This window comes from Mycobacterium sp. E3251, assembly GCF_001666835.1.
Lineage (GTDB): Bacteria > Actinomycetota > Actinomycetes > Mycobacteriales > Mycobacteriaceae > Mycobacterium.
Genome location: NZ_LZJF01000193.1, coordinates 1 through 41,438, shown reverse-complemented (window position 1 = coordinate 41,438; position 41,438 = coordinate 1). Strand labels below are relative to the sequence as shown.

Below are 41,438 nucleotides of genomic sequence, written 5' to 3'. Positions count from 1 at the left end.
CCTGCTCCACGAGATCGGCATCACGGTCAACCGCAACGCGGTCCCCAACGACCCGCGGCCGCCGATGGTGACGTCGGGCCTTCGGGTGGGCACGCCGGCGTTGGCGACCCGCGGCTTCGGGGATGCGGAGTTCACCGAGGTTGCCGACGTCACCATCGGCGGCCGCGGGTCGTTGGGGACCGCGTTGCGGTTGACCGTGATGCCGATCTCGTGGAGCAGGTCCTCGGCGCCCTGGCCGTCCAGCGGTGAGTTGCGCAGGTCCACCAGCACCAGGTGGACGTCGGTGCCACCGCTCACCACCGACACGCCGGCTTTGGCGACGTCGGGAGCCGTCAGCCGGTCGGCGAGGATGCGGGCGCCGGACAGGGTGCGCTGCTGCCGGTCGGCGAACTCGGGGGTGCCGGCGATCTTGAGGGCGACGGCCTTGCCCGCGATGACGTGCATCAGCGGCCCGCCCTGCTGGCCGGGGAACACCGCGGAGTTGACGGACTTGGCGTACTCCTGCTTGCCCAGAATCAGGCCGGAACGCGGGCCGCCGAGCGTCTTGTGCACGGTGGTGGACACCACGTCCGCGTGCGGCACCGGCGACGGGTGCAGTCCCACGGCGACCAGGCCCGCGAAGTGCGCCATGTCCACCCACAGCTTGGCGTCGACCTCGTCGGCGATCGAGCGGAACGCCGCGAAGTCCAGAATCCGCGGGTAGGCCGACCAGCCGGCGATGATGACCTTGGGACGGAACTCGAGGGCCTTGGCCCGCACCGCGTCCATGTCCACCAGGTGCGTCGTGGGATCCACGCCGTAGAAGCCGGTTTCGTAGAGCCTGCCGGAGAAGTTGAGCTTCATCCCGTGCGTCAGGTGCCCGCCGTTGGCGAGGTCGAGGCCAAGCAGCCGCTCGCCCGGCGTCATGAGCGCCTGCAGCACGGCGGCGTTGGCCTGCGCACCCGAATGCGGCTGCACATTGGCGAAATCGGCGCCGAAGAGCGCCTTCGCCCGGTCGCGGGCGATGTTCTCCACGACGTCGACGTACTCGCAGCCGCCGTAGTAGCGCCGGCCGGGCAAACCCTCGGCGTACTTGTTCGTCAGCACGCTGCCCTGGGCCTGCAGCACCGAGCGCGGCACGAAGTTCTCCGAGGCGATCATCTCCAGGGTGTCGCGCTGCCGGCCCAGCTCCTTGCCGAGCAGCTCGGCGATGTCGGGGTCGACCTCGGCGAGCCCAGCGGACATGACAGACGTGGAGGGGCGGGCGTCAGGTGCAGCAGTCACGGGGCCAGTCTATCCAGCGAGGGTTTAGCCAGCCCAGCCGTCGGGGGCGCGTCCGCCCCTGCAACACTTGCACTATGCCGCGGCTTAGCGAGCCGAGCCCCTATGTGGAGTTCGACCGAAAGCAATGGCGCGCGCTTCGCATGTCGACGCCGCTGGCCCTCACCGAAGAGGAATTGGTCGGCCTGCGCGGTATGGGTGAGCAGCTGGACCTGCTCGAAGTGGAAGAGGTCTACCTGCCGCTGGCCCGGCTGATCCACCTTCAGGTCGCCGCGCGCCAGCGGTTGTTTGCCGCCACGGCCGAGTTCCTCGGCGAGCCGCAACAGAACCCGGACCGGCCGGTGCCGTTCGTGATCGGCGTGGCCGGCAGCGTCGCGGTCGGCAAATCGACCACCGCGCGCGTGCTGCAGGCCCTGCTGGCCCGCTGGGATCACCACCCGAGGGTGGACCTGGTGACCACCGACGGCTTCTTGTACCCGAACGCCGAACTCGATCGGCGAAACCTGATGCACCGCAAGGGTTTCCCAGAAAGCTACAACCGCCGGGCGCTGATGCGGTTCGTGACGTCGGTCAAATCCGGCAGCGACTACGCGTGCGCGCCGGTTTACTCGCACCTGAAGTACGACATCATCCCCGGCGCCAAGCACGTCGTGCGCCATCCCGACATCTTGATCCTGGAGGGCCTCAACGTCCTGCAGACCGGTCCGACCCTGATGGTGTCGGACCTGTTCGACTTCTCGCTGTATGTGGACGCCCGCATCGAAGACATCGAGCAGTGGTACGTGTCGCGGTTCCTGTCGCTGCGCGGCACGGCATTCGCCGACCCGGAGTCACACTTCCACCACTACTCGGCCCTGGGCGACACCAAGGCCGTCGCCGCGGCGCGCGAGATCTGGCGGTCCATCAACCGGCCCAACCTGGTCGAGAACATCCTGCCGACCCGGCCCCGGGCCACCCTGGTGCTGCGCAAGGACGCCGACCACTCGATCAACCGGCTCCGGTTGCGCAAGCTCTAAGCGACTACGCCGTCGCGAGACGACGCACGCCCCAGTACTGCAGTCCGGCGAACGCCGCCGTGTACACGCCACCGGCCAGCGTTGCGGCAATGCCCGTCGCGGGCAACGGCAGCGCTTCGGCGGCCACGATCGCGCCCAGAGTGAACACGACGTTGGCCGCGACGACGCCGATTCCGACGCGGCGCAGGTTCGGGGCCGCCGCGAGGAGGAACACCGCCAGGCCGCCGAGCACGAAGAAGGCGCCGAGGCTGTACTCCTGCAGCGAGGTCAGGCCGGTCAGCGACGAAAGCGGGTCGGCCAGAAAAGCGATCACCAAACCGCACAGGCCCGTCAGTGTGGCGTCGGCGCGCATGGCGAAACGCAAGAGCGAGTCGGTCGAGTCGTAGAGGGGGCGGGTTGCCAGACCGGGCGCGCCAGATGCATACATCATGTGATTACTCCTCGCGATGGCGGATTGGGTCGAACTTCAGCGTGCCGCCGGCGCACTGCCATATCGACTCGTGGCACTGCCAACTACTGCCACGGAAACAAAGACCAGCGGGTTCGCCGGGCTATTCCCATTTGCGGGCAAGAATCAGAATTGTTATTCGACAACCGCCAGTCTGGCATTCAACAGCCCCAGCAGTCACAACGGGAACCGTCCCGGATTACTCGCTGGCCACCGACACCCGCCCGCGCAGGTCGGCGGCGATCAGCCGGGCGGCGGCGTTCTGCCAGTTGTGCAGCGAGCGCTGCGGGACCTCGGTGACCAACCAATGCCAGGCCTGGCGAGCGGTGGGATCGAGTCCCGCGGCGGTGGCGTTCTGCGCGTACGCGCGCACGCCGACGACGTAGGGGAAATACAGCGAGTTGTAGTGGCGCCATTGCTCGGTGGTCCCGAAATCGCCGGCGTCGCGCGGCTTGAGCCGCCCGATCGCGTCCGCGAGAACCGCCTTGAGTTCGTTGGCCCGCTCCAGCGGATGGTCGGGCGCCCCCCTGGCGGCGAGTCGCTCGTCGATGACGGGCAGCGCGGTCAGCGGGCTGGCGACCAGCTTGCTCAGGTCGCCGTAATGGCCCAGGGCACGGCGGGTGAGCCTGGCGAACGTGATGTCGTCGACGTGGTCGAGCGGATCCACCGACCGCAACGGCAGCGCCGCGCCGGTGTTCCGCAGCGCCGCCCGATCTTCCCGCAGCGCGGGGGATTTCGAGAATGCCAGGCGATCGAGAACCCCGGCCAGCGGATCCGCCAGCACCTGCACGGCGACCGCGACCGCCAGGCTGGTGAACAGCAGCACGGTGAGCGCGGTCTGCGCGGCGCGGTCGTCGCGAGTCAGCGCCAGGCCGATCAGCGCCTGGCCGCCGAACAACACCGCCACCGCCACCGAGCCGGCAAACGAGCGGAGCATGTCGGCGCGCAACGCCTGACCCTCGTCGAACGCGTCCCAGAGCGCCACGGCGAACCCGAGCGAGAGGACGTCCAAACTCGTCGACGCCAGCGCAACCCAGCTGGGCACCAGGCCCAGCGGAATGATCAGGATGGCATTGCCCAGCGCGAAGAACAGCGTCGCGACGACGGCGAGCCCGATCGCCGACCGCGGCCGACGCGGCTGCCGCAACGCGACGGCCATCGCCGCGAAGGTGGATACCGAGATCACCGCGAACATCACCCAGTGCCCCGTCCGGAGTGGCCCCTCGACGCTGCCGGCGAGCATCGCCCCGAACAGGGTCAGCGCGGCGACGCCGGCAACCAGCAACAACTCGCGCGTGCGCGGCCTCGAGCCGTCGCTGGGCCGGGACAGCTCTACGAGCACCGCGAACCAGGCCACGCCAGGGATGGTCACCAGGTAGATCTCAACGCGGCTGAGCACGTGCGCGTACGCGGGGCTGGCGGTCCGCACCGCGTCGAGCGCGACCACCAGCGCGAAACCGCACAGGCCGATCGCCGCCAACACGAGCACCGGTTTCCGCGGATCGCGAGCGAGCAGGTACAGCCCGAGCCACCCGCTCAGCGTGAAAACCACCGCCGACAGCGCAGCCATGCAACCCAGTTTGGCACGGTCTGATGCGTGCCGACCCGCTGCGCCCGGCTCGCGCCGCGCTTGCGATCGGCACGGCCTGATGCGTGCCGACCCGCTGCGCCCGGCTCGCGCCGCGCTTGCGATCGGCACGGCCTGATGCGTGCCGACCCGCTACTTGCCGTACCTGCGGTGCCGCTGACTGTAGTCACGCAGCGCGCGCAGAAAATCCACCCGGCGGAACGCGGGCCAGTGCGCCTCCGTGAACCACATCTCCGAATACGCGCTCTGCCACAGCAGGAACCCGGACAGGCGTTGCTCCCCCGACGTGCGGATCACCAGGTCGGGATCGGGTTGCCCAGAGGTGTAAAGGTTTTCGGAGATGCCGTCGACGGTGACAGCATCGATGAGCTCCTCGGCGGAGGCACCGTTGGCGAGTTCCTTGCTCAGCAATGCCCGCACCGCGTCGACGATCTCGCGGCGGCCACCGTAACCGACCGCGACATTGACGTGGAACGTCGCCACGACGGGTGTGGATTCCACCGCGTCGCGCAGCCGCCGGGCCGGTTCCTCGCCGAGCAACTCCAGATCGCCGACGGTGCGCACGCTCCAGCGGTTGGCGGGTGCGCAGATCTCCTCGACGACGTCGGTGATGATTTCGATGAGCCCCGCCAGCTCGTCGGGGTCGCGTTGAAGGTTTTCCGTGGACAGCAGGTAGACCGTCGTCATCTCGATGCCGGCTTCCTGGCACCAGCGCAGCATCTCGGCGATCTTCGCCGCGCCCATGCGGTAGCCGTAGCTGACGTCGGCATAGCCCGCGTCGCGGGCCCATCGCCGGTTGCCGTCGCACAGGACCGCGATGTGACGCGGCAGGTGTGATTTGGAGGAGGCCAGACCCTGCCGCAGCCGCAACTCATAGACGCGATACAGCGGCTCTTTGAGACGCGGCGGGATAATTTCCACGGAGATTCAGCCTACTGTGAGCTGCGCCAAATTCCCCCCTGCTATTCCGGCGATGTCACCCGCGCGCGGAGACCATGCCGTGACCGATGCCGACTACTGTTGATGGAGAGCAGCCACTGGCAATCCCCGACCTTTAAGACGAGGGCACAGGAGACATGAGCAGCCAGACGAGCACGTCTGCCAATCCGGAGCGTTCGGATCGCGAATCCGAGGCCGTCGCCCCCGGCAACACCGTCGAACAGCTTGTCGAAGGTGCGGCCCAGGCGCTGAGCAAGCCCCGCATGCGCGGCTGGATCCACTTCTTCTCCGCGTGGCTGGCGATCATTACCGGCGCCACGCTGGTGTCGGTGTCGTGGGCCGCCTCGTCGCCGCGCGCCGGTCATTCGACGCTGATTTACGCGGCGGCCACGGTGGCGATGTTCGCCGTCAGCGCCACCTATCACCGGGTGCAGTGGACGTCCGATGCCGCCCGGAACCTGATGAAGCGGCTGGACCATTCGATGATCTTCGTGTTCATCGCCGGCAGCTACACGCCCTTCGCGCGCCTGGCCATGCCGCAACAGACCGGCGTGGAGGTGCTGTGGATCGTGTGGGGCGGCGCGGCGGCGGGCATCCTGCTGAAGGTGTTTTGGCCGACGGCACCGCGGTGGCTGGGTGTGCCGCTGTACCTACTGCTGGGCTGGGTTGCCGTGTGGTACTGCCCGACGATTCTGCATAAGGCCGGCGTGGCGGCGATGGTGCTGTTGGCCGTCGGCGGGGTGTTCTACAGCGTCGGCGGCATCTTCTACGGGCTACGGTGGCCCGACCCGTGGCCCAGAACATTCGGGTATCACGAGTTCTTCCACGCCTTCACCGCGATCGCGGCCATCCTGCACTACATCGCCATGTGGTTCGCGGTGTTCTATGTCGGCGACCACGCGTGGCTGATGCACTGAGCGACTACAGCTGCGTGACGTCGGCGGGCGACCAGTACGCCTTCATGTGAGCGACCTTGCCGTCCTCGCCGAACGCCATCACGTCGATCGGCTCGATGACCATCCGGTGCTCCCCGGCGGTGATCGTGAGCCGGAAATGGAAGGCGGCCTCGTTGCCCGCGACCCGCAGCGTCACCAGCTCACATTCGCGCTGCACATCGTTGACCGCCGAATAGAAGCCGTGGATCGCCTGGCGGCCGATGTGCACCTCGCCGCCGACGGGATCCTCGACGGTGGCGTCATCGGCGTAGAGCTCGACCAGCTCGTCGGCGCTGCCCTTGGCGACCAGCTCGATGTAGCGGTTGACCGTGTCGGTGATGTGTTGGGCGCTCGGCATGAAACGTCACGCTACCGTGGCGCGCCGAGCGCCCGCGCGAGGTCTTCGGCGGTGGTCACCGGCAAGTCGCACACCCGGCCGCGGCACACGTACGCGGCGTCGGCACCGGCCACCCGGTCGCGGCCGGCCAGCAGCGCCGACGAGTCCTTTTCGCCGCCCACGACGATGGCCCCGCCCGGTGCCAGCCGGCGCGCATCGGCCAGTAGCGCCGACCGCGAAGGTTCGCAGGCGACCGCGATCTGCAGCGGTCCGCGCACCGCGGCTTCCGCCACGGCCAGCCAGTGGCCCGCCGAGCGTGGCGCGCGCTCCAGCAGCACCGACTGGGTGTTGAGCGAGTCGGCCGCCGCCCGCAGGTACCGCTCCGCGCGGTCGCCGTCGACCAGGTGCGCGGCGGTGAGCAGCGCCTCGGTGATCGACGACGCGCCCGACGGAGTCGCCCCGTCGAGCGGATCGGCGGGCCGAAGCATCAACCGCTCGGCGTCGTCGGCGGTGTCGAACCAACGGCCGGGCCGCTGCGGGTCGGCGAAGTGCCGCAGCGCGGTGTCGAGCAGATCCGTTGCCGCCGTCAGCCAGTCGGCGTCGGCGTCCAGCTGGTAAAGAGTGAGCAGGCCGGTGGCCAGCATCGCGTGGTCCTCGAGGATGGCGGCGCTGCCGCCGACCACCCCGCCCAGGCTGGCGCGCCGCAGCCGCCCGTCGACGAGGTGCGAGTCCAGCAGTGCACGCGCGCAATCGCGTGCGGCGCCGGCCAATTCGGGCGCGTCCAGGGCCACACTGGCCTCGGCCAGCGCGGTGATCGCCAGACCGTTCCAGGACGTGACGACCTTGTCGTCGCGCCCGGGTTGGGCGCGGGTGAGCCGGGCGGCCAGCAGCGCGGCCCGGACCCGTTCGAGCCGTTGCGGGTCGTCGGGATCGGCGGGCAATTGCAGCACCGAGGTCCCGTGTTCGAAGGTGCCGGCCGCGGTGACCGCGAAAACGGTTGCGGCCCAAAGTCCGTCGTCGGGGCCGAGCACCTCGATGAGCTGCCCGGGTGTCCAGACATAGGTCGAGCCCTCCCGGCCGTCGGCGTCGGCGTCCAGCGACGACGTGAACACGACGCCGTCGGCCAGGTCGTCGAGCAGGAAGCGCGCGGTCTGGGCGGTGACCCGGCGCGCCAACGGATCCCCGGTCCGCCTGGCCCAGTGCGCGTAGGCGCGCAGCAGCAACGCGTTGTCGTACAGCATCTTCTCGAAATGCGGTATCACCCACGCATTGTCGACGCTATACCGGGCGAACCCGCCGGCGAGCTGGTCGTAGATGCCGCCGCGGGCCATCGCGTTGCCGGTGTGCGCGACCGCCTCCAGCGCCGCCGCCGAACCGGTGCGCTCGTGGTTGCGCAGTAAGGCCTCGAGGAGTGCCGACGGCGGGAATTTCGGAGCGCCGCCGAAGCCGCCATGCACCGCGTCCCGGTCGCCGAGCACGGCGGCGACCGCGAGGTCACACAGCGCCGGCGCGACGTCCGGTCCCCCGCCCGGCAGCCCGCTCGCCATCGCGCGCAGCTCGCCGGCGATCTGGTCCGACGCCTCCTCGACCTCGCCGCGGCGCTGGTGCCAGGTGGCCGACACCGCCGAAAGCAGTTGCAGGAAGCTATTTTTCGGGTAGTACGTGCCGCAGAAGAAGGGCCGGCCGTCGGGCGTCAGGAAACACGTCATGGGCCAGCCGCCGTGTCCGGTCAGCGCCACGGTGGCGTTCATGTAGACGGCGTCGAGGTCCGGGCGCTCCTCCCGGTCGACCTTGATGCAGACGAATCCGGAGTTCATCGCGGCGGCCACCTCGTCGTCCTCGAACGATTCGTGAGCCATGACGTGACACCAGTGGCACGCGGCATAGCCGATGGAAAGCAGGATGGGCACGTCGCGCTCGGCCGCGGCCGCGAGCGCCTGCGGGGTCCACTGCTGCCAGTGCACTGGGTTGTCGGCGTGCTGCCGCAGATAAGGGCTGGTGGCCAGCCCAAGGGTGTTCGTCACGGCGGCGTCAGCCGGGCTCATCGCCGGGTCCCGGGGCCCGCTCCGATCCGTTCGCCTGGCCCGGGGGACGGTTGTCTGCCTTGTCGACCCCGTCGGTGCCTTCGTCGGCGGCCTGGTCGGGCTCGGGGTCCTTGGGGTCGAACGAGTCGGGCACCTTCTTGAGTTGCTTATTCATCGAGCGCAGCAGGAACAGCGTGGCGATCAGCAGCACCACGACGATCAGCAGCCCGATCGGGCTGGCCTTTCCGAAGTCCGGCCCGGTGTGCTTTGGCGCGCCGTCGGCCAACGCACTCGCCGCCCAATAGAAGTGGTTCACCCGTCACTCTCGATTCCGGCGAACAAATCGTCCTCGGGCAGTCGGACGGGCACCCGCGAACGCGCGAGCTCGAACTCCTCCGTCGGCCAGAGCCGCTGTTGCCATTCGATGGGCGCGGCGAAGAAGTCGTGGTCCGGGTCGATTTGGGTGGTGTGCGCCCGCAGTGCGTCGTCGCGTTGGCTGAAATACGCCGAGCACTCGACGCGCGTCGTGACTCGGGACTCGAACGGGTCGTGCGAGGCGTCCCAGTGCTCGAGCCACTTCGCGAACGGGGGTTCATGCCCGTGTTTGATGGCCTCGTCGTGCAGCAGCTGCATCCGGGCCCGCAAGAATCCGTGGATGTAGTAGAGCTTCGATACGACCCATGGCTCGCCCGCGTCCGGAAACCGCCGGTAGTCTCCGGCCGCCTCGAAGGCGCCGACCGAAACCTGGTGGCAGCGAATGTGATCCGGATGCGGGTAGCCACCGTTCTCGTCGTAGGTGGTGATCACGTGCGGCCGGAACTCGCGGACGACGCGCACCAGCGACTCGACCGACTCGTCCAGCGGCACCAGCGCGAAGCATCCTTCGGGGAGCGGGGGCGGTGGGTCGCCCTTGGGCAAGCCGGAGTCGACGAAGCCCAGCCAGGTGTGTTCGACACCGAGGATCTCGGCGGCCTTCGCCATCTCGTCGCGCCGGATCTCGGCAATGTGGCCGTGCACCTCCGGCAGGTCCATCGCCGGGTTGAGGATGTCGCCGCGCTCGCCGCCTGTCAGCGTCACCACCAGCACCCGGTGGCCCTCGTCGGCGTAACGGGCGAGGGTGGCAGCGCCCTTGCTGGACTCGTCGTCGGGATGGGCGTGCACCGCCATCAACCGCAGTTCGCTCACGTGCCCCCTTGTCGGTCTGCTGGTCGCTGGATGCGAACCTATAATTCCAGTTCTTCAGATCGTTGCATGCTGCAGGCCGCTGTCCGGCAGCCGACCACTCCAGGCATACCCAGGCATGACGGAAACTTCCCCTTCGCTTCCGGAGGCCCGCTATGGGCGCGCCGGGCGCCCGCGCGTACCCCGGCGTTGGGTGGTCATCGCGCTGGGCGCGCTGGTGGTCGCGGCCGGCCTGCTGATCGCCGTCGTCGGCTACCACCGGTTGGGCAGCAGTCCCGTGACGGGCACGCTGGGCAGCTATCGGGTCATCGACGACGAGACGGCATCGGTAACGATCAGCGTGACGCGATCGGATCCGTCGCGGCCGGTGGACTGCATCGTGCGGGTCCGGGCCAAGGACGGCAGCGAGACGGGCAGGCGGGAGGTGCTGGTCCCCCCGTCCGATGCGGCCACGGTGCAACTGACCACCACGGTGAAGTCCAGCAAACCCCCGGTGATGGCCGACATCTACGGCTGCGGCACCGACGTGCCCGCCTATTTGCGGCCCGGCGGGACCCCGTAACAACAGCCGAACTGCGAATTTGGGGTCATCAATTGTTTGCGCGGTGGTAACATGGGTGAATGCACGGTTCCTGATGGGACCGTGTATTGCTGCATTAAGGCCGTGAGCAGAACGGATCGGCAGCACACGGGGAGCAGACCCGGATACTCCCGGCGGCGGGGTTAAACAGGCTTACGCGGGTACGCGGAACGACAACATGAGGAGCACGACGAGATGACCGACACTTCGGTGACCTGGCTGACCCAGGAGTCACATGACCGGCTGAAGGCGGAGCTCGATCAGTTGATCGCCAATCGTCCGGTGATCGCCGCGGAAATCAACGATCGCCGTGAAGAAGGGGATCTGCGCGAGAACGGCGGATACCACGCCGCCCGCGAAGAGCAGGGCCAGCAAGAGGCCCGCATCCGCCAGCTGCAGGACCTGCTCAACAACGCCAAGGTCGGCGAGGCGCCCAAGCAGTCCGGCGTCGCACTGCCTGGTTCGGTGGTGAAGGTCTACTACAACGGCGACAAGTCGGACACCGAGACGTTCCTGATCGCCACCCGCCAGGAGGGCGTCAACGACGGCAAGCTCGAGGTGTATTCGCCCAACTCACCGCTGGGCGGCGCCCTCATCGACGCGAAGGTGGGCGAGACCCGCAGCTACGTGGTGCCCAACGGCAACACCGTAGAGGTCACGCTGGTCAGCGCGGAGCCCTACCACTCCTAGCGACTAGCCCTGTGGTGGCGACCCGCATCGCCCGGCTACGCCGCGCTCGCGATCGCCACTAGCCCAATGGTGGCGACCCGCATCGCCCGGCTACGCCGCGCTCGCGATCGCCACTAGTCCAGCGCCTGGTCGAGGTCGGCCAGCAAGTCGGCGATGTCTTCGATGCCGACCGACAACCGCACCAGGTCGTCGGGCACTTCCAATTGCGAACCGGCCGTCGAGGCGTGCGTCATGGCGCTCGGGTGCTCGATCAATGACTCGACGCCGCCGAGCGACTCGGCCAGGATGAACACTTCGGTGCGGGCGCACAGATCCTGTGCGGCCTGCCGGCCGCCTCGCATGCGGACCGACACCATGCCGCCGAAGCCGTGCATCTGCCGAGCGGCGATCTCATGCCCGGGGTGGCCGGGCAGACCGGGGTAGAACACGGTGCTCACCGCCGGATGGCCGGAGAGGAATTCGGCGACGGCCGAAGCGTTTTCGCTGTGTCGCTGCATCCGCAGCACCAGGGTCTTCAGGCCGCGCATGGCCAGGTAGGCGTCGAACGGGCTGGGCACCGCGCCCGCGCCGTTCTGCAGGAAGGCGAATGCGGCGTCCAGCTCCGCGTCGTTGGTGATCAACGCCCCGCCCACCACGTCGGAGTGCCCACCGATGTACTTCGTGGTCGAATGCAGCACCACGTCGGCGCCCAGCTTCAGCGGCTGCTGCAATGCGGGTGAGGCAAATGTGTTGTCCACCAAGACCTTTAGCGAGGACCGTGCGCCCAGTTCGGCGAGGGCCGCGATGTCGGCGATGGACAGCAGCGGGTTGGTCGGTGTCTCCACCCAGATCAGCCGGGTTTGGGGCGTGACCGCGGCGCGGACGGCGTCCACGTCGGACAGCGCCACCGGCGTGTAGCTGACGTTCCACTGCGTGAACACCTTGTCGATCAGCCGGAAGGTGCCGCCGTAGGCGTCGTTGGGGATGATCACGTGATCGCCGGGCCGCAGCATCGCCCGCAGCGCGCAGTCGGTGGCGGCCATACCCGAGGCGAACGCGCGCCCGTAGCTGCCCTCTTCGACGGCGGCGAGCGAGGCCTCCAGCGCGCTGCGCGTCGGGTTGCCGGTGCGCGCGTATTCGAACCCGCCGCGCAGCACGCCGACTCCGTCTTGGGCGAACGTGCTGCTGGCATAGATCGGGGCGTTGACCGCGCCCGTCGCCGGGTCCGGCCGGTAGCCGGCGTGAATCGCTTTGGTGGCGAGTCCGGTGAAGTGTCCGGTGTGGTCGTCGCTCATCGACGACCAGCCTAGGTGACGACCGAGTCGGCTACCGCGCCCGCACGGCTAGCTCGGCTGTTGCTCGGTCCCGTCGAGCGGCAGACAAACCGTCGTCATGATCTTGTCCGCCAACGTCTGCCGCTTCGAATCCCACAGCGGGAAAAGGAAACCGATGAAGCAGATGATGGCGTCGACGAAGTGCGCGAGGGAACGCACGATGGACATTCCGAAACCGAGGGGCTGGCCGGTGACCTCGCTGACCACCTTGAACTTCATCACCGATTTGCCGACGCTCGACCCGGTGGTGCCCTGGCGGTAGCCGTAGTTCCAAATCAGATAGATCAGTCCGACCAGCGACGCCAACCACTGCGCGGCCAGGCCGATGGTCGAGTTCTGCGTCACGCAGTACTGGTTGACGGCGTACTGCGTGACATCGGTGATGCACGACGTCTGCTGGGTGGCGACCAGGATCCCGGTCCCGATACCGTGCACGACGGCGTACGGGAGGATGTCGATGATGAACGCCACCAGGCGTGTCAGCCACGGCGTGTAGGACTCCGTCGGCAACGTGCGGATCGCCGGTCCAGGAGGCGGTGGCGCGTACCCACCGGCGGACGGCGGGGGCGGCGGGTAGGAGCCGCCGGGCGGCGGCGGCGGATAGGAGCCGCCTGCGGGAGTCGATGGAGGGGGCGGAACAGCCTGCCCACCGGACGACCCGGGCGGCGGCGGAGGTGGTGGATAAGCGTCGCCGGGCGGCGGTTGATCGGTCATGGGCACCCCTTCCACTGCGAACCAGCTGAACCAGGCCGCATTACAGTACCTGAGCGCGCAGCGGCCGGGCGAGACGCGCGTCGCGGCTTGAAGGGGTCGCCGCTAGCGCCGCGCACTTGGTGCGCGGGGGCCGTCCGAGAGGAAACCGAGCAGGTCGTAGCGGGTGATCACCCCGACCGGTTTGCCCTCCTCGACCACCATCAACGCATCCCAGTCGCGCAGCGCCTTGCCGGCCGCGCTGACCAACTCCCCCGCGCCGATCATCGGCAGCGGCGGGCTCATGTGCAGCGAGACGGCGTCGGCCAATTTGGCCCGGCCCTCGAAGACGGCCGAGAGCAGTTCGCGCTCGGAGACGCTGCCGGCCACCTCGCCGGCCATCACCGGCGGCTCCGCGCCTACCACGGGCATCTGGGACACGCCGTACTCGCGCAGGATGCCGATGGCGTCGCGGACGGTTTCGGACGGGTGCGTGTGCACCAGGTCGGGCAACTCGCCGGACTTGCGGCGCAGCACGTCGCCCACCGAGGCCTGCTCGGTCGAGCCGTCGAGACGGCTGCGCAGGAATCCGTACGAAGACATCCAGGCGTCGTTGAAGATCTTCGCCATGTAGCCGCGCCCGCCGTCGGGCAGCAACACCACGACGAGCGCGTCGGGTCCGGCCTCCTCGGCGACCTTCAGCGCGGCCACCACCGCCATCCCGCACGACCCCCCGACGAGCATCGCCTCCTCGCGGGCCAGCCGCCTGGTCATGTTGAACGAGTCGGAGTCGGACACCGCGATGATCTCGTCGGGCACCGTGCGGTCGTATGCGGCCGGCCAGAAGTCCTCACCGACGCCCTCGACCAGGTAGGGCCGGCCGGTCCCGCCGGAGTACACCGAGCCCTCGGGGTCGGCGCCGATGATGCGAACCTTCCCGCCCGACACCTCTTTTAGGTAGCGGCCCGCACCGGTGATCGTGCCGCCGGTGCCGATGCCGGCGACGAAGTGGGTGACTTTGCCGTCGGTGTCGGCCCAGACCTCGGGGCCGGTGGTGGCGTAGTGGCTGGCCGGACCCTCCGGGTTCGCGTACTGGTCAGGCTTCCAGGCGCCCTCGATCTCCCGGGTCAGCCTGTCGGAGACGCTGTAGTAGCTGTCCGGGTGGTCGGGCGGCACGGCCGTCGGGCAGACGACCACCTCTGCGCCGTAGGCGAGCAGCACGTTGCGCTTGTCCTCGCCGACCTTGTCGGGGCAGACGAACACGCACTTGTACCCGCGCTGCTGTGCCACCAGCGCCAGGCCGACGCCGGTGTTGCCCGAGGTGGGTTCGACGATGGTGCCGCCGGGCTTCAGCAGGCCGCTCGCTTCCGCGGCGTCGATCATCCGCACCGCGATCCGGTCCTTCGAGCTACCCCCGGGGTTGAGGTACTCGACCTTGGCCGCCACAGTGCCGGCGCCGTCGGGAACCACGGAATTCAGGCGAACTAGCGGCGTGCCGCCGATGAGCTCACTGATGTGCTGGGCGATCCGCATGCGTTCATCGTCTCAGGCAGGTTCCGGGGGTGCACGACGGCTTCGGAGTTCGCGCCCGACGGGTTGGGCTAGCCGGTGGCCTCACGGATATAGTCGCCGATCTGGCGCAGCGAGCGAACCGCCTCCGGGACCATCGGAGCGGCCAGCTGGAAGTCGTGAATCTGGCCGGGCCACACCCGCACCTCGGCCGGCACACCGACCGCGGCCAGCCGGCTCGCCGCCAGCCGCGCGTCGTGCAGCAACACCTCGGATCCGGACACGTGGATCAGCGTCCGCGGCAGGCCCGGCTTGATGTGCTCGACCGGCTCGTAGATCTCCTCGGGCCGCCCCCCGACTTTGTGCTTTTCGGCCGCGCTGGCAACCAGCGCGGCCAGCGCGTCGAACGCCCGGGCGGAGAACATCGCGTCGGTGTTGATGTTGGGATGGGCCTGCTTGTATTCCTTCGCCAGCTGCAGCAGCGGCGAGATCAATACCAGCGCGGCCGGCTCCTCGCACTCCTCCTGCAGGCGTTGCGCCAGCGCGAGCGCGAGGTAGCCGCCCGCGGAGTCGCCGGCCAGCACGATCTGATCCGGCTCGTATCCGCGCAGCCGCAGCCACTGGTAGCCGTCGTGGCAGTCGTCGAGCGCCATCCCGATCGAATGCTTGGGCAGCAGACGGTAGTTGACCACCAGGATCGGCGCATCAGCAAACTGTGACAGCGCCTCGACCAGCCGACCGTGCGAGTTCGCCCCGCACGTCAGGAACGCGCCGCCGTGAAAGTAGACGACCACCCGCCGGGTGCCGTCCGCGGGCAGCACGCCGGGGGCGCGCACCAGCTGCGCCGACGCGTTGGGCAAGTTCACCGTCTCGCGGACGGTGGCCGTCACCGGGAGCACCACCCGGGCCGCCAGGTCGATGAGGCCCCAGGGCCAGGGGAAGTTGGGGACGTGGCTGCCGACGGACAGAACCGGCCGGACCGTCACCCGCGACGCCAGGTTGGCCACCCGCGCAGCAACGCTGGGCCCGGACTCCAGGACCTCGACCGGGGTGCCATCGCTCATCGCGTATCGGCGCGCCTCGGCGCGACGCGCCTTGAGAACTTGATAAGGACGAAGGGCAGTCCGGGGGGAGCCGGATACCTGACCGGGTGCGCTCATGCTCAACACTTCCTACGTCTTTGTAGTGCGATACAGCATGTGACGAGGCAGCTAAGCGTCTGGTTCAGCGGTTTGCCCAAGGCACTCAGCCGACCCCGCCGACTCAGCTTGACAGGCGCTTCTTAAGAGAACATTTAAAAAGCCTGATTCGTTACCAATTTGATTCTTCCCGTGACCACATTGTTGGTCAGCGGACCCCGCAAACATGCAAGCCCATCTAAAATGGACCGCGTGACCATGCGGGTGCCCCGTCGTTCGGCAATCGCCCTGGCCACCGCAGGCGCCCTCGCCTCGACAGGAACTGCCTATCTGGGCGCGCGCAACCTGCTGGCCGGCCAGGCGACGCACGCGCGCACCGTCATCCCCAAGTCGTGGGACATCCCGCCACGCGCCGACGGCGTGTACACCCGCGGTGGCGGCCCGGTGGAGCGGTGGCACCGCGGCGTCCCGTTCGATCTGAGCCTGATGATCTTCGGCGACTCGACGGCCGCCGGCTACGGGTGCACCAGCGCCGAGGAAGTGCCGGGAGTGCGAATCGCGCGCGGCCTCGCCGAACAGACGGGCAAGCGAATCCGGTTGAGCACCAAGGCAATCGTCGGCGCAACGTCGAAAGGCGTGTGCGGCCAAGTCGATGCGATGTTCGTGGCCGGGAAGCCGCCGGATGCGGCGGTGATCATGGTAGGCGCCAACGACGTGACGGCCCTCAACGGCGTCAGCCAGTCGGCGCAGCGGCTCGGGCTGAGCGTCCGCAAGTTGCGCGCCCGCGGTGCGGTGGTGATCGCCGGCACCTGCCCAGACCTGGGTGTCATCACCGCGATCCCCCAGCCCCTTCGCTCGATCGCACACGAGCGTTGTATGCAACTGGCGCGCGCCCAGGCCGCGTCGGTGCGGGCCGCCGGCGGTATGCCGGTACCGCTCGGGCAGTTGATGACTCCGCAATTCCGGTCGACGCCCCACGTGATGTTCTCCCCCGACGGCTTCCACCCGTCCGCCCCCGCATACGCGATCGCGGCCGACGCGCTGCTGCGTGCGCTGTGCGAAGCGCTGGGCGAGGAGGTCGATCTCCCGCCGCTGGAGTTGGCGGCGTCGACGACCGCGCCGGTGCTCGGTCAGCGCCACACGCGGATCAGCGTGATGTCGCGGCTGTGGCGGCGCCCGGTGCCGGGACCCGCCCCGTCTTCGTGCCCACCGGTCGCCAGCGACTAGATTTGTCCTAGTCCGTCGGCGTCAAGTCAACGGTTTGTGAAGCGAACTCGCCGGAATCCGGAAGGGATTTGAAGGGAACCGTCATGCCTGAAGCCGTAATTGTCTCTGCCGCCCGCTCGCCGATCGGCCGCGCGATGAAGGGGTCGCTGGTCTCCATGCGGCCCGACGACCTGGCCACCCAGATGGTGCGCGCCGCGCTGGACAAGGTGCCCGCGCTCAACCCGCACCAGATCGACGACCTCATCCTGGGCTGCGGCCTGCCCGGCGGTGAGTCCGGCTTCAACATGGCGCGCGTGGTCGCCGTCGAGCTCGGCTTCGACTTCCTGCCCGGCACCACCGTGAACCGGTACTGCTCGTCGTCGCTGCAGACCACCCGGATGGCGTTCCACGCGATCAAGGCCGGCGAGGGCGACGCGTTCATCTCCGCGGGTGTCGAGACCGTGTCCCGGTTCGGCAAGGGCAACTCCGACTCCTGGCCTGACACCAAGAACCCGTTGTTCGACGAGGCCCAGGAGCGCACCGCCGCCGCCGCGGGCGGGGCCGACGAATGGCACGACCCGCGGGCCGACGGCAACGTGCCCGACGTCTACATCGCGATGGGGCAGACCGCCGAGAACGTGGCCATCCTGACCGGCGTCAGCCGCGAGGACCAGGACCGCTGGGGGGTGCGCAGCCAGAACCGCGCCGAGGAGGCGATCAAGAGCGGGTTCTTCGAGCGCGAGATCGTTCCGGTGACCCTCCCGGACGGCACGACCGTCAGTACCGATGACGGCCCCCGTCCCGGCACCACCTACGAGAAGGTCAGCGAGCTCAAGCCGGTGTTCCGGCCCAACGGCACGGTGACCGCGGGCAACGCCTGCCCGCTCAACGACGGCGCGGCCGCGCTGGTGATCACCAGCGACACCAAGGCCAAGGAACTCGGCCTGACGCCGCTGGCGCGCATCGTGTCCACCGGCGTCAGCGGCCTCTCGCCGGAGATCATGGGGCTCGGCCCGATCGAGGCGTCCAAGAAGGCGCTGGCGCGGGCGGGAATGTCGATCAACGACATCGACCTCTACGAGATCAATGAGGCCTTCGCGGTCCAGGTGCTGGGCTCGGCACGCGAGCTGGGCATGGACGAGGACAAGCTGAACGTCTCCGGTGGGGCGATCGCGCTGGGCCACCCCTTCGGAATGACCGGCGCGCGGATCGCGACCACGTTGATCAACAACCTGCAGACGCACGACAAGACGTTCGGGCTGGAGACCATGTGCGTCGGCGGCGGGCAGGGCATGGCGATGATCATCGAACGGCTGAGCTGACCGATCCCCGGAGCTCGCCGTCGAGTGTGCGGCCATGGTCGCGACACGCCGGACAGGCCCGCCCTCAGTGCACACTCGACGCCAACACGAAAAGACCGGCGCGCCAATCGGCGTGCCGGTCTTTTCGTTGAAGAGAACTAGTCGTTCTGCAGATAACTGAGCAGCCGCAGGATCTCGATGTAGAGCCAGACCAGGGTCACGGTCAGGCCGAGGGCGATACCCCAGGCCGCCTTCTCCGGCGCCCCTGCGCGCACCATCTGGTCGGCCGCGTCGAAGTCGATCAGGAAGCTGAACGCCGCGATGCCGATGCAAACCAGCGAGAAGATGATCGCCAGCGGACCACCGCTGCGCAGGCCCAGGCCGGTGCCTCCGCCGACGTGGAACATGGCCAGCACGAAGTTGCCGAGCATCAGGGCCAGCACGCCGAACATCGCGGCGACGAGCATCCGGGTGAACTTGGGGGTGACCCGGATTGCGCCGGTCTTGTAAACCACCAGCATGCCGAAGAAGACACCGAAGGTGCCCATCACGGCCTCCCCGATCAGCACGCCCGCGTTCGCGTGCGAGACCGCGAAGTTGGCGAAGACGAACGAGATAGCGCCCAGGAAGAGCCCCTCGAGGACGGCGTAGCTGAGCACGATGGCCGGGCTGTCCTGCTTGCGGCCGAAGGTCGCGACCAGCACCAACCCCAGGCCGCCGAGCGCGCCGACCAGGGTCAGCGGCATCGCCAGCGCGAGGTTGGACGCGACCAGGAAGTAGGACACCACGGCGGACACCGCCAACACGGCCAGCGTGATGCCGGTCTTGGTGACGACGTCGTCGATGGTCAGCGGACGCGAAGCCCTGGTCTCCTGGTAGGGAGCTTGGTAGGGCGCCGCGTAGGGGTCGGCTCCATAGCCCTGCATCGGGGCCGCGCCCGTGCCGAATTGCGCGTATCCCCCCCGCTGCTTGGGCAACGAACGAAATACCGGGTTGCTTGTCTCCCGCACCGTCGGATCCTCTCTATTGGCTTCGAGCTGTGCGAACACAATCTCAACGATCAGCGTCCCGTCCGAGTTCCCGGCCGACCTGGGCATTTTCCGGTGCCCGCAGCCTTTGCTGTCGTCGCGTTAAAGATAACCCTTACCCGGGGGTATGGCGCCGCTCGTCACGATCTAGATTTTTCGTTCGAGGGTGGACCGGTGATGGGAGGCCAGTGCGTGACCGACGAATCCGATGAGGTTCTAGCCCGCGTCGACGGCAACGTCGGTCTGATCACGCTCAACCGCCCCAAGGCGATCAACTCACTGAATCAGCAGATGGTGGACGCGCTGAGCGCCATACTCACCCGCTGGGCGGACGACGACGCGGTATCCACGGTGGTGCTCGCCGGCGCCGGCGAGCGCGGCTTGTGCGCCGGCGGCGACGTGGTCTCCATCTATCACAGTGCGCGTAAGGATGGGGTGGATGCGCGGCGGTTCTGGCGCGACGAGTACCTGCTCAATGCCCAGATCGCCGATTTCGTCAAGCCATACGTGGCGCTGATGGACGGCATCGTGATGGGCGGCGGCGTCGGCGTCAGCGCGCACGCGAACATCCGAGTGGTGACCGACACCTCCAAGATCGCGATGCCCGAGGTCGGCATCGGCTTCGTTCCCGACGTCGGCGGGATGTTCCTGCTGTCCCGGGCGCCCGGTGGGCTGGGTCTGCACGCCGCCCTGACCGGAGCTCCGTTTTCCGGAGCCGACGCCATCGCCATGGGATTCGCCGACCACTATGTGCCGCACGACGATCTCGAGGCGTTCACCCGGACGATCGTCGCCGATGGCGTTCAGAGCGCGCTTGCCGCGCACGCCGTCGAGCCCCCAGCGAGCGAGCTTGCCGCACAACGGGATTGGATCGACGACTGCTACGCCGGCGACACGGTTGAAGACATCGTTGCCAGTTTGCGCCGGCATGCCGCCGCCCCGGCCCAAGACGCCGCCGACCTGATCGGCACCCGCTCGCCGATCTCGTTGACGGTGACCCTGGAAGCCGTCCGGCGCGCCGCCAAACTCGAGAGTGTGAAAGACGTTCTCATTCAGGATTATCGGGTGTCGTCGGCATCGCTGCGCTCACACGACCTGGTCGAGGGCATCCGAGCACAGCTGATCGACAAAGACAGAAACCCGAAGTGGTCGCCGGCGACGCTGGCCGCGGTGACCGGGGCCGACGTCGAGGCGTATTTCGCCCCGGTCGACGACGACTTGAGTTTCTAGGAAGAGGATTCGCGATGACAGACGCTGCTTACGAAACCATCCTGGTCGAGCGCGACGAGCGCGTCGGCACCATCACCCTGAACCGGCCGAAAGCGCTCAACGCGCTCAACACCCAGGTGATGAACGAAGTGACCAAGGCGGCAACGGAGTTCGACAACGACCCTGGCATCGGGGCGATCATCATCACGGGTTCGGCGAAGGCGTTCGCGGCCGGTGCCGACATCAAGGAGATGGCCGGCCTGACGTACGCCCAGGCATTCGACGCCGACTTCTTCGCCCCCTGGGCCAAACTGGCGGCCGTGCGCACCCCGACCATCGCCGCGGTGGCCGGGCACGCGCTCGGCGGCGGCTGCGAGCTGGCGATGATGTGCGACGTGCTGATTGCCGCCGACACAGCGAAGTTCGGACAGCCGGAGATCAAGCTCGGCGTGCTGCCCGGCATGGGCGGCTCCCAGCGCCTCACCCGTGCCATCGGCAAAGCCAAGGCCATGGACCTCATCCTGACCGGGCGCACCATCGACGCCGCCGAAGCCGAACGCAGCGGCCTGGTTTCGCGCGTGGTGCCCGCCGATGATCTGCTGGCCGAGGCCAAGGCCGTCGCCACCACCATCTCCCAAATGTCACGCTCGGCGGCCCGGATGGCCAAGGAGGCCGTCAACCGCGCGTTCGAATCCACGCTGTCCGAAGGGCTTCTCTACGAACGCCGCCTTTTCCACTCGACTTTCGCGACGGAGGACCAGTCCGAGGGCATGACGGCGTTCATCGAGAAGCGCCCTCCCAACTTCACCCACCGATAGGCATGCGATGAGCGAGCCCGGCACAGCGACGAACACCGAAGCCGGCGGCAACCCCACGGCCGTCACGGAGGAAGCCGCGCGTCCGGATGCCCACCCGCAGACTCGCGAGCCGCAGTCACCCGAAAAGCCTTGGTGGGTGCGGCATTACACCTTCACCGGCACCACGGTTGGCCTCATCTTCATCTGGTTCTCCATGACGCCGTCCCTGCTGCCGCGCGGCGCGTTGTTCCAGGGGCTGGTCAGCGGCATCTCCGGCGCCATCGGATACGGGCTGGGGGTCTTCGCCGTTTGGCTGTACCGGTACCTGTGGGCGAAGCAGTCCAGTCCGCCCGCGCCGCGCTGGGCGTGGAAGGTGCTGATCCCTATCGGTGCGCTCGGCATGGTGTTGATGGCCGTCTGGTTTCACGTGTGGCAGGACAACGTGCGCGACCTCATGGGTGTACGGCACCTGAAGTGGTACGACTACCCGGTGGCCGCGGGCCTGTCGCTGGTGGTGCTGTTCACCCTCGTCGAAATCGGCCAGTTCATCCGGTGGCTGGTCAGGTTCCTGGTCGGCCAGGTCGACCGCATCGCGCCATTTCGGTTGTCGGCGACCATCGTGGTGGCGCTGCTCGTGGTGCTCACCATCACCGTGCTCAACGGTGTCGTGCTCAAGTCCGCCATGCGCACCATGAACAACACGTTCGCCTCGGCGAACAACGAGATGAATCCCGACACCGCGCCACCGAAGACCCCGCTGCGGTCCGGCGGTCCCGATTCACTTGTCTCGTGGGAATCCCTTGGGCACCAAGGCCGGATCTTTGTGGAAGCCGGGCCGAGAGTTGACCAGCTGGCCGCCTTCAATGGCGCTCCGGCGACCGAACCGATACGGGCCTATGCCGGGCTGAACTCCGCCGACGACATCACGGCGACCGCCGAGCTCGCGGCGCGTGAGCTGCAACGCACCGGCGGGCTGCAACGCGCCGTCGTCGCCGTCGCGACCACCACCGGCACCGGCTGGATCAACGAGGCGGAAGCCGACGCGCTCGAGTACATGTACAACGGCAACACCGCGATCGTCAGCATGCAGTACTCGTTCCTACCGAGCTGGCTGTCCTTCCTGGTGGACAAGGAGAACGCCCGCCGCGCCGGCCAGGCGCTGTTCGAGGCCGTCGACCGGCTGATCCGCCAGATGCCCGAAGCGCAACGACCCAAACTCGTTGTGTTCGGCGAGAGTCTGGGATCGTTCGGCGGCGAGGCGCCGTTCATGAGCCTGAACAACGTGCTCGCCCGCACCGACGGCGCCTTGTTCAGTGGACCGACATTTCAAAACACCATCTGGACCGACCTGACCTCGACGCGCGACGCCGGTTCCCCGGAGTGGCTGCCCATTTACAACGACGGCAAGAACGTCCGGTTCGTCGCTCGCCCAACGAATTTGGCGCGGCCGAAATCCGCGTGGGACCACCCCCGTGTGGTCTATCTGCAGCACGCCTCGGATCCGATCGCCTGGTGGTCCCCCGATCTGCTGTTCAGCCAACCGGATTGGCTGCGGGAGCGGCGAGGCTACGACGTGCTGCCCGAGACACGCTGGATTCCGGTGGTGACGTTCCTGCAAGTCACGGCCGACATGGCCGTGGCGGTCGACGTGCCCGAGGGCCACGGCCACCACTACGTCGCCGACGCGGCCGACGGCTGGGCGGCCGTGCTGTCACCGCCGGGGTGGACGCCCGAAAAAACCGACAAGCTACGGCCACTGCTTCATTCGGACGCCACCTCAACCGGGTAGCTAGAGCCAGCGGCGACCGAGGTCGCCGGAGTTGGCGAGCACTCCCGGGGAGGCATCGAGCGAGCCGGTACCGGAAAGTTGTTCCAGCACACCGGCACCCGCGAGCGCGTGATAGCCGCCGATGACGTCGGTGGCGCGGTGCAGGCCGATGTCCAGCAGCGCGGCGGCCGCAAGGCTCGAGGTGTAACCTTCCGAGCACACGATCACCCATTCGACGTCGTCGCCGACGGCCTCGGGCAGCTTGGCCTCGCTGGTCGGATCGCAGCGCCACTCCAACACGTTGCGTTCGATCACCAGCGCGCCCGGGATCTCACCCTCGCGGAAGCGCTGCGCCTGCGGCCGGATGTCGACGAGCACCGCCCCGCGCCGCAGCGCATCGGGCACCTCGACGGCGGGAAGGCGACGGTAGCGGCGCCGGGCGGATCTCAACACAACATCGATGCGGCTCATCACGGTCCCTCCGGTTGGTCGGTCAATTCGGTGCGCTGGCGGCGCAACCGATTTCGGCCGGTGACCTCGTAGTAGGACATCGCGGTCAGCGGCGGCGAGTAGGCGTGCACGCTGAGTGAAGGCGTCACCGGCTCTCGGGCGGCGCCCGACAGCCCCGAGACGGGCACCGTCACGGGCCGCGGCGCCCACACCACGTCATGCACCCAGCCCAACGGAAACCCGGCCTGATCGCCCGCGTCGAGCCGGCGACGCCGCAGGGCCCGGCCGTCCCAGCGGAATTCGTTGAGCGACCCGGACAGGACCGTCAGCGCGCCGAGGGACCCACCGTGGTCGTGCAGTTCGGTGTGGTGACCGGGAACCCAGCTGATCAGCCAGACGTCCAGCTCCTCGTCGCCGTGGATGCGGGTGAACCAGCGGCGCGACTCGGGTATTCCGCCCGGCGGCAGCAGGTGGTCGCAGCGTCCGCTCAGCACGTCATCGGCGGCCTGGTCGGTGGCGTGCAGGAGGTCGGGAACCCGCAGGCGGGTCGGTCCCGACGATGGGGACGAAATGGTGCGCGGGCGCAACGCAGCCGGAGCGGCAAGAGGCAAAGACATGGTTGGAGCTCCACAAAGAAGGATCGGACAGGCGGCGGCGTGTTACGGCCGACAACACTCGCAAAATCCGAAGCGCTCCATCACGGCCGCCAGTGTTGCATAGATTGAGAGGATGCGCTGGTGTGGTCAACGGCCCCGGCTGTGGGGCATGCTCCTGGTGGCGGCGGGCTTCTTGGCGGCCACGGGATGCTCGCCTGACGCCCCCAGTGCTAAGCCCGCGTCCTCATCTCAGCGGCCTGCGGAGCTACCGGTCCGCCCCGGCGCGGCGCCGCCGGGCGCCGTCGGTCTGTCGCCGGCGGGCGTGACGACCAGGGTCGACGTGCCCGCGAATTCGACCGAGGAAGAGTATTACCAGGCCTGTCACGCCGCAAAACTGTGGATGGATGCCCAGCCCAAGACCGGTCAGTCGCTGTTCGAGCCCTATCTGGCGATGATCCAGGCCGCCCCGTCGGGCACCGCGGGCAGCTGGAACGCCCGCTGGGCGGATCTGACACCGGCCCGGCAGGCGGCAGTGATCACCGCCGCGCGCGCCGCCGCCGGCGACGAATGCGGCTAGCCCTTTCGAACTCCTGCGCGATTGAATTCACGGGTACAGAAAGTGCCAACCCGGCCGCTGCAACACCGCTCCGCCGCGCAAAATGAAGAGATGCCGGACGGACCTGGCGGAGTCGGCGCGCGCCGATCGTCACCGACGCGCGTCGCGCTGGCGCTGGGCAGCGGCGGGGCCCGCGGCTACGCCCACATCGGGGTGATCGACGCGCTGCGCGCGCGTGACTACGAGATCGTGGGGATCGCGGGCTCGTCGATGGGCGCGCTGGTCGGCGGTTTGGAGGCGGCCGGGCGCCTCGACGAGTTCGCCGACTGGGCGAAGTCCCTGACGCAGCGCACCATTCTGCGCCTGCTGGACTTCTCGATCAGCGCGGCCGGGGTGATGCGGGCCGAGAAAATCCTGGACGCGGTGCGCGACATCCTCGGCCCCATGGATATCGAGCGGCTGTCCATCCCCTTCACCGCGGTGGCGACCGACCTGTTGACCGGTAAGTCGGTGTGGTTCCAGCGCGGTCCGGTCGACGCGGCGATCCGTGCCTCCATCGCCATACCGGGCGTGATCGCGCCGCACGAAGTCGACGGGCGGCTGCTGGCCGACGGCGGCATCCTGGACCCGCTGCCGATGGCTCCCCTGTCGGCGATCAACGCCGACGTGACCATCGCGGTGAGCCTGTCCGGCAGCGAGGCGATCGCCAACCGGGAGGCCGAGGCCGGCGTGACCGCCGAGTGGCTGAACCGCATGGTGCGCAGCACCTCCGCGCTGCTCGACACCTCCGCGGCGCGGTCGCTGCTCGATCGGCCGACCGCGCGCGCCGTCCTGGGCAGATTCGGCGCGTCCCCCGCGGAAGCGGACGGCTGGTCGGACGGTGCGGACGTCGAGGAGCCCGCCGCCGGGGATGACGCGGCCGGCGAGCTGGCCGACGCCGCGCCCGAGGTTCCGAAGCTGGGCAGCTTCGAGGTGATGAACCGGACGATCGACATCGCCCAGGCCGCGCTGGCGCGCCATACGCTGGCGGTCTACCCGCCCGACCTGTTGATCGAGGTCCCGCGGTCGGTCTGCCGGGGACTGGAGTTCCACCGGGCGGCCGAGGTGATCGCCGTCGGCCGTGCGCTGGCCGACGAGGCCCTGGACGCTTTCGAGAACGAACGAACCGCGCCGCCCGCGACCGAAGCCTGAAACCCGCGCTGCCGCAGCGCGTTACGTCCCGGCTCGATCAGACGCCCAGGAAGCGCGCGACGCCCCGAGCTTCGCGGCGGCCCTGCTCGCGTCCCGCCAATGCCGACACGACGCGACAGGCGGGGTCCAACGGGTTGGGCCCGAAGGCCGCCAGCGAGTCGGCGTCCGCGAACACCGCGTACGTCGTGCCCGCGAAGGCGGAGATCTCCGCGGCCGGCCCGTCGCCGAACGCCGACGGCGTGTCCACGCCCGACGGCACCAGCACCACCGCCGTGTCGCAGTCGCCTGCCGCGCCGAGGTTGACCGAGCTGGCGATCCCGCCGTCCATGTAGCGGCGGCCAGCGATCGCCACGGGCGGCCACGCCCCGGGTACCGCGCAGCTGGCCGCCACCGCATCGACGAGGTCGACGCCGGATTCGCGATCGAAAACCACCAACTCGCCGGTTTCCACGTCGATCGCGGTGATCCGCAGCGCCCGATCGGGCCAGTGGTGCGACGGTAGGCGCTGGGCGATCACCTCGCGGCGCACCGGCGGCGGAACGGTTTTCGTCGCCGAAGCCACAGCCCCGATCCGCTGCATCTGTTGCCGGGTCTTGTTCAACGGATCCACAAAGGGCTCCACCAGGGCCGCCAGGAACATTTCGGTGATCTCCTCGACGTCGACCCCGGAATCGATCTCGGCCGACGATTCGGCGACCTGCCGGTCGAACAGCACGTCGAGCGTGCTGCCGGTGCCGATCTGCGCGGCGACGGCGGAGCCCGCAGACGTCCCCACCAGCACGTCCGAACCCAGCAACAAGTCGGCCACCGTCGGCGACACATCGGCGATTCCGCGCAAAACGCCTGTCTCCCAGGCTATTCCCGCTATTCCCCCACCCGCCAGCACAAGCGCTCGTCTGGTTGTCACGCCCACCCACTCTGCCAGGCCGGCATTGGGCTAGCGCCGGGCGACCGGCAGCGCGTGCTGCGATTCCTGCGCCCGCGCGCTCAGCTCCTCCCGACGCAGCAGGTGCGCGGGCGGGTCGGGCAGTATCAGACTGCGTTCGACTTGCAGCGCGGCGTCGATATGGAGCAGCTCACCCGGCTCGAGCAGCCGCCAGCGGGGGTCGTCGTCCATGCGTTCGGTGGCGAACACGACCGACGGGCGCGTGCACAGATGTTCCGACCGCGCGTGAATTCGCTTGGTGCGCAGATCGAATTTCGGGGCCTCCGTCGGCGCTTCGGCGGACCGATCCATGACGTAAAGCTCATGGGTTTCGGGATACCGCAGCGCCCACATGTCGGTCGCCGTGCTCAGTAGCACGTTGACCGCATAGATCGGCACATTGGAGGCAAGCCATTTCATCGCATCGGTCAGGCCGGCGGTCACGTCACCGTCGAGTGCCCGGATCGAGGCGGTGACCAACGCGAACACCCGCTCGGAATCGGTGTCGCCCAGGACCAGATCGTCGGTGCCGACCTCGCGGAGCCGTTCATCGAGAGCGTCCAGCCCCTCCAGCACGCCGTTGTGCGCAAAGATCCGGCCGTCCTGCAGGAACGGGTGGGTGTTGCGGACGTCGAGCGCACCGGTCGTGGCGTAACGCACGTGCGCGATGAAGGTGGTGCCGGTCAACTCGTGGGCTTCGGTGGCGAAGGCGGCGTCCTCCCAGGCCGCCATGGGTTGCTTGTCCAGCTGCGGCCGCCCGAGGCCGTCGAAGACCCCAAGGCCAGTGCCGTCCGGGTTCCTTCGGCTCTGATCGGCGAGGCTGTCCGGGGCGTCCAACAACCAGAACGTCGCCGTGCAAACGTCGGTCCCGGCATGCAGCCCGAAAAGTCGACACATGGTCTCGACGGTACCCAGCTTCAGCGGGTCAACACCTCGGCGAGGTCGATCAGCACCCGGCGTGCGTAGCGCTTCCACAGCATCCCGAAGAGCGGCAGGCCCGGTGCGGACAGGACGGATTTCGGGTAAATGGCCCAGCGCCAGGTGATCTCGGTGCCGCCAGCGGTCGGGGTAAAAAGCCACTCACCGGTGACCGAGCCGACCAGCAGCGCCATCGGACCGTGGATCTGGGTGAGCCGGTAGCCGAACGATCGCGGCGGGTCGACGCTGGTCAGGTCTTCGCGCGCGCTGCCGCCGCCGGCCAGGATGATGGTGCGGCTCTGACCCGCCGCATCCCAGGCGCCGGTCTGGCTCCGCACCTCCTTGATCGGCGGTATCGGCCCATACCACCGGCCGAAGATCTCGGGCAGCGGGATGGGCAGGGTGCCGTGAAACGCCGCGTCGGGCGCGACGGCCACCACGTGCGATTGTTCGACGACGAGGGGCTGGGGCATGAGGCTCCTTCCTGCCCTGGGTTATTCGCGGAGACTCGCCCTCAGTCCCGGGCCTCGACCACCCAGTAGCCATGCTCGGCGTAGCGCGCGCGGATGGCCTTCTTGTCGTACTTGCCGACGCTGGTGCGCGGAATCTCCTCGACGAATGCCCACCGCTCGGGCAGCCACCAGCGAACCACCTTCTCAGCGAGGAACTTTCGCAGGTCCTCGGCGCTGACGGTGGTGCCCTCCTTGGCCACCACGACGGCCAGCGGCCGCTCCTGCCACCGCTCGTCGGGCACGCCGACCACCGCGGCCTCGACCACATGTGGGTGCCCGATCAAGTTGTTCTCCAGCTCGACCGATGAGATCCACTCGCCACCGGACTTGATGACGTCCTTGGCCCGGTCGGTCAGGGTGACGAAACCCCGTTCGTCGAGCCGTCCGACGTCGCCGGTGCGCAACCAGCCGGAGTCGAACTTTGAGTCGTCGGCCGTCAGGTAGTACGAGCCGGCGATCCACGGGCCGCGGACTTCCACCTCGCCCACGGCCTCACCGTCGTTCGGCAGCACCTGGCCTTCGTCGTCGACGATCCGCATCTCCACGCCGCAAACCGGTTGGCCCTGGGTGGCGCGGAACGCCCAGTGCTGGTCCTCCGGGGTTCCCGGCGGGGGCCAGGCCATGGTGGCCATCGGGGACGTTTCCGTCATGCCCCACAATTGCCGGATCTGAACGCCGTGGTTCTCCTCGAAGGTGCGCATCAGCGACACCGGAACGGCCGAGCCCCCGCAGACCACCAGCCGCAACGACGACATGTCGTGGCCGGGTTCTTCCTCCAGCCGATGCAGGACGTCGTTCCAGATGGTGGGCACCGCGCCCGCCACGGTCGGCCGCTGGTCTTCCACCATGCGAATCAGCGACCGCGCGTCGAGGTGGCGGTCGGGCAAGACGAGGTCGGAGCCGGCCATCAGGGCGGCGTAGGGCAGGCCCCACGCGTTGGCGTGGAACATCGGCACGATCGGCAGCACACTGTCGATGGAACCCACGCCGATGCCATTGGTGGTGCAGGCCGCCATGGTGTGCAGGTAGCTCGAACGGTGGCTATAGACAACACCTTTCGGGTTTCCGGTGGTGCCGCTGGTGTAGCACATCGCGGCTGCGGACTTCTCGTCGATCTGCGGCCAGTCGAACTCGGTGGATTCCCCCGCGAGCACGTCGGCATACCGCAGCACGGTCTTGTCCGACCCCTCGAACGGGGCGATGTCACCCTCCCCCACCGCGATCACGGTGTGCACGGTCTTGAGGTCGCCCAGCACCGGGGCGAGCAGCTTGGCCAGCGACATATCGACCAGCACCACCTGGTCTTCGGCTTCGTTGGCGACGTAGGCGATCTGCTCGGCGAAGAGGCGGATGTTGAGGGTGTGCAACACGGCGCCCATCGACGGCACCGCGAGGTAGGTGGTCAGGTGTTCGGCGTTGTTCCACATGAACGTCGCCACCCGCTGGTCCCCGTCGATGCCGAGGCGGCGCAATCCGTTCGCCAGCCGAGCGGCGTCGTGACCGAGTTCGCGGTAGCTGATCTGCCGATAGCCATCATCGGTGGCGGTGGTGACCGTGCGCTCGCCGTGCAGACCGCAGCCGTGCCGCATGATCGCGGTGATCGTCAACGGAAAGTCCTGCATCGTGCTGTCCATTGAGGTACCGCCTTTGGATCCCGGCGCAGCGTTCGCCTGATATCAACCGTCGAGACGCGGCGTGGCCGCATCCCGGGCCGGAGGCGATGAGCCGCCGCCGGCAGCCTCCACCCTAAGCCCGAGTTCGGCGCCGGCGTCGGCGATCACCCTAGGCGAGTACGGGTTCCCGCTGAGCCAGTGCGGGCAGCCGAGCGGTCGATGCCTCAGCCGGTCCCCCGCCCGCGGCGATCGGCACGACGGTGACCACTCCGGAATGACCGGCGATGTAGAGGTACCTGCCGTCGGAGCTCTCGACCACGCAGGACGGGCCGTTCGCCGCCGCGATGTCGCCGATGACGTCGTGGGTTCGCGTGCAGACCACGGCGACGTGGTCGTCGCTGACCAGGTAGGCGCGGCGGCCGTCGCGGCTGAGCGACAAACGAGTGAGCGGACCGGCGAGCTCGCTGAGCTTGCGGGTCCCGGTGATCTTGCGGGCCCGGGTGTCGATGACGTCGAGCACCGCGCCGACGACGGGGCCACAACTGGCCACATAGGCCGTGGCGCCGTCGTCGCTCAGCGCGACGTCGCGGATCGGCAAACCCAGCTCGTAGGCGCCGACGATGTCGGCCCGCGACCCAGTTTCGATGACGACGAGCTCGCCACCGGACGGCCCGTTGGTGGCCGCGTACAGGTGGCGTCCGTCGGGGCTGAGGCGCACGCAGTCCGCGGTCGTGCCGGGCGTGGCGGCGAGTTCGATCACCTGCAAGTCGTCCGTGGTGGGGTCCACGACCGAAACATCGGCGCCGTGGGCGCCGTTCCGGCTGGCGTAAACGAACCTCCCGTCGGCACTCACGGTCAGATCGCTCACGCTGTCGGCCAGCGGATGGGTCGCGATTCGCGCGTTCGTGGTGAGGTCGACGACGTCGATGGAGTCATAGGAGAAGGACGCGGTGCTGATGTAGGCGCGGGGGGAGGCCCCGCCGCTCATGGCTATCGCGAACGGTTCGTTGACGCCGATGGTCTGCACCACCCGACGCGCGTCGGTGTCGATGATCGATATCGTGTCGCGGCCGTGATTCGCCACCACCAGCCGAGTGCCGTCGGGGCTGACGCCGATGTCGCTGATCGGACCGTTTCGCACCGGGATGTGGACGACCGGGGCGTCGTCGAACCTGAACACCCGCTCGTCTCGATCGTCCTGGAAGGCCTTGCGGTCGTTTACACCGCTCACGCTGCACCGCCTTTGCTATGTTGTCGGCGCGGAGGCGAACTCGCCGGGACTTGCGCGACAATTCGGCCGCCGGATCCAGGAGGATCTCAGCACCGAAAGGCGCTGACGCGACTGGTTTTGCGAGTCTACCGGCCGAAAATCGCGTCAAAACTAATGAAGTCCCCCGACGTTAGCTACGTCACCCCGCGCACTCAGGTTCTGCTCAGGCTTTCAATTACGCTGTATCGCAGTCGCTTACCCGTAGCGAAACTGACGCAAACGCGCTTCCGGCGGATTTCGCGTTCGTCGCTAACGTCCCCGGTCAGCGCGGTGGAGTTGTCCGGATTAAGAAATTCTCAGGGTCCGGGCGCGAAGAGGGAAAGATCACACCGCGTCGGCTAACTGAATTGGGTGCGTGGCCGGGGCAGTGCACCCCCGTCGACGAAGATGTCCAGCTTTTCGTTGTAAAACGCCACCAGACCGGCGATCTGGCCGACCGCGGGCAACGGGTAGTGATACGTCCAGGCCAGGTCCGGATGCAGGGCATCACCCGACCGTACCGACCAGTAACCCGACGTGACGCCCTTGTACGGGCACAGCGTCTGCGTGGAGCTGGGTTCCAGATGCGCGAACGCGATGTCAGTCGGGTCGATGTAATACCTTGTGGGCAAACCAGTTTCGAACAGCAGAACCGGAGACCTGGTGTCGGCCAGCACTATTCCGTCCAGCTCCACCCGAACATGTCGGTGTGAGCGCAGCGCGTCAACCCGCGAATACGGATTGCGCGGGTGGCCGTAGATGGGTTCGTCTTCCTCGAACCACCGCAACGGATTCCATTCGAATCGGACCATTCCGGCCACCGAGCCGCCACCGTCGGTATCGAACACGCGCGCGGCCGACGGATGGGCCTCCCCGGCACCCACTAGGGAGTGTAACCGCGACGGACCGAATTGCACTTTCTGCGAATGGTTTTCGTCGTGCAGGAACTCCGCACGGACATCGGCCAGCGGGATGTAGTACTGCGGGTAGTACGGGACCTCCCACACATACAGGGCCGCCGTGGTGTCGAAGACCAGCGCGTCCCCGAGGTAGCCACGCACCCGGCGCGGCGCGGGCTCGACCCTGCCGCGCTCAGCGGCCATCTGCGGGTAGCCCCGGTCGGCGGTCACGCCTGGTCCTTGGACGCGAGCCCGGCCGGCGCATGGGCGATCGCCTTGCGGATGGCGTCGGCCAGCGCGAGCGCGCTCTCCTCGGTGAGTTCCAGCGCCACCCGCGCCGACGGCCCGAGTTCGGGGTTGATCACGTCGATGTTGACGGTGTGGCCGTAGGGCGCGTGGACGGGGTGATCGACGTAGACCGTCGCGCGGCTGGCGCCGAACCACCCCGTGGCGCCCTTGCCGCTGCCGTCGATTCCGACGTGTTCGGTGAGATAGGTGCACATGGGGGGCGGAACCTAACCTTTCAGCTGGGCGGCGAAGAAGTCGTCGATGCGCCGCCAGCCGTCCACGGCCGCCTCCGGCCGGTAGGCGGGCCGGTCGACGGAGAAGAACGAGTGCCCCGCGCCCTGGTAGGAGTGGAACTCGTGCGGCTTGTTCAGCCTCGTCAGCTCCTCGTCCAGGGCGGCCACCGCGGGCGGCGCCGGGAAGCGGTCGTCGAGCCCGAACAGGCCGAGTAGCGGGCAGCTCAGGTTCGGCGCCAGCTGCAGGATCGGCTTCATGGCCTTGGGCATGCCCTCCGGCGGATCCTCGACGATGAACGCGCCGTAGCAGTCCACCGCGGCGTCGAACGGCAGCGAGCACGCCGCCAGGTAGGCGTGCCGCCCGCCCGAGCAGTGCCCGATGACGCCGAACTTGCCATTGGCCCCCGGCAGGGAACGCAGGTGCTCGACCGCACCCGCGACATCGCCGACCAGCCGCTCGTCGGGCACACCGCCGGCGGCCCGTGCCGCCGCCGCCGCGTCGTCGGGCGACGCACCGGGTGCCTCGCGCGAATAGAGGTTCGGGGCCACGGCGTGGTAACCGCTGACGGCGAGTCGACGGACGAACTCCTTGGTTTCGCGGTCGTAGCCGGGCATGTGATGGATCCACACGACTCCGCCGCGCGACCCCTCGGCGAGCGGCATGGCCCGGTACGCCTCAATCTCGTCGCCGCCGTGGCCGGTGATGGTGATGGTTTCCGCCCGGATGGCGTCTGGGCTGAGCGCGTTCATCGCAACTCCTTTGGGGCTCCGTGGTTGGCCGCAACCAACGTATCGGACACCCTCGCGCGTTCAGCGCCGTTTGTCGCGCACCTTGTAGGTCGAGGGCCACGACTTGCGGGACTCATCCCCGGTCAACGGGGTGCCCATGCCCCCGACCTTGACGTTGTAGGCCTCCTTGCCGGGGCCGACCTCCCGGTTCGCGTGTTCCTGGGCGAGGAAGTACAGCTCGTCGATGGTGGCCTCGTCGTACGCGACGAACGAGGTTTCTCGCGCGACATCGTCGATGCCGGCCAGCATCCGCTCGGGCAGGAACCGCGATGCCAGTGCCGCCAGGGCCAATAGCGTGAACGGGATAAGCCAGTAACACACGTACGACAACGGGGTCTTGGTGTCCAGGGTGGTGGCGTCACCGCGCACGATCGGCGGGATCGCCGACGACACCGTCATGCCCGTCGCCGTTCCCACCCAGATCCAGCTCAGGACGCTGACGACCCTTCCGAATAGCTCGGTCTTGGTGACGTCGGCGGGTTGTTCCGCGGCCACGAACGCGCGCACGAACGGCTTGCCGGTCAGCGTTCCGGCCAGGGTCACCACGAGGAACCCGGCGACGCTGAGCGGCAGCATCCACCGCTGGGCGAACCACTCATCCCGCGCGAAAGTCAGACCGGTGAGCACCACAAATACGGCGGCAGAACCGATTTCGAACGTCCGCTCGGGTTTGCCGGTGAGGCTCCCGACCACCATCGCAATGGCTGCGATCGCCAGCCCCGCCAACGCCGAGGCAGGGAACGGGACGTTACCGACCAGCACCCAGTAAGCGATCCACGGCGCAAGACCAGACAGCATGCCCACGAGTGGCCAGTGTATGAGTGGCGGTTCCACGCGCCGTCAGCGGCAGGCCCAAAATTTGGTCCGCAGAGCCAAGACGTGAATGGTGCGGCCCCTCCCCTCGCTGTGATCGCCGCGCCACCAAGGGTTTCCCGACGCGCCGCCGCGGGCAGGAGAGGGCTTATGACCCTTGGCGTCAGCGCCCATCTGGGTCAAGGTTGAGGCCATGGAACGCGCGGCGACACCGGCCGAAGGCGTGGTGGCGGTCGGCGCATCCGCCGGCGGCATCGAAGCGCTGTGCGAGTTGGCGGCGGGGATGCCGCCGGATTTCCCGTTCGCCGTCATGATCGTCATCCACATGAGCCGGGGCGGGCCTTCCCTGCTGGCCCAGATTCTCGACCGAAGCGGCCCGTTGCCGGCGTTCGCGGCGGTCGACGGCGCTGTCCTGGAGGCCGGGCGGATATACGCCGCCGTACCCGACCACCATCTGCTGGCCCGCGACCACCGGGTGGCGCTGGCGGATGGCCCGTGGGAGAGCGGTCGACGACCGGGGATCGACGCGCTTTTCCGGTCCGTCGCGCTGGACTACGGCCCGCGCGCCATCGGTGTCCTGATGTCGGGACTGCTTGACGACGGCGTCGCCGGGCTGCGCGCGATCAAGGCCAAAGGAGGAATCACCGTGGTTCAGGAACCGACTGACGCTCTGTTTCCCGACCTGCCGAAGAACGCCATGAGGGCCGGCGTGGCGGATCACACCGCGACGGCCAAGGAGATCGGTAGCTTGCTGGCGCAGCTGGCCGATCGCGACGTCGAAGAGCCGGCGGCCGACCCGGACGGTCAACTCGAGCTGGAGAATCAGATCGCGATGGACAGCCAGTTCGCCGCGTCCGTGGGTATCGAGGATCTGGGGCCGCCGACCGGGTACACCTGCCCGAGCTGCAACGGCGCTCTGATCGCCGTTAACGACAACGGATACCGCTGCCAGGTCGGTCACGCGTGGACGGCCCAGTCGCTGCTGGTCGCTTACGGCGACGAGCTTGAGGCGGCGGTTTGGGCGGCGATCCGCAACTTGAAGGACACGGCGCGACTGTCCCGCACCCTGGCCGAAAACGCCGAGAGCGCAGCGGATTTGGAAGGCTACACCGCAACGGCCAACCGGGCCGCACACGCGATTGTTGCGTTGCGTCAGGGTCTTCTGACGGCAAAGGCCGACAACTAACGGGATGGGTTGGTGTTCAACGCCATCGCCAGAAAATCGAGGCGCCACAGCGACTGGAACAGCGTGCGCCCGAATTCCCTTACCAGAAGGGCGTTTTCCGGACCGACGTCGCCGCGCTGTGCCACGGACTCGATGATCTCCCGGATCGCGCGACGGCCGTCGACCAGCTGAACGAACGGCAGCTGAGCCGGGTTGAGCTTCAGCTTCGTGCCGGGCAAATGGATCTCGTCGCCGGACAGCAGGCAGGCCGTCCGCAGTAGCGGAACGTAGTCAAGCGCCCCGTCCGTCGAGAAATCGATTGCGTAATGCTCTTTCGGACGTTCCGGGCGGCAGGCGATGAAGAAGTGGGTGGCATTCGCCGGCTGCAGCCGTTCCATCACGGACCAGAGTTTGATGTCGGGTAGTTGGTTCAGCATCGCCTGGAACTGGCTCGCCGGCGCGACGAAGGCGTGCGGATAGTACGGCGTTTTGTGAAACCAGCCCTGGAATGCCAGTCCAGCGGAGCTGACGAGGTCCAGGCATTCTTCGACGGTGTAAGTGCGCTGGCGACTGTGCAGGAAGGTGTCGACCAGGGCACCGTCGGACAGCAGGTCGCGGGCGCCGTTCAGGTAGGGGCGAACCGGGTGGTCGGCGGGCAGCACCGCGATCGCCTCTTTGACCATTTGGACCGAAGTGTCATCCTGCTTCAGCCCGAGGTCGCGGAACGCCGATTCGAGCATGTCGACCCCGATCCGGCCGTACTTCGCGTAAAGCATGACGCCGAGCGCCCCATCAGTGCGCAGGCAGCCGCCAAGCGCTTTGAGCCCGGCCAGTGGGTCCGCCATGTGGTGCAAGACGCCGGTGGACACGATGAGGTCGAAGTCGCGGGACAGCGTCGACACCTCTTCGATGGGAAGCAAATGCAATTCCAGGTTGTCCAGGCCGTGCTCGTCCTTCAAATACTGCTGGTGCTTCAGCGCTGACCGGCTGACGTCGATCGCGATCACCTTGGCGGCGCGATTCATGAAGGCGAAAACGGCCGCCTGGAAGGTGCCGCAACCCGCGATGAGAATGTCGAGGTCCGGCTTGTACTCCCGGTCAGGCCAAAGGACGCGGTGCGCCCAAAATGGATCGAACCAATCCCAGTGATTCTTGGTCCACGCCGCGAGATCGGCTACCGGGGGCGGATACTCCCACCGATCGTATTGACGGGAGACACCGTCACCCCGCGGATCGTCGGTCACTTCGGCGCGGCTCCTTCGCGGTGGGGTCGCGACCAACTTACTGCGCCTCGCGTCGTTGGGCTTGCCGACGGCATGCCTCCGCGTTCACATCAGCGGCGGACCCGGGATCAGCCAGATCAGCGAACTGTCCATCTGCCCCCGGTACTGCGGGCAGTAGGCGGCCACGGAGAGGCCAACGAAGTAGCCGGATTCCCTCCTCGTGAGATCGGTATCGCGCATCACCTTCAACGCCAGAACGCTCGCATTCGCGTTGTTGTCGAATCCCGTGCACACCCGGTGGGCCATCGCGATCGCGGTGTCGCTGTCACGCACTTCGATCCCGTAGTTCACCAACGACGCGATGAAAGCATCATCGACTGGATCTGCTGATGCTGACGCCGAGGAGAACGGCACGGCGGCCAACAGCGGGACAGCACAGATCGCCAACCACTTCCCGAGACGACCGTCCATACCCTCTGCGGTCTCCTTCTGCGCGTCGGAAACGATCAACTCGGCGTCGACAGAGGCACCTTCGCGGCGCTCACAGCCTGCTCGGTCTGTCCGTTCGTCTCCGGCGCGCTTACCGCTCGCATGTCGAGGGGTTGGGTACGCCATCCGGCGTAACCGAGGGCGGCGCTGATCGCGGTATAGACAACGGCCTCCGTCCACATGAAGCCGACGCCCCATTTCCTTCCGAGGAAGATGGGCTCGTCGATGATGCCGGCGGATGCGGCGATGGCGTAACCCGCGTGCGCATAGGCGATTCCGGCGAACGCTCCGCAGAAGAATTTGCTCACTTCGCGATTCATTTCCTCGTCCTCTCTCGGTTGCCGCAAGTCGTGTGATCTCACTGTGGTCCTGCCCTCGAGCTGGAGGTAGGGGCCAAGGTCCTCCCGCGTCGGACCCTTTGTCGCTTCTCCCACACAGCGCGCCGGCAGGCAGGAGCGGCCGGAGCGGACCTATCCCTGCCCGTTGACGATGCGATCGCGGACGGCGGTGGCGGTCGAGAGATGCCCCTCCGCAGAGTTCATGAACTCACCCGCGTGCCGGGCCTCGTTCGCATCGTTGTCCTCGACCGCGGCGACGCAGAAGTGGGACGCGGCGTCGAAATCATCGAGACTGGCTTGCAGTGCGTCGGTGAGTTCTTTGTCGGGGGAAGGCAGATGGCCCTGGAGGAAACTTGCCGCGTCATGGCCCTCGTGGCAGGCCGCTCCCAGACTGGCGTAGTCCTTATTGCCGATGGCATAGGTGGCCTTGCCCATGGCGATACCCAGGTCTTGCATGTGGTCCTCGGTCAGTTGGACCCATCCGCGCACGACCTGAGCGTGCGGCGTTGTGGTTGTGGTCCCGCTGCCGCTGGTGTGTGTTCGTGGCGAGCAGCCGGCGACGAGAAGCACCACCGCGGCGCCCACGATGGCTTGCTTGATCACCGTTGGCCTCCTAAACCCTGTGAACGGTGATCCTTCGCCCCGACCGCGCCCGGCCGACAGGGCACAAAGGCTCTACGTCCACGAGCAGGATGGCCGCGATTCGATCGTGGGCTCAGCGGCGGGGAAACAGGCCGTGGGTGGCGGCTGGCGATTCTCGCACCGTGTGTTCTGACGTGCGCGCACGCCGGTGCCCCCAGTCGGACTCGAACCGACACTGTGCGGATTTTAAGTCCGCTGCCTCTGCCAATTGGGCTATGGGGGCCCGGCGGCGAATGTAGCGCGCCGACGCCGAATCCGGGACATCGCGTCGGTCTCGAAATAGGCGAAATTCGCAAGATGCGCCGCGAGAGCGCCTCAGCTAGGATCCGCGCCCGCGCCGCTTAACCACGGTTTTCCTTTAGGTAACAGATGACACCGCTATGTCGGCCAACGGGGAAGTGTTAAAACTGCCGACCTCATCGTTAAGAAGCCGTAAACGGCTGTAACCCTGCCCCTTTCGGCCGGGAACGTGGACTTGGGGGTCGTTAGTGTTACGCCAACGCACAGGGGCCGTTACGCGAACACTCAGGGTCGATCCACCGCATGGGGGTCGGCCGTTCCGAACAGTAGGGAGCAATCGATGGCATTTTTGACGACACAGACAGAAGAGATGCTAGCTGCGGAGGCGTTGCTATCGGGCATCAATACAAACCTGGCGGCGCAGAACGCGGGCGCCGCGCCGGCGACGACCGTGCTCGCTCCGGCCGCCGCGGATCCGGTGTCGATCCAGCAGGCGGCGATCTTCTCGACGTACGGCACCCAGTACCAGGCGATCGCAACAGAGGCACAGGCCCTGTTGGAGAATTACGCGCAAACCCTGGGGATCAGCTCCGGCAGCTACGGCGACACCGAGGCCGTCAACGCGAGCCAGGCCGCGCTGTCGAGCGCCGCTTCTCCGCTCGCCGCCGCCGCTACCACGCCGTCGAACACTCCGCTCGACTACCTCGCGTGGCTGCTCGGTAGCACCGGCAACGGCACCAACCCGAACATGTTGGGCGGGATCTTCGGCCTCTCGAGCAATGGCGCCAATATCGGCAACATCGGCTTCGGCAACTGGGCCTCCGCCGGTTCGGACCTGCTGGGTCTGGCCGGTGGCGGACTGCTGGACACGTCCGCGGCCGACGCCGCCGGATCGGCCGCCGACGCGGCGGGGCTCGCCGATGTCACGACGCCCATGGCCGGTGGTGGCATGGCCGGGATGGGCGCCATGCCGGTGGCCTCGGTGGGGTCAGCGACCATGGTCAACAACCTGTCGGTGCCGCCGAGTTGGGCGGGCGCGGCCACTCCGGTGGCTGGCACCAGCGCCGCACCGCTGCAGACGGTGGGCTGGACCGCCGCCGCGCCGCAGGCCGGCACCGGGACCATCATCCCGGGCATGCCGGGCATGGGCGCCGCGGCGCGGAACAGCGCCGGCTTCGGCGCCCCGCGCTACGGCGTCAAGCCGATCGTCATGCCGAAACCGGCGACCGTCTAGTCCTCGTCGCATCCCTCGAAAACCTCATATTTCTAAAGACAAAGGAGCGGGAAACACAAATGGTTCTTGACTTTGCAGCAATTCCACCGGAGGTCACCTCCTCCCTCATGTACGCGGGCGCGGGCGCCGGGCCGCTGATGGCCGCCGCGGCCTCATACGCCAACCTGGCCGCCGAGGTGAGCGCTACCGCAACCCAATGGGAGTCGATCATCTCGTTGCTCACCACCGAAAACTGGACCGGCGGCGGATCGGCGGCGGCAGCGGCCGCGGCCCAGCCGATCATCACCTATCTCACCGAGACGGCGACGACGCTCGAGCAGGCTAGCGCGCAAGCCACAGCTTCGGCGGCTGCTTACGAGGCCGCGTTTGCGGCCACGGTTCCCCCGCCGGTGATCGCGGCCAACCGGACGTTGCTGGCGACACTCGTCGCGACCAACTTCCTCGGGGTCAATTCGGCCGCGATCGCCGCGACCGAAGCGCAGTACGCCGCGATGTGGGCTCAGGATGCCGCCATGATGGCCGCCTACCAGGCCGCGTCAGCTGCGGCGGGGGCACTGACTCCAGTGACGCCGCTGGCGTCGACCACAAACCCCGCGGCCGCCGCGGCGGCGGACAGCACCGCACTTGCCGCTGACTCGACGGGCGGCACGATCCAGGCGCTGGCTCCCGTTTCCAATGCGGCAGCCCTGGCCGCCCCGACCCTGCCCTTCCAGACCACGGGAATCTTGTCCTCAATTGACAACTTCCTGGGCACGCCATCCGTTTTGAATGGCATCAACGGCGCCGTCAACACCGCAGCATGGTGGGTCTGCAACACCATCCCGACGGCGGTCTCCCTGGGGCACACCTTGGGTTCCGTCCCGTCGATCCCGTTCGCCCTCACCGACTCCGTCACGCCGCTCGCCGGTGGAATGGTGCAGGGCACCATGGTGGGCTCGGTGTCGGGTGCGGGAGCGTCGGCCGCGCTGGGCGAGGCCTCCGCGGTCGGCGGGCTGTCGGTGCCGGCCGGCTGGAATGCGGCCGCCCCGGCGTCGTTGGCATCCTCCACCGCTCCCCTCGAGGGCTCGGGGTGGACGGCGGCGGCCGAGGCCGAACCGGTTACGGCAATGCCCGGCATGCCGGGGATGGCCGCGGCCGCCAAGGGCGCCGGCGCCTACGGTTCCGGACCGCGGTACGGCTTCAAGCCGATCGTCATGCCCAAGCAGGTTGTCGTCTGATGCCGGGGATACCGGTACGGGAAATAAGGGGGTCCATGTCACCCGTTTGAGGCGATCAGTTAACCGGCAGGCCGTAATCTATCCATAACGCGGCCACCACCGCATCAATTAGAACTGTTAAGACTTCGACACTGAAGGCTTGAAGGAAAAGGAGAAAGCAACATGGCAACACGTTTCATGACTGACCCGCACGAAATGCGGGCGATGGCGGGCCGCTTCGAGGTGCACGCCCAGACGGTTGAGGACGAGGCTCGCAAGATGTGGGCATCCTCGATGAACATCGCCGGCTCGGGCTGGAGCGGTCAGGCGCAGGCCACCTCGTACGACACCATGGGCCAGGTCAACCAGGCCTTCCGCAACATCGTCAACATGCTCCACGGAGTGCGGGACGGACTGATCCGCGACGCGAACAACTACGAGCAGCAAGAGCAGGCCTCGCAGCAGATCTTGGGCAGCTAACACTCGAAACCCGCTGTCTTCCAACACTTTAAGGAGCCAAGCAAATGACCATTAACTACCAGTTCGGCGATGTCGACGCCCACGGTGCCTTGATCCGCGCCCAGGCCGCGTCTCTGGAGGCTGAGCACCAGGCCATCGTTCGCGATGTGCTTGCGGCGGGTGACTTCTGGGGCGGTGCCGGTTCGGTGGCCTGCCAGGAGTTCATCACCCAGTTGGGTCGCAACTTCCAGGTGATCTACGAGCAGGCCAACGCCCACGGGCAGAAGGTGCAGAGCGCCGGCAGCAACATGGCCAGCACCGACAGCGCCGTTGGGTCCAGCTGGGCCTGACACCGCGTTTCACCCGAAAGGGCCCGCACACCGTGGTGTGCGGGCCCTTATCGTTTCGAATGCCTTGCGGCCCCGGCTTATCCGGCCACCGGCGAACGCGGGATGAGCGAG

At 67.8% G+C, this 41,438-nt stretch carries 43 protein-coding genes, 1 tRNA gene and 1 pseudogene; 16 read left to right on the top strand and 29 right to left on the bottom strand.

Features of this window, described 5'->3' with window-relative positions; genetic code table 11:
* Positions 1 to 93: 93 nt before the first annotated feature.
* Positions 94 to 1,224 (bottom strand): annotated as a pseudogene (glyA, locus tag A5697_RS24270) (serine hydroxymethyltransferase); the annotation flags it as partial.
* A gap of 113 nt (positions 1,225 to 1,337) precedes the next feature.
* Between glyA and coaA the strand changes: the two are divergent.
* Positions 1,338 to 2,276 (top strand): type I pantothenate kinase, encoded by a 939-nt coding sequence (coaA, locus tag A5697_RS24265; RefSeq protein WP_067949977.1) that lies wholly within the window; start codon positions 1,338 to 1,340, stop codon positions 2,274 to 2,276.
* A gap of 4 nt (positions 2,277 to 2,280) precedes the next feature.
* On the opposite strand, the gene A5697_RS24260 is transcribed toward coaA, so the two are convergent.
* The 3 genes from A5697_RS24260 to A5697_RS24250 form a co-directional block, all read right to left on the bottom strand.
* Positions 2,281 to 2,706, bottom strand: coding sequence for a hypothetical protein (locus tag A5697_RS24260; protein WP_067949975.1), 426 nt, complete (start codon positions 2,704 to 2,706; stop codon positions 2,281 to 2,283).
* Between the two features lie 217 nt (positions 2,707 to 2,923).
* Positions 2,924 to 4,294: a hypothetical protein gene (locus A5697_RS24255; protein ID WP_067949972.1), complete on the bottom strand. Its 1,371-nt coding sequence runs from the start codon at positions 4,292 to 4,294 to the stop codon at positions 2,924 to 2,926.
* Between the two features lie 150 nt (positions 4,295 to 4,444).
* Positions 4,445 to 5,233: a (2Z,6E)-farnesyl diphosphate synthase gene (locus tag A5697_RS24250; RefSeq protein WP_067949970.1), complete on the bottom strand. Its 789-nt coding sequence runs from the start codon at positions 5,231 to 5,233 to the stop codon at positions 4,445 to 4,447.
* Between the two features lie 155 nt (positions 5,234 to 5,388).
* On the opposite strand from A5697_RS24250, the gene A5697_RS24245 reads away from it, so the two are divergent.
* Positions 5,389 to 6,168 carry a hemolysin III family protein gene (locus tag A5697_RS24245; RefSeq protein WP_067949968.1) on the top strand — a complete coding sequence of 260 codons (780 nt, stop codon included), beginning with the start codon at positions 5,389 to 5,391 and terminating at the stop codon, positions 6,166 to 6,168.
* A 4-nt stretch (positions 6,169 to 6,172) separates the two neighbouring features.
* On the opposite strand, the gene A5697_RS24240 is transcribed toward A5697_RS24245, so the two are convergent.
* The 4 genes from A5697_RS24240 to mca are packed head-to-tail and all read right to left on the bottom strand — an operon-like array spanning position 6,173 to position 9,732.
* Positions 6,173 to 6,544 carry a nuclear transport factor 2 family protein gene (locus A5697_RS24240; protein ID WP_067949966.1) on the bottom strand — a complete coding sequence of 124 codons (372 nt, stop codon included), beginning with the start codon at positions 6,542 to 6,544 and terminating at the stop codon, positions 6,173 to 6,175.
* A gap of 11 nt (positions 6,545 to 6,555) precedes the next feature.
* Positions 6,556 to 8,568 (bottom strand): thioredoxin domain-containing protein, encoded by a 2,013-nt coding sequence (locus tag A5697_RS24235; RefSeq protein ID WP_068012278.1) that lies wholly within the window; start codon positions 8,566 to 8,568, stop codon positions 6,556 to 6,558.
* The gene (locus A5697_RS24230) at positions 8,555 to 8,863 is read right to left on the bottom strand and encodes a hypothetical protein (RefSeq protein ID WP_067949963.1); all 309 of its coding nucleotides are present in this window, start codon (positions 8,861 to 8,863) and stop codon (positions 8,555 to 8,557) included. Before A5697_RS24230 ends, A5697_RS24235 begins: the two co-directional genes overlap by 14 nt.
* Entirely contained in the window at positions 8,860 to 9,732 is an 873-nt protein-coding gene (gene mca, locus A5697_RS24225; protein ID WP_067949961.1) for a mycothiol conjugate amidase Mca, read from the bottom strand. Before mca ends, A5697_RS24230 begins: the two co-directional genes overlap by 4 nt.
* A gap of 115 nt (positions 9,733 to 9,847) precedes the next feature.
* Between mca and A5697_RS24220 the strand changes: the two genes are divergently transcribed.
* Entirely contained in the window at positions 9,848 to 10,291 is a 444-nt protein-coding gene (locus A5697_RS24220) for a DUF4307 domain-containing protein (RefSeq protein WP_067949958.1), read from the top strand.
* Between the two features lie 213 nt (positions 10,292 to 10,504).
* Positions 10,505 to 10,999 carry a transcription elongation factor GreA gene (greA, locus tag A5697_RS24215; protein WP_007168983.1) on the top strand — a complete coding sequence of 165 codons (495 nt, stop codon included), beginning with the start codon at positions 10,505 to 10,507 and terminating at the stop codon, positions 10,997 to 10,999.
* Between the two features lie 113 nt (positions 11,000 to 11,112).
* Here greA and A5697_RS24210 read toward each other — a convergent pair whose 3' ends face one another.
* From A5697_RS24210 to A5697_RS24195, 4 genes are all read right to left on the bottom strand, one after another.
* Positions 11,113 to 12,273: a cystathionine gamma-synthase gene (locus A5697_RS24210; protein ID WP_068012277.1), complete on the bottom strand. Its 1,161-nt coding sequence runs from the start codon at positions 12,271 to 12,273 to the stop codon at positions 11,113 to 11,115.
* Between the two features lie 48 nt (positions 12,274 to 12,321).
* Complete coding sequence (locus A5697_RS24205) at positions 12,322 to 13,026, bottom strand: RDD family protein (RefSeq protein ID WP_068012276.1); 705 nt, start codon at positions 13,024 to 13,026, stop codon at positions 12,322 to 12,324.
* A gap of 102 nt (positions 13,027 to 13,128) precedes the next feature.
* Positions 13,129 to 14,535, bottom strand: coding sequence for a cystathionine beta-synthase (locus tag A5697_RS24200; protein ID WP_067949952.1), 1,407 nt, complete (start codon positions 14,533 to 14,535; stop codon positions 13,129 to 13,131).
* 68 nt (positions 14,536 to 14,603) lie between these two features.
* Positions 14,604 to 15,671 (bottom strand): alpha/beta hydrolase, encoded by a 1,068-nt coding sequence (locus tag A5697_RS24195; protein WP_067949950.1) that lies wholly within the window; start codon positions 15,669 to 15,671, stop codon positions 14,604 to 14,606.
* A 243-nt stretch (positions 15,672 to 15,914) separates the two neighbouring features.
* Here A5697_RS24195 and A5697_RS24190 point away from each other — a divergent pair, with 243 nt between their 5' ends.
* Positions 15,915 to 16,877 carry an SGNH/GDSL hydrolase family protein gene (locus A5697_RS24190; RefSeq protein ID WP_156673429.1) on the top strand — a complete coding sequence of 321 codons (963 nt, stop codon included), beginning with the start codon at positions 15,915 to 15,917 and terminating at the stop codon, positions 16,875 to 16,877.
* Between the two features lie 83 nt (positions 16,878 to 16,960).
* Entirely contained in the window at positions 16,961 to 18,178 is a 1,218-nt protein-coding gene (locus A5697_RS24185) for an acetyl-CoA C-acetyltransferase (RefSeq protein ID WP_067949948.1), read from the top strand.
* A 137-nt stretch (positions 18,179 to 18,315) separates the two neighbouring features.
* On the opposite strand, the gene A5697_RS24180 is transcribed toward A5697_RS24185, so the two are convergent.
* Positions 18,316 to 19,167 (bottom strand): Bax inhibitor-1/YccA family protein, encoded by an 852-nt coding sequence (locus A5697_RS24180; protein ID WP_067735063.1) that lies wholly within the window; start codon positions 19,165 to 19,167, stop codon positions 18,316 to 18,318.
* A gap of 210 nt (positions 19,168 to 19,377) precedes the next feature.
* Between A5697_RS24180 and A5697_RS24175 the strand changes: the two genes are divergently transcribed.
* Genes A5697_RS24175 through A5697_RS24165 form a run of 3 tightly spaced genes read left to right on the top strand, consistent with a single transcriptional unit; the run spans position 19,378 to position 22,980 of the window.
* Positions 19,378 to 20,415: an enoyl-CoA hydratase/isomerase family protein gene (locus A5697_RS24175; protein WP_067949947.1), complete on the top strand. Its 1,038-nt coding sequence runs from the start codon at positions 19,378 to 19,380 to the stop codon at positions 20,413 to 20,415.
* A 14-nt stretch (positions 20,416 to 20,429) separates the two neighbouring features.
* Positions 20,430 to 21,212, top strand: a complete 783-nt coding sequence (locus A5697_RS24170) for an enoyl-CoA hydratase (RefSeq protein WP_068012275.1) — start codon at positions 20,430 to 20,432, stop codon at positions 21,210 to 21,212.
* A gap of 7 nt (positions 21,213 to 21,219) precedes the next feature.
* Positions 21,220 to 22,980 carry an alpha/beta-hydrolase family protein gene (locus A5697_RS24165; protein WP_068012274.1) on the top strand — a complete coding sequence of 587 codons (1,761 nt, stop codon included), beginning with the start codon at positions 21,220 to 21,222 and terminating at the stop codon, positions 22,978 to 22,980.
* On the opposite strand, the gene A5697_RS24160 is transcribed toward A5697_RS24165, so the two are convergent.
* Both A5697_RS24160 and A5697_RS24155 read right to left on the bottom strand, forming a co-directional pair.
* Positions 22,981 to 23,430 (bottom strand): rhodanese-like domain-containing protein, encoded by a 450-nt coding sequence (locus A5697_RS24160; protein ID WP_067949940.1) that lies wholly within the window; start codon positions 23,428 to 23,430, stop codon positions 22,981 to 22,983.
* The gene (locus tag A5697_RS24155; protein ID WP_067949938.1) at positions 23,430 to 24,026 is read right to left on the bottom strand and encodes a cysteine dioxygenase; all 597 of its coding nucleotides are present in this window, start codon (positions 24,024 to 24,026) and stop codon (positions 23,430 to 23,432) included. Before A5697_RS24155 ends, A5697_RS24160 begins: the two co-directional genes overlap by 1 nt.
* Before the next feature lie 112 nt (positions 24,027 to 24,138).
* Here A5697_RS24155 and A5697_RS24150 point away from each other — a divergent pair, with 112 nt between their 5' ends.
* Both A5697_RS24150 and A5697_RS24145 read left to right on the top strand, forming a co-directional pair.
* The gene (locus A5697_RS24150) at positions 24,139 to 24,582 is read left to right on the top strand and encodes a lipoprotein LpqV (RefSeq protein ID WP_231972167.1); all 444 of its coding nucleotides are present in this window, start codon (positions 24,139 to 24,141) and stop codon (positions 24,580 to 24,582) included.
* A 90-nt stretch (positions 24,583 to 24,672) separates the two neighbouring features.
* Positions 24,673 to 25,752 carry a patatin-like phospholipase family protein gene (locus A5697_RS24145; protein WP_068012280.1) on the top strand — a complete coding sequence of 360 codons (1,080 nt, stop codon included), beginning with the start codon at positions 24,673 to 24,675 and terminating at the stop codon, positions 25,750 to 25,752.
* A gap of 37 nt (positions 25,753 to 25,789) precedes the next feature.
* Here the strand turns inward: A5697_RS24145 and A5697_RS24140 are convergent, their stop codons facing one another.
* The 9 genes from A5697_RS24140 to A5697_RS24100 all read right to left on the bottom strand — a co-directional run bounded on the left by A5697_RS24140 (position 25,790) and on the right by A5697_RS24100 (position 33,982).
* Positions 25,790 to 26,659 (bottom strand): patatin-like phospholipase family protein, encoded by an 870-nt coding sequence (locus tag A5697_RS24140; protein WP_068012279.1) that lies wholly within the window; start codon positions 26,657 to 26,659, stop codon positions 25,790 to 25,792.
* 30 nt (positions 26,660 to 26,689) lie between these two features.
* Positions 26,690 to 27,574, bottom strand: coding sequence for a class II glutamine amidotransferase (locus A5697_RS24135; RefSeq protein WP_068012273.1), 885 nt, complete (start codon positions 27,572 to 27,574; stop codon positions 26,690 to 26,692).
* A gap of 20 nt (positions 27,575 to 27,594) precedes the next feature.
* Entirely contained in the window at positions 27,595 to 28,068 is a 474-nt protein-coding gene (locus A5697_RS24130; RefSeq protein ID WP_068012272.1) for an SRPBCC family protein, read from the bottom strand.
* A 41-nt stretch (positions 28,069 to 28,109) separates the two neighbouring features.
* On the bottom strand, positions 28,110 to 29,741 hold the full coding sequence (locus tag A5697_RS24125) for a long-chain fatty acid--CoA ligase (protein ID WP_068012271.1): 1,632 nt from the start codon (positions 29,739 to 29,741) through the stop codon (positions 28,110 to 28,112).
* A gap of 148 nt (positions 29,742 to 29,889) precedes the next feature.
* Positions 29,890 to 30,951, bottom strand: coding sequence for a YncE family protein (locus A5697_RS24120; RefSeq protein WP_068012270.1), 1,062 nt, complete (start codon positions 30,949 to 30,951; stop codon positions 29,890 to 29,892).
* Positions 30,952 to 31,328: 377 nt separating this feature from the next.
* Positions 31,329 to 32,072 (bottom strand): DUF427 domain-containing protein, encoded by a 744-nt coding sequence (locus tag A5697_RS24115; RefSeq protein ID WP_369806150.1) that lies wholly within the window; start codon positions 32,070 to 32,072, stop codon positions 31,329 to 31,331.
* A gap of 23 nt (positions 32,073 to 32,095) precedes the next feature.
* Positions 32,096 to 32,371 carry a DUF6295 family protein gene (locus tag A5697_RS24110; RefSeq protein WP_067945019.1) on the bottom strand — a complete coding sequence of 92 codons (276 nt, stop codon included), beginning with the start codon at positions 32,369 to 32,371 and terminating at the stop codon, positions 32,096 to 32,098.
* Between the two features lie 12 nt (positions 32,372 to 32,383).
* Entirely contained in the window at positions 32,384 to 33,139 is a 756-nt protein-coding gene (locus A5697_RS24105) for a dienelactone hydrolase family protein (RefSeq protein ID WP_068012268.1), read from the bottom strand.
* A 60-nt stretch (positions 33,140 to 33,199) separates the two neighbouring features.
* Entirely contained in the window at positions 33,200 to 33,982 is a 783-nt protein-coding gene (locus A5697_RS24100) for a hypothetical protein (protein WP_067945016.1), read from the bottom strand.
* 202 nt (positions 33,983 to 34,184) lie between these two features.
* On the opposite strand from A5697_RS24100, the gene A5697_RS24095 reads away from it, so the two are divergent.
* On the top strand, positions 34,185 to 35,177 hold the full coding sequence (locus A5697_RS24095) for a chemotaxis protein CheB (protein WP_067945027.1): 993 nt from the start codon (positions 34,185 to 34,187) through the stop codon (positions 35,175 to 35,177).
* Here A5697_RS24095 and A5697_RS24090 read toward each other — a convergent pair.
* The 5 genes from A5697_RS24090 to A5697_RS24070 all read right to left on the bottom strand — a co-directional run bounded on the left by A5697_RS24090 (position 35,174) and on the right by A5697_RS24070 (position 38,071).
* Complete coding sequence (locus A5697_RS24090) at positions 35,174 to 36,400, bottom strand: methyltransferase (protein WP_068012267.1); 1,227 nt, start codon at positions 36,398 to 36,400, stop codon at positions 35,174 to 35,176. The genes A5697_RS24095 and A5697_RS24090 overlap by 4 nt on opposite strands.
* A gap of 84 nt (positions 36,401 to 36,484) precedes the next feature.
* Positions 36,485 to 36,850, bottom strand: a complete 366-nt coding sequence (locus tag A5697_RS24085) for a DUF732 domain-containing protein (RefSeq protein WP_067945013.1) — start codon at positions 36,848 to 36,850, stop codon at positions 36,485 to 36,487.
* 35 nt (positions 36,851 to 36,885) lie between these two features.
* Entirely contained in the window at positions 36,886 to 37,188 is a 303-nt protein-coding gene (locus A5697_RS24080) for a hypothetical protein (protein WP_067945010.1), read from the bottom strand.
* Between the two features lie 150 nt (positions 37,189 to 37,338).
* Complete coding sequence (locus A5697_RS24075) at positions 37,339 to 37,809, bottom strand: hypothetical protein (protein WP_068012266.1); 471 nt, start codon at positions 37,807 to 37,809, stop codon at positions 37,339 to 37,341.
* Between the two features lie 188 nt (positions 37,810 to 37,997).
* Positions 37,998 to 38,071 (bottom strand) — tRNA-Leu (locus A5697_RS24070).
* Between the two features lie 357 nt (positions 38,072 to 38,428).
* Between A5697_RS24070 and A5697_RS24065 the strand changes: the two genes are divergently transcribed.
* The 4 genes from A5697_RS24065 to A5697_RS24050 all read left to right on the top strand — a co-directional run bounded on the left by A5697_RS24065 (position 38,429) and on the right by A5697_RS24050 (position 41,327).
* Positions 38,429 to 39,322, top strand: coding sequence for a PE domain-containing protein (locus A5697_RS24065; protein WP_068012265.1), 894 nt, complete (start codon positions 38,429 to 38,431; stop codon positions 39,320 to 39,322).
* Between the two features lie 59 nt (positions 39,323 to 39,381).
* Positions 39,382 to 40,539, top strand: coding sequence for a PPE family protein (locus A5697_RS24060; RefSeq protein ID WP_068012264.1), 1,158 nt, complete (start codon positions 39,382 to 39,384; stop codon positions 40,537 to 40,539).
* Between the two features lie 162 nt (positions 40,540 to 40,701).
* Positions 40,702 to 40,998, top strand: coding sequence for a WXG100 family type VII secretion target (locus A5697_RS24055; protein WP_007771418.1), 297 nt, complete (start codon positions 40,702 to 40,704; stop codon positions 40,996 to 40,998).
* A gap of 44 nt (positions 40,999 to 41,042) precedes the next feature.
* Positions 41,043 to 41,327 (top strand): WXG100 family type VII secretion target, encoded by a 285-nt coding sequence (locus tag A5697_RS24050; protein WP_046182844.1) that lies wholly within the window; start codon positions 41,043 to 41,045, stop codon positions 41,325 to 41,327.
* The last annotated feature ends 111 nt before the right edge of the window (positions 41,328 to 41,438 follow it).

Excerpts from the sequence above, each read along its gene's own strand:
- A5697_RS24110 (WP_067945019.1), bottom strand. The coding sequence starts at position 32,371 with ATGTGCACCTATCTCACCGAACACGTCGGAATCGACGGCAGCGGCAAG.
- A5697_RS24165 (WP_068012274.1), top strand. The coding sequence starts at position 21,220 with ATGAGCGAGCCCGGCACAGCGACGAACACCGAAGCCGGCGGCAACCCC.
- A5697_RS24185 (WP_067949948.1), top strand. The coding sequence starts at position 16,961 with ATGCCTGAAGCCGTAATTGTCTCTGCCGCCCGCTCGCCGATCGGCCGC.
- A5697_RS24145 (WP_068012280.1), top strand. The coding sequence starts at position 24,673 with ATGCCGGACGGACCTGGCGGAGTCGGCGCGCGCCGATCGTCACCGACG.
- greA (WP_007168983.1), top strand. The coding sequence starts at position 10,505 with ATGACCGACACTTCGGTGACCTGGCTGACCCAGGAGTCACATGACCGG.
- A5697_RS24200 (WP_067949952.1), bottom strand. The coding sequence starts at position 14,535 with ATGCGGATCGCCCAGCACATCAGTGAGCTCATCGGCGGCACGCCGCTA.
- A5697_RS24255 (WP_067949972.1), bottom strand. The coding sequence starts at position 4,294 with ATGGCTGCGCTGTCGGCGGTGGTTTTCACGCTGAGCGGGTGGCTCGGG.
- A5697_RS24205 (WP_068012276.1), bottom strand. The coding sequence starts at position 13,026 with ATGACCGATCAACCGCCGCCCGGCGACGCTTATCCACCACCTCCGCCG.
- A5697_RS24260 (WP_067949975.1), bottom strand. The coding sequence starts at position 2,706 with ATGATGTATGCATCTGGCGCGCCCGGTCTGGCAACCCGCCCCCTCTAC.
- A5697_RS24125 (WP_068012271.1), bottom strand. The coding sequence starts at position 29,741 with ATGGACAGCACGATGCAGGACTTTCCGTTGACGATCACCGCGATCATG.
- A5697_RS24135 (WP_068012273.1), bottom strand. The coding sequence starts at position 27,574 with ATGTGTCGACTTTTCGGGCTGCATGCCGGGACCGACGTTTGCACGGCG.
- A5697_RS24210 (WP_068012277.1), bottom strand. The coding sequence starts at position 12,273 with ATGAGCGACGACCACACCGGACACTTCACCGGACTCGCCACCAAAGCG.
- A5697_RS24080 (WP_067945010.1), bottom strand. The coding sequence starts at position 37,188 with ATGAATCGCGAAGTGAGCAAATTCTTCTGCGGAGCGTTCGCCGGAATC.
- A5697_RS24085 (WP_067945013.1), bottom strand. The coding sequence starts at position 36,850 with ATGGACGGTCGTCTCGGGAAGTGGTTGGCGATCTGTGCTGTCCCGCTG.
- A5697_RS24195 (WP_067949950.1), bottom strand. The coding sequence starts at position 15,671 with ATGAGCGCACCCGGTCAGGTATCCGGCTCCCCCCGGACTGCCCTTCGT.
- A5697_RS24150 (WP_231972167.1), top strand. The coding sequence starts at position 24,139 with ATGCGCTGGTGTGGTCAACGGCCCCGGCTGTGGGGCATGCTCCTGGTG.
- A5697_RS24105 (WP_068012268.1), bottom strand. The coding sequence starts at position 33,139 with ATGAACGCGCTCAGCCCAGACGCCATCCGGGCGGAAACCATCACCATC.
- A5697_RS24245 (WP_067949968.1), top strand. The coding sequence starts at position 5,389 with ATGAGCAGCCAGACGAGCACGTCTGCCAATCCGGAGCGTTCGGATCGC.
- A5697_RS24060 (WP_068012264.1), top strand. The coding sequence starts at position 39,382 with ATGGTTCTTGACTTTGCAGCAATTCCACCGGAGGTCACCTCCTCCCTC.
- A5697_RS24155 (WP_067949938.1), bottom strand. The coding sequence starts at position 24,026 with ATGTCTTTGCCTCTTGCCGCTCCGGCTGCGTTGCGCCCGCGCACCATT.
- A5697_RS24170 (WP_068012275.1), top strand. The coding sequence starts at position 20,430 with ATGACAGACGCTGCTTACGAAACCATCCTGGTCGAGCGCGACGAGCGC.
- coaA (WP_067949977.1), top strand. The coding sequence starts at position 1,338 with ATGCCGCGGCTTAGCGAGCCGAGCCCCTATGTGGAGTTCGACCGAAAG.
- A5697_RS24065 (WP_068012265.1), top strand. The coding sequence starts at position 38,429 with ATGGCATTTTTGACGACACAGACAGAAGAGATGCTAGCTGCGGAGGCG.
- A5697_RS24095 (WP_067945027.1), top strand. The coding sequence starts at position 34,185 with ATGGAACGCGCGGCGACACCGGCCGAAGGCGTGGTGGCGGTCGGCGCA.
- A5697_RS24240 (WP_067949966.1), bottom strand. The coding sequence starts at position 6,544 with ATGCCGAGCGCCCAACACATCACCGACACGGTCAACCGCTACATCGAG.
- A5697_RS24235 (WP_068012278.1), bottom strand. The coding sequence starts at position 8,568 with ATGAGCCCGGCTGACGCCGCCGTGACGAACACCCTTGGGCTGGCCACC.
- A5697_RS24160 (WP_067949940.1), bottom strand. The coding sequence starts at position 23,430 with ATGAGCCGCATCGATGTTGTGTTGAGATCCGCCCGGCGCCGCTACCGT.
- A5697_RS24130 (WP_068012272.1), bottom strand. The coding sequence starts at position 28,068 with ATGCCCCAGCCCCTCGTCGTCGAACAATCGCACGTGGTGGCCGTCGCG.
- A5697_RS24050 (WP_046182844.1), top strand. The coding sequence starts at position 41,043 with ATGACCATTAACTACCAGTTCGGCGATGTCGACGCCCACGGTGCCTTG.
- A5697_RS24055 (WP_007771418.1), top strand. The coding sequence starts at position 40,702 with ATGGCAACACGTTTCATGACTGACCCGCACGAAATGCGGGCGATGGCG.
- A5697_RS24115 (WP_369806150.1), bottom strand. The coding sequence starts at position 32,072 with ATGGCCGCTGAGCGCGGCAGGGTCGAGCCCGCGCCGCGCCGGGTGCGT.
- A5697_RS24220 (WP_067949958.1), top strand. The coding sequence starts at position 9,848 with ATGACGGAAACTTCCCCTTCGCTTCCGGAGGCCCGCTATGGGCGCGCC.